The sequence below is a fragment of the Roseibium sp. genome (assembly GCF_965233565.1).
Taxonomy (GTDB): Bacteria; Pseudomonadota; Alphaproteobacteria; order Rhizobiales; family Stappiaceae; genus Roseibium.
The window spans coordinates 2,279,651-2,337,321 of record NZ_OZ247494.1; the positions used below are offsets into that span (position 1 = coordinate 2,279,651).

Annotated in this window: 43 protein-coding genes (2 of these 43 running past the window's edge); 24 read left to right on the forward strand and 19 right to left on the reverse strand. The window is 60.2% G+C overall.

The genetic code is table 11. The annotated features are described in order from the left end of the window. From ACO6TG_RS10465 to ACO6TG_RS10485, 5 genes are all read left to right on the forward strand, one after another. Nucleotides 1-270, forward strand: partial view of an SDR family NAD(P)-dependent oxidoreductase gene (locus ACO6TG_RS10465; RefSeq protein ID WP_422378122.1) — the 3' end only. The gene continues 495 nt to the left of window position 1, outside the view; only the last 270 of its 765 coding nucleotides appear in the window; the start codon falls outside the window, past its left edge; it ends in the stop codon at nt 268-270. Further along, nucleotides 267-1,187 carry a 2-dehydro-3-deoxygalactonokinase gene (locus ACO6TG_RS10470; RefSeq protein ID WP_422378123.1) on the forward strand — a complete coding sequence of 307 codons (921 nt, stop codon included), beginning with the start codon at nt 267-269 and terminating at the stop codon, nt 1,185-1,187. The genes ACO6TG_RS10465 and ACO6TG_RS10470 overlap by 4 nt, the downstream gene beginning before the upstream one ends. Beyond that, entirely contained in the window at nt 1,184-1,798 is a 615-nt protein-coding gene (locus tag ACO6TG_RS10475) for a 2-dehydro-3-deoxy-6-phosphogalactonate aldolase (RefSeq protein ID WP_422378124.1), read from the forward strand. Before ACO6TG_RS10470 ends, ACO6TG_RS10475 begins: the two co-directional genes overlap by 4 nt. A gap of 5 nt (nt 1,799-1,803) precedes the next feature. Next, nucleotides 1,804-2,643 carry an SMP-30/gluconolactonase/LRE family protein gene (locus ACO6TG_RS10480; RefSeq protein WP_422378125.1) on the forward strand — a complete coding sequence of 280 codons (840 nt, stop codon included), beginning with the start codon at nt 1,804-1,806 and terminating at the stop codon, nt 2,641-2,643. 209 nt (nt 2,644-2,852) lie between these two features. Beyond that, the gene (locus ACO6TG_RS10485; RefSeq protein WP_422378126.1) at nt 2,853-4,754 is read left to right on the forward strand and encodes a beta-galactosidase; all 1,902 of its coding nucleotides are present in this window, start codon (nt 2,853-2,855) and stop codon (nt 4,752-4,754) included. 56 nt (nt 4,755-4,810) lie between these two features. On the opposite strand, the gene ACO6TG_RS10490 is transcribed toward ACO6TG_RS10485, so the two are convergent. From ACO6TG_RS10490 to ACO6TG_RS10510, 5 genes are all read right to left on the reverse strand, one after another. Continuing rightward, complete coding sequence (locus ACO6TG_RS10490; protein ID WP_422378127.1) at nt 4,811-5,008, reverse strand: hypothetical protein; 198 nt, start codon at nt 5,006-5,008, stop codon at nt 4,811-4,813. A 701-nt stretch (nt 5,009-5,709) separates the two neighbouring features. After that, nucleotides 5,710-6,381: a DsbA family oxidoreductase gene (locus tag ACO6TG_RS10495; RefSeq protein ID WP_422378128.1), complete on the reverse strand. Its 672-nt coding sequence runs from the start codon at nt 6,379-6,381 to the stop codon at nt 5,710-5,712. A 23-nt stretch (nt 6,382-6,404) separates the two neighbouring features. Continuing rightward, the gene (locus ACO6TG_RS10500; protein ID WP_422378129.1) at nt 6,405-8,291 is read right to left on the reverse strand and encodes a monovalent cation:proton antiporter-2 (CPA2) family protein; all 1,887 of its coding nucleotides are present in this window, start codon (nt 8,289-8,291) and stop codon (nt 6,405-6,407) included. Next, nucleotides 8,291-8,908: an NAD(P)H-dependent oxidoreductase gene (locus ACO6TG_RS10505; RefSeq protein ID WP_094072346.1), complete on the reverse strand. Its 618-nt coding sequence runs from the start codon at nt 8,906-8,908 to the stop codon at nt 8,291-8,293. Before ACO6TG_RS10505 ends, ACO6TG_RS10500 begins: the two co-directional genes overlap by 1 nt. Nucleotides 8,909-9,017: 109 nt before the next feature. Further along, the gene (locus ACO6TG_RS10510) at nt 9,018-9,737 is read right to left on the reverse strand and encodes a glutathione S-transferase family protein (protein WP_422378130.1); all 720 of its coding nucleotides are present in this window, start codon (nt 9,735-9,737) and stop codon (nt 9,018-9,020) included. A gap of 214 nt (nt 9,738-9,951) precedes the next feature. Between ACO6TG_RS10510 and ACO6TG_RS10515 the strand changes: the two genes are divergently transcribed. After that, nucleotides 9,952-10,323, forward strand: coding sequence for a winged helix-turn-helix transcriptional regulator (locus ACO6TG_RS10515; RefSeq protein ID WP_422378131.1), 372 nt, complete (start codon nt 9,952-9,954; stop codon nt 10,321-10,323). On the opposite strand, the gene ACO6TG_RS10520 is transcribed toward ACO6TG_RS10515, so the two are convergent. Both ACO6TG_RS10520 and iolG read right to left on the reverse strand, forming a co-directional pair. Further along, on the reverse strand, nt 10,320-11,444 hold the full coding sequence (locus ACO6TG_RS10520; RefSeq protein ID WP_422378132.1) for a Gfo/Idh/MocA family protein: 1,125 nt from the start codon (nt 11,442-11,444) through the stop codon (nt 10,320-10,322). The genes ACO6TG_RS10515 and ACO6TG_RS10520 overlap by 4 nt on opposite strands. A 292-nt stretch (nt 11,445-11,736) precedes the next feature. Further along, entirely contained in the window at nt 11,737-12,735 is a 999-nt protein-coding gene (iolG, locus tag ACO6TG_RS10525) for an inositol 2-dehydrogenase (protein WP_422378133.1), read from the reverse strand. A 115-nt stretch (nt 12,736-12,850) separates the two neighbouring features. Here iolG and ACO6TG_RS10530 point away from each other — a divergent pair, with 115 nt between their 5' ends. The 9 genes from ACO6TG_RS10530 (at nt 12,851) to ACO6TG_RS10570 (ending at nt 23,886) form a co-directional block, all read left to right on the forward strand. After that, complete coding sequence (locus tag ACO6TG_RS10530) at nt 12,851-13,693, forward strand: MurR/RpiR family transcriptional regulator (protein WP_094072349.1); 843 nt, start codon at nt 12,851-12,853, stop codon at nt 13,691-13,693. Nucleotides 13,694-13,838: 145 nt separating this feature from the next. Continuing rightward, entirely contained in the window at nt 13,839-14,780 is a 942-nt protein-coding gene (locus ACO6TG_RS10535) for a sugar ABC transporter substrate-binding protein (protein ID WP_422378134.1), read from the forward strand. Nucleotides 14,781-14,971: 191 nt separating this feature from the next. Further along, nucleotides 14,972-16,114, forward strand: coding sequence for an ABC transporter permease (locus tag ACO6TG_RS10540; RefSeq protein ID WP_422378135.1), 1,143 nt, complete (start codon nt 14,972-14,974; stop codon nt 16,112-16,114). Between the two features lies 1 nt (nt 16,115). Continuing rightward, nucleotides 16,116-16,895: an ATP-binding cassette domain-containing protein gene (locus ACO6TG_RS10545; RefSeq protein ID WP_422378136.1), complete on the forward strand. Its 780-nt coding sequence runs from the start codon at nt 16,116-16,118 to the stop codon at nt 16,893-16,895. A gap of 31 nt (nt 16,896-16,926) precedes the next feature. Next, on the forward strand, nt 16,927-18,873 hold the full coding sequence (locus tag ACO6TG_RS10550) for a bifunctional 5-dehydro-2-deoxygluconokinase/5-dehydro-2-deoxyphosphogluconate aldolase (protein ID WP_422378137.1): 1,947 nt from the start codon (nt 16,927-16,929) through the stop codon (nt 18,871-18,873). Next, entirely contained in the window at nt 18,870-20,711 is a 1,842-nt protein-coding gene (gene iolD / locus ACO6TG_RS10555) for a 3D-(3,5/4)-trihydroxycyclohexane-1,2-dione acylhydrolase (decyclizing) (RefSeq protein WP_422378138.1), read from the forward strand. The genes ACO6TG_RS10550 and iolD overlap by 4 nt, the downstream gene beginning before the upstream one ends. Before the next feature lie 378 nt (nt 20,712-21,089). Further along, nucleotides 21,090-21,986 (forward strand): myo-inosose-2 dehydratase, encoded by an 897-nt coding sequence (gene iolE / locus ACO6TG_RS10560; RefSeq protein WP_422378866.1) that lies wholly within the window; start codon nt 21,090-21,092, stop codon nt 21,984-21,986. Next, nucleotides 21,983-22,804, forward strand: a complete 822-nt coding sequence (iolB, locus tag ACO6TG_RS10565; RefSeq protein ID WP_422378139.1) for a 5-deoxy-glucuronate isomerase — start codon at nt 21,983-21,985, stop codon at nt 22,802-22,804. The genes iolE and iolB overlap by 4 nt, the downstream gene beginning before the upstream one ends. 314 nt (nt 22,805-23,118) lie before the next feature. Further along, nucleotides 23,119-23,886, forward strand: coding sequence for a substrate-binding periplasmic protein (locus ACO6TG_RS10570; protein WP_422378140.1), 768 nt, complete (start codon nt 23,119-23,121; stop codon nt 23,884-23,886). Between the two features lie 77 nt (nt 23,887-23,963). On the opposite strand, the gene ACO6TG_RS10575 is transcribed toward ACO6TG_RS10570, so the two are convergent. The 10 genes from ACO6TG_RS10575 to ACO6TG_RS10620 form a co-directional block, all read right to left on the reverse strand. Further along, entirely contained in the window at nt 23,964-24,872 is a 909-nt protein-coding gene (locus ACO6TG_RS10575; RefSeq protein WP_422378141.1) for a sugar kinase, read from the reverse strand. A gap of 206 nt (nt 24,873-25,078) precedes the next feature. Beyond that, nucleotides 25,079-25,900, reverse strand: coding sequence for a carbohydrate ABC transporter permease (locus ACO6TG_RS10580; RefSeq protein WP_422378142.1), 822 nt, complete (start codon nt 25,898-25,900; stop codon nt 25,079-25,081). Then, nucleotides 25,897-26,784 carry a carbohydrate ABC transporter permease gene (locus tag ACO6TG_RS10585; protein WP_422378143.1) on the reverse strand — a complete coding sequence of 296 codons (888 nt, stop codon included), beginning with the start codon at nt 26,782-26,784 and terminating at the stop codon, nt 25,897-25,899. Before ACO6TG_RS10585 ends, ACO6TG_RS10580 begins: the two co-directional genes overlap by 4 nt. Nucleotides 26,785-26,885: 101 nt before the next feature. Beyond that, complete coding sequence (locus ACO6TG_RS10590) at nt 26,886-28,169, reverse strand: ABC transporter substrate-binding protein (RefSeq protein ID WP_422378144.1); 1,284 nt, start codon at nt 28,167-28,169, stop codon at nt 26,886-26,888. A 66-nt stretch (nt 28,170-28,235) separates the two neighbouring features. Further along, nucleotides 28,236-29,309, reverse strand: a complete 1,074-nt coding sequence (locus tag ACO6TG_RS10595; protein WP_422378145.1) for an ABC transporter ATP-binding protein — start codon at nt 29,307-29,309, stop codon at nt 28,236-28,238. Next, nucleotides 29,306-30,112: a DeoR/GlpR family DNA-binding transcription regulator gene (locus ACO6TG_RS10600; RefSeq protein ID WP_422378146.1), complete on the reverse strand. Its 807-nt coding sequence runs from the start codon at nt 30,110-30,112 to the stop codon at nt 29,306-29,308. Before ACO6TG_RS10600 ends, ACO6TG_RS10595 begins: the two co-directional genes overlap by 4 nt. Before the next feature lie 507 nt (nt 30,113-30,619). Beyond that, nucleotides 30,620-31,711, reverse strand: coding sequence for an ABC transporter ATP-binding protein (locus ACO6TG_RS10605; protein WP_094072363.1), 1,092 nt, complete (start codon nt 31,709-31,711; stop codon nt 30,620-30,622). Nucleotides 31,712-31,744: 33 nt separating this feature from the next. After that, nucleotides 31,745-33,001 carry a carbohydrate ABC transporter permease gene (locus tag ACO6TG_RS10610; RefSeq protein ID WP_422378147.1) on the reverse strand — a complete coding sequence of 419 codons (1,257 nt, stop codon included), beginning with the start codon at nt 32,999-33,001 and terminating at the stop codon, nt 31,745-31,747. Continuing rightward, nucleotides 33,001-34,242 carry a carbohydrate ABC transporter permease gene (locus ACO6TG_RS10615; protein WP_422378148.1) on the reverse strand — a complete coding sequence of 414 codons (1,242 nt, stop codon included), beginning with the start codon at nt 34,240-34,242 and terminating at the stop codon, nt 33,001-33,003. The genes ACO6TG_RS10610 and ACO6TG_RS10615 overlap by 1 nt, the downstream gene beginning before the upstream one ends. A gap of 163 nt (nt 34,243-34,405) precedes the next feature. Further along, nucleotides 34,406-35,773, reverse strand: coding sequence for an ABC transporter substrate-binding protein (locus ACO6TG_RS10620; RefSeq protein WP_094072366.1), 1,368 nt, complete (start codon nt 35,771-35,773; stop codon nt 34,406-34,408). 249 nt (nt 35,774-36,022) lie between these two features. Between ACO6TG_RS10620 and ACO6TG_RS10625 the strand changes: the two genes are divergently transcribed. Continuing rightward, the gene (locus tag ACO6TG_RS10625) at nt 36,023-37,057 is read left to right on the forward strand and encodes a LacI family DNA-binding transcriptional regulator (protein WP_422378149.1); all 1,035 of its coding nucleotides are present in this window, start codon (nt 36,023-36,025) and stop codon (nt 37,055-37,057) included. 46 nt (nt 37,058-37,103) lie between these two features. Here the strand turns inward: ACO6TG_RS10625 and ACO6TG_RS10630 are convergent, their stop codons facing one another. Next, nucleotides 37,104-37,775 (reverse strand): GntR family transcriptional regulator, encoded by a 672-nt coding sequence (locus ACO6TG_RS10630; RefSeq protein WP_422378150.1) that lies wholly within the window; start codon nt 37,773-37,775, stop codon nt 37,104-37,106. Between the two features lie 429 nt (nt 37,776-38,204). On the opposite strand from ACO6TG_RS10630, the gene ACO6TG_RS10635 reads away from it, so the two are divergent. From ACO6TG_RS10635 to ACO6TG_RS10660, 6 genes are all read left to right on the forward strand, one after another. Beyond that, on the forward strand, nt 38,205-39,200 hold the full coding sequence (locus ACO6TG_RS10635) for a metal ABC transporter solute-binding protein, Zn/Mn family (RefSeq protein WP_422378151.1): 996 nt from the start codon (nt 38,205-38,207) through the stop codon (nt 39,198-39,200). Beyond that, the gene (locus ACO6TG_RS10640; RefSeq protein WP_422378152.1) at nt 39,200-40,021 is read left to right on the forward strand and encodes a metal ABC transporter ATP-binding protein; all 822 of its coding nucleotides are present in this window, start codon (nt 39,200-39,202) and stop codon (nt 40,019-40,021) included. Before ACO6TG_RS10635 ends, ACO6TG_RS10640 begins: the two co-directional genes overlap by 1 nt. A 3-nt stretch (nt 40,022-40,024) precedes the next feature. Then, nucleotides 40,025-41,251: a metal ABC transporter permease gene (locus ACO6TG_RS10645; protein WP_422378153.1), complete on the forward strand. Its 1,227-nt coding sequence runs from the start codon at nt 40,025-40,027 to the stop codon at nt 41,249-41,251. A gap of 9 nt (nt 41,252-41,260) precedes the next feature. Then, nucleotides 41,261-42,184 carry a metal ABC transporter permease gene (locus ACO6TG_RS10650; protein WP_422378154.1) on the forward strand — a complete coding sequence of 308 codons (924 nt, stop codon included), beginning with the start codon at nt 41,261-41,263 and terminating at the stop codon, nt 42,182-42,184. Nucleotides 42,185-42,317: 133 nt separating this feature from the next. Further along, nucleotides 42,318-44,357 carry a putative bifunctional diguanylate cyclase/phosphodiesterase gene (locus ACO6TG_RS10655; protein ID WP_422378155.1) on the forward strand — a complete coding sequence of 680 codons (2,040 nt, stop codon included), beginning with the start codon at nt 42,318-42,320 and terminating at the stop codon, nt 44,355-44,357. A 193-nt stretch (nt 44,358-44,550) separates the two neighbouring features. Next, nucleotides 44,551-46,053 carry a TolC family outer membrane protein gene (locus ACO6TG_RS10660; RefSeq protein WP_422378156.1) on the forward strand — a complete coding sequence of 501 codons (1,503 nt, stop codon included), beginning with the start codon at nt 44,551-44,553 and terminating at the stop codon, nt 46,051-46,053. Between the two features lie 68 nt (nt 46,054-46,121). Here ACO6TG_RS10660 and ACO6TG_RS10665 read toward each other — a convergent pair whose 3' ends face one another. After that, complete coding sequence (locus ACO6TG_RS10665; protein ID WP_422378157.1) at nt 46,122-54,488, reverse strand: cadherin domain-containing protein; 8,367 nt, start codon at nt 54,486-54,488, stop codon at nt 46,122-46,124. A gap of 178 nt (nt 54,489-54,666) precedes the next feature. Here ACO6TG_RS10665 and ACO6TG_RS10670 point away from each other — a divergent pair, with 178 nt between their 5' ends. Both ACO6TG_RS10670 and ACO6TG_RS10675 read left to right on the forward strand, forming a co-directional pair. Beyond that, nucleotides 54,667-56,430 (forward strand): peptidase domain-containing ABC transporter, encoded by a 1,764-nt coding sequence (locus ACO6TG_RS10670; RefSeq protein ID WP_422378158.1) that lies wholly within the window; start codon nt 54,667-54,669, stop codon nt 56,428-56,430. Between the two features lie 9 nt (nt 56,431-56,439). After that, nucleotides 56,440-57,671 carry the 5' portion of a peptidase domain-containing ABC transporter gene (locus ACO6TG_RS10675; RefSeq protein WP_422378159.1) on the forward strand. It continues 955 nt past the right edge of the window, so 1,232 of the gene's 2,187 nt are visible here — the first part of the coding sequence; its start codon is at nt 56,440-56,442; the stop codon falls past the right edge of the window.

Sequence of the window (57,671 nt, forward strand, 5' to 3'; positions counted from 1 at the left end):
AATGGCCTGACCCGCAGCCTGGCCCGCGAATTCGGCCCGGACAACATCCGTGTCAATGCCATCGCGCCGGGTTGGGTCCTGACCCAGAAACAGAAGGACATGTGGGTGACGCCGGAAGGCCTTGCTGCTCACATCGACCGCCAATGCCTCAAAGAAGAACTAGCGCCGGAAGACATGATCGATCCGGTGCTGTTCCTGGCATCCAGGGCCAGCAAGGCCATGACCGGCCAATCCATGGTGGTTGACGGTGGCGTCGTGGTGACGGGATGACAACGGGAACGGAAATTGCCTGGATCGCAGCGGATTGGGGCACGACCAATCTGCGTATCTGGGCGCTTGACGCTGCTGGTGACATACGCGCGCACCGCCAGTCGGACAGGGGCATGGGCAAGCTCAACAGGGATGGGTTCGAGCCGGCCCTGCTGGATCTGATTTCCGATCTCCTTCCCTCCAACGGCAGTCTGCCCGTCATTATCTGCGGCATGGCCGGCTCCCGTCAGGGCTGGGCAGAGGCCCCTTACAAGTCCGCGCCCTGTGCACCGCCAACCATTGACGATGCTACGATCGTATCATCCGAAGACGCGCGGCTTGACGTGCGCATACTGCCGGGCATCAAGCAGATGGCTCCGCCCGACGTCATGCGCGGCGAGGAAACCCAGATCGCGGGATTTCTGGCCGACCACACCGCCTTTTCCGGAACTCTCTGCCTTCCAGGCACACATTCAAAATGGGTCGCCCTGGAAGATGGCAGGGTGGAGCGCTTCCAGACCTTCATGACCGGCGAAAGCTTCGCCCTTTATTCCGAACACTCGGTCCTGCGTCACGGATTGGCCAGCGGTACTCTCAACATGGATGCGTTCCGCGATGCCGTGGTCAAAACGGTCGAAACACCCTCCGGGTTTGCGTCCGACCTTTTCGCCGTACGTGCTGCCGGTCTGATCGCCGGCCAGACACCGGAAGAGGCCAGCGGCCGCCTGTCCGGGCTTTTGATCGGCGCCGAACTGGCAGCCGTGCGTGACAATTTCAATCTGGACGATGTCGTTCTGCTCGGAAGCGACAGGATCGCCACGAGCTATCGCAGCGCGCTTGGCTGTCTCGGCTATCAGGTGCAAATGCTGGATGCCGGCAGTATCACCTTGCGCGGCCTTGCCCTTGCCTATTCTTCTTTTTCCAAAGGATCATCATGAGCCGCAATCTGATCGCCATTTTGCGAGGTATTACGCCGGACGAAGCACTTCCCGTCACCGAAGCGCTGATCGACACCGGCATCACCCGCATCGAGGTTCCGCTCAATTCGCCCTACCCTCTGAAAAGCATTGGCTCCATGGCTGCGAGCTTCTCCGACCGCGCTGAAATCGGTGCTGGAACGGTCCTGGAACCTGACCAGGTGAACGACGTCAAGTCCGTAGGCGGCACGTTGATCGTCTCGCCGGACTGCAATCCCGATGTCATTCGCGCCACCAAGATTTGTGGCATGTCTTCGTTTCCAGGTGTCATGACGCCAACAGAATGCTTCACTGCCCTGCGCAACGGCGCCGACGGACTGAAGTTCTTCCCCGCGGCCCAGATCGGCCCCGACGGCCTCAAGGCCATGCTGGCGGTCTTGCCGAAGGGGACGCCGACCTACGCGGTCGGCGGTGCCGGCCCAGACAATTTTGCCGACTGGATCCGTGCCGGCGCCGCCGGCTTCGGCATCGGCACCGCGCTCTACAAGCCCGGTTTCTCGGTCGCGGAGATCAGGAGCCGTGCGGAAACGATTGTTGCAGCCTATGATGCGGCGGTTTCTGACAACGGGTGACTTTCATGACCAGGGTATTTGATGATCGCCGGTGCACTCTTGGCGAGGGACCGCTTTGGCATCCCGAGCGCCAACAGATGTTCTGGTTCGACATTTTGAACCGGCAATTGCTGTCCCGTGAGGGTGACACGCCGCTCGTCTGGCAGTTCGACGAATATGTGTCCGCCGCAGGCTGGGTGAACCGGTCCGAATTGATGATTGCCAGCCAGAGCAAGCTGTTCCTGTTCAATCTCGACACGGGCGCCTCCGAAAAGCTCTGCGACCTGGAAGCCGACAACCCGGTCACCCGATCAAATGACGGCCGGGCGGATCCGAAAGGGGGCTTCTGGATCGGCACCATGGGCATCAACGCCGAAAAGGGCGCCGGCGCGATCTACCGCTTCCAACACGGCCAGCTCCACAAGCTGTTTGGAGACATCACCATTTCCAACGCCATCTGCTTTGCCCCGGACGGCAAGACCGCCTATTTCGCCGATACGGAAACGCAGGTCATCCAGAAGGTCGCGCTAGACGATGCCGGCTGGCCGACAGGCAGCCCCGAATCTTTCGTGGATCTGAGCGCAGAGGATCTCAATCCGGATGGTGCCGTTGTCGACGCAGACGGATGTCTCTGGAACGCCCAGTGGGGCGCAAGCCGGGTCGCCCGCTACGCCCTCGACGGCCGCTTTGTCGACGCCGTTTCCTTGCCGGGCAAACAGGCCACCTGTCCAGCCTTTGGCGGAAGCGACCTAACGTCACTCTTTTCCACGACGGCCGCCGACGGCCTTTCCGGGGACGAGGAAGGCAGGACCTATGTCGCAGAAGTCGGCGTCAAGGGCCAGAACGAGCACCGGGTGGTGCTTTAGGACAAACACCTTATCCCATACCATTGTCGTCCCGGACGGCGCGCAGCGAGTTTCGGAACCCAAATCTCCTGGGCAACGGCAAAGGCAACAAATCAATGACCCTGCGAAGGGGTCTCTCTCCCCGCCTTCGCGGGGAAGACACAGAATGTCTGGCGACGCATCCCCACTTGGATGAGCGTTGCAGCACGAAGCATCAGTGAGCAATCGTCATGAAACGCACCCTTGGCACCTGTTATTATCCGGAACACTGGCCGGAAGAGATGTGGGAGGCGGACGCCCGCCGCATGGCAGAAACCGGACTGACCTGGGTCAGGATCGGCGAGTTTGCCTGGTCACGGCTTGAACCGGTACGGGACGATCTGCAATTCGACTGGCTGGATCGTGCCATCGACACGCTCGGCCGGGCGGGTCTGAAAGTTGTGCTCGGCACGCCGACGGCAACACCACCGCGCTGGATGATTGACAAACATCCCGACATGGTCGCCGTCGACGCCAATGGTCATCCGCGCAAATTCGGCTCCCGCAGACATTACTGCTTTTCCCATGAGGGCTTTCGGGAAGAGAGCGACCGTATCGTGCGATTGATCGCCGAGCGCTATGGCAGGAACCCGCATCTGGCGGCCTGGCAGACAGACAATGAATATGGTTGCCACGACACGGTCATCTCCTATTCAGGCGCAGCCCGCCGGGGCTTCCGGATCTGGCTCCAGAACCGATACGGTTCGATAGAGGCCCTCAACCGCGCCTGGGGCAATGTGTTCTGGTCGATGGACTACGCGTCCTTTGACGAGATCGATCTGCCCAACCTGACGGTGACCGAACCGAACCCGTCGCACACGCTTGCGTTTCGGCGGTTTTCCTCCGATCAGGTCGCCGTCTTCAACAGGCGCCAGGTCGACATCATCCGGGCGCATTCAGATGCCCCGATCAGCCACAACTACATGGGCCGGATCACCGAATTCGATCATTTCAAGGTCGGTGATGATCTCGACATCGCCACCTGGGACAGCTATCCGCTCGGCTTTCTGGAAGACCGGGTCGGCGCCGACGCCGATCATCAACGGACCTATATGCGCCAGGGCGATCCGGATTTTCAGGCCTTCCACCACGATCTTTACCGCGCCGTCGGCAAAGGCCGCTGGTGGGTGATGGAACAGCAGCCAGGCCCGGTCAACTGGGCCCCATACAATCCGGCCCCCCTGCCCGGCATGATGCGGCTCTGGGCCTGGGAGGCCTATGCCCACGGCGCCGAGGCAGTCTGCTATTTCCGTTGGCGCCAGGCTCCCTTTGCCCAGGAACAGATGCATGCCGGCATGCTGCGGCCGGACAATGCCGATGCGCCCGCGCTGATCGAGGCCCGGCAGGTGGCAGATGAACTGCGCAAGGCCCCGGACGTTTCCGCCCCGCAGGCGCCGGTCGCCCTCCTGTTCGACTATGACGCCGATTTTGCCTGGGCGACCCAGCCGCATGGATCGGGTCTTTCCTATTTCCAATGTGTCTTCGACACCTACAAGGCGCTGCGCAAACTCGGCCTCTCCGTCGATATCCTGCGCGGAGAGACCCGGGACTTCACCGGCTACAGGATCGTGGCCGCCCCCGGCCTGATCTACATGCCCCAGGACCTGAAACAGGCTCTGGCGGAAGCCGATGCGGACGTCGTGCTGGGACCACGTTCCGCCGCCCGCAATGCCGATATGGTCATTCCCGTTCCATTGCCACCCGACATGCCCGGCCTGGAGCTCGCCGTATCGCGCGTGGAAAGCCTGCGCCCGGACATGCCGATGCCGCTGAAAGGCGGAGGGGCTTTTGTCGGCTATCGCGAGGAACTGGAAACCGCCGCAGAAACAGTTCTGGAACTGGAAACCGGCGCGCCGGCCGTTATCCGCCAGGAGAACCTGACCTATGTCGGCGGCTGGGGTGATGAACACGCCCTCAAGCGGATCTATACGCAGCTCTGCGCGGAAGCAGGCATCGGAACCACTGAACTTTCGGGCGGTGTTCGTTGCCGCGATACAGACGATCTCAGGATCTGGGTCAATTATGGTGCTGAAGCCGCCGAAACACCGGCAGGCAAAATTGAGGCGGCAGGTGTCTTGTTTGAGCCGAAATAAGCGAAAGGGCCGGGAAATCCGGCCCTCTTGCTGTCGTCGCATTGTCCGCGCTCCTGTCAGCTGACAGTTCGCCTCTCGGTCGTTCGGGCCTTCTTCATGCACAATGCTGCTGCAGACAAGGCTGCAATCCCGACAGGTTTGTAGTGGCGCGCCAGACCGAGTTTTGTGGTCGGGAATTGTCTCAGGCCGGTATGCTGGCAAGGTTTGTTCTGGCGCTTGTTGTTTTTCACCGTGTCAGAAAGATAGAGCGTCATGTCATTGCCTCCAGTTAGAGTGTCCTGGAATGCAAGTGGCAAACCGGAGGCCAGTCCTTCGTGAAAAATTTTCACAATTGATTTCAACGTGTTAATAAGGTTGCAAGATTAACCATATTGCCCGCAATTCGCGAAACAGAAACTAAGATTCCTGTTTTCGGAAAATCCCGCCGGACCTTCCCGAGCATCGTGCGAGCGAAATGAATCTCGAAAGGCGGCGGGTCGGAACACTTGCTGCGTCCCGACGGGTGTTCAACTCGAACGACGAACAGGCCCGAAGCGGATCTATGGGCAGCTCTGTGAGGAAGCCGGTATCGTATCCGATGAACTGTCGGGCAGCGTTCGCTGCCACGATATGGAAGCTCTCAGGATCTAGGTCAATTGCGGTGCCGAGCCACCGGGGCCCCGGCCGGACTGATTGAACCAGAAGGCTTCCTGTTCGAGAGGCTGTGAAGGCCTGAGCTCAAACAACTTTTCTCTGACACTCGAGACCCTCTCAATTGTCATCCCGGTTTGACGCGCAAGCGTCAAAACCGGTATCCAGTACGCCCTGACAGAAGCTGTTGGAAATCCAACTCAACCCTGTGGTTACTGGGTCCCCGCCTTCGCGGGGATGACAAACCGTATTGGCATCGTGCTTCCTCAATTGCAGCGCGATCCTGAAAAGGCTTGTGGGTGGGGCAATTTTCAGAGACGGTGACTTATGCCGCCTCGCCGTCCACCAGCTGTCGGATGATCGATGCGTAGTTGTCAGCGCCCTGCGCCCCGGTAATCAGGTGGCGCCGCTCGAAAATGACAGCCGGCACACCCTGGATACCGTTTCCGGTCCAGAAGGCTTCCTCCTGGCGGACGGTGTCGGCAAAGCGTCCATCCTCCAGCACCTTGAGCGCTTCCTCCCGGTCAAGCCCGACCGTCGTGGCAACTTCGGCCAGAACAGCGTCATCGTTCAGATCCTTGCGGTCTTTGAAATAGGCCTCGAACAGCGCCATCTTCAGCGGGTGCTCCTTGCCTTCCGGGCCGGCCCAGTGAATCAGCTGATGCGCCTTGAACGTGTTGACCATGCGCATGTCATCGGAAAAGCGGAATTCGAACCCGAGATCCGCACCCACCGCGGTCAGACGGTCACGGGCGGCCGCGGATTGCTCTGCGGTAGACCCGTATTTGCGCATGATGTGCTCTCGAAGGTTCTCGCCCTCGTCTGCCATGTCCGGATTGAGCTCGAACGGGTGCCACTTGATCGCCGCCGAAATGCCGGTATCTGCGATGGCCTGTTCAAGCTGCTTGAAGCCGACAATGCACCAGGGGCAGACCACATCGGATACGATGTCGATCTGCAGGACATCATCGAGAGATTGGTCGGTCGTCTCAGTCATGAGTTTCTCCTTGTATTCCGCCCTCACAGCGTCGCATCGCCTTTGGGTGGCGGGTTCCAGCCCCGCTCCGTCCGTTCATGCCGTTCCTCGCCGCGATCGGCCCGCATGATTTCGAACATCGTCTCGGAATGGGCGCGCATCGCGTCGATATAGGACTTGTCGACACCGCCGTCATTGTAGTTCGTGCGCAGATCGTCGAGCATCGCGAGATCGTGATGCCGGAACTCCTGCGCTTTGCTGCGCGCCCTGTAAGGGTGGCGGCCGAGTTCAACGAGCGCTTGCCGTCCGAGAGACAGCGCCCCTTCGAACACCTCGCGCTCGGCATAGTGCGCGCCGGCATTTTCCAGCTCATAGACATGGTGCCGGTCACGGGCGCGCGCCAGGATCTTGACCTTCGGATAAGTCTTGGCGACATGCTCGACCATCAGCGTCTGCTTTTCCCGGTCGTCGACGGCAGCGATGAAAACATCTGCATCGTCGAGACCGGTTCCATGCAGCAGGTCCGGCCGCGTGGCATCGCCATAGAAGGTGCGGATGCCGATGCGATGCAGGTTTTCAATGGTTTGCGGGTCGTGATCCAGAATGACCACGTCATAGCCGCTGGTCATGAGCATGCGCGAGACGATCTGCCCATAGCGGCCCATGCCCGCAACCACCACGCGCCCGCGGCTGTCGATGGCGTCAGGCTCACGGTCGGACGAGGCCACAGCCCTCGGCGCGACGACCTTTTCATAGAAGATGAAAAGTGCCGGGGTCAGCAGCATCGAAATCGCCACCACCAGCGTCATGGTCTGAAGGAGGTCGCGTTCAAAAACGCCACTGCCGGAGGCAATGCCGAAGAGGACAAAGGCAAATTCACCGGCCTGAGCAAGACCAAGCGCAAATAGCCAGCGGTCCGCACCCTGCAGCTTGAACAACATGCCGAGCCCGAAAAGAACCGCGAATTTCACAGCCATCAGGCCAAGGGCCAGACCGACGATGACAAGCGGCGCGCCGAAGAGCAGGTTGAAATCAATACCGGCCCCGACGGTCAGGAAGAACAGGCCGAGCAGCAATCCCTTGAAAGGCTCGATATCGGCTTCCAGCTCGTGCCGGTAATCGCTGTCGGAGAGGACAACGCCGGCCAGAAAGGTGCCGAGCGCGGGTGACAGGCCGACAAAATCCATCAGGAGGGCAATGCCGATCACCAGCAACAGAGCCGTCGCGGTGAAGATTTCCCGCAGACGCGCTTCAGCGATGAACCGGAAGATCGGGCGCAACAGGTGGCGGCCGGCAATGATGATCGCGGCAATCACCGCCAGGATAACCAGCATCTGGACCCAGCCTGGCAGAGCGGCCAGCGCTTCACCACCATGGCCACCTCCATGGCCATCGCCGTGGCTGTCCGCCCCGTGACTGCCACCGAGCGCCAACAGCGGCAGCACCGCCAGCATCGGAATAACGGCAATGTCCTGCGTCAGCAGGACGGAGAAGGAGCTCTGCCCGCCTTGCGTCTTCAGCCAGCCCTTCTCGTTCAGCGTCTGCAGCACGATGGCAGTGGAGGAAAGCGCCAGGATCATGCCAAGCGCCAGCGCGCTCTGCCAGGCCAGACCGAAGGCGATGCCGAACCCGGCCAGCACTACCGTCGTGCCGACCACCTGCAGGCCGCCGAGCCCGATCAGTTGCTGACGCATTTTCCAGAGCATGGCCGGTTTCAGTTCCAGCCCGACCAGGAACAGCATCATCACCACACCGAATTCGGCGAAATGCTGCACATCCGTTGTTTCGGAGCCAACCAGGCCAATAACAGGCCCGATCACCACACCGGCGATCAGGTAGCCCAGAACCGAACCCAGGCCGAGGCGATTGGCAATCGGCACCGCGATCACTGCGGCACAGAGATAGACGAAGGCTGCGCTCAAAAGCTCCATCAGACAGCCTCCCCTTTCAAAATGAAGTCATCGAGCACGTCCGTCAGGACGGCTGCGCTGGACGCTTTTTCCAGATCGAACCGGTCCGCCACCAGGGCTTTCAGGAGATCGTCATAGGCATTGCGGTGAATATTCAGCCGGTTCTCCTCGTCCGCCCGGCCAGCACCAAACATCACGAAGGGCGCCAGGTAGCGCATGCCGCACAGGTCCGCCGTCTTTTCAAACGGGGCCAGCAGGCTGCGCAGATCCGCATGGTTCATGCCATCAGCGGAATAGGCCTCCGGCTTGGCACCGGTCGTCAACGCGTTGAACAGGGTCTTGCCGCGCAGCGCCTTGCCGTGCAGCCCATAGGCAAATCCGTGTTCCAGTACCAGGTCCTGCCACTCCTTGAGAATGGACGGGGTCGAATACCAGTAGAGCGGATGCTGAAAGACAATCACGTCATGCGCGACCAGCAGGGCCTGTTCCCTGTCGACGTCGATGCCGAAATCCGGATATTCGGCATAAAGATCCTTCGCGGTGACGCCCTGCACGGATTGTGCGGTCTGAAAGAGCGGCAGATTCACCTCGGACCGGTCAGGTCGCGGGTGGGCAAATAGAACAAGAACTTTGGCCAATGGATCCCCCGATATACGGACAGAAAGGACCAGCCGGTCGGGCTGGCCCTCAACGTTTCCTTGAAGGTAGAGCGTCGGCGCCTCGCCGACAAATTCCGGTGTCGTCGCTTCAGTCTGTTTTCACGTCGCTGGCGAAACGGGCAGCGTTTTCCTTCAGGAATTCACTTTCATCCGCGTCTCCCCAGAAGGCCGGTTGCGGCTTCGGAATGGTCAACGCCTTTTGAACCGCCGGTCGGGCATCAATCCGGTCGAACCAGGCTTTCAGATGGTCCAGCCCCTCGACCGACACTTTGGCCCAGACGTAGGCCCGCGCCCAGGGATAGGTTGCCATATCGGCAATCGTGTATTGATCTCCGGCGAGCCAGTCGCGCCCGTCAAGGCGTGTATTGAGCACTTCAAGGAGCCGGCGGGTTTCATCGACATAGCGCTTGATGGAAAATGGCTCTTCATGACCGTTGGGGGCCGCGATGCGCTGGAAATACATGGCCTGGCCCATCATCGGCCCGATGCCGCCCATCTGGAACATCAGCCATTGCAGTGTTTCCGATCTGGCTTTCGGGTCCTCGGGAAGAAACCGGCCGTATTTCTCCGCCAGATACCAGAGGATGGCCCCACTCTCGAATACCGGAAAATCACCATTGCTCCGGTCGACTATCGTCGGGATGCGCCCGTTCGGATTGAGCTTCATGTAGTCCGGCGCCTTCTGTTCCTTCTTCGAAAAGTCGATGAAGGTCAGGTCGTAGGGCACCCCGGCCTCCTCCAGAAAGATCACCGGTTTGTAACCGTTCATCGTGGCGGCTGTATAAAGATGAATGTCAGGCTGCGACATGACCGGCCTCCTTGCAGAAATTGGCTTTCGCCCCGCTGTCGGCAATCAATTCAGCCGGCTGCCGGTTGATGATCAGACCATGCGCCATGTGCAACTCCCTCTGCTGGGTTCGGCGCTTCAGACCGTGCGCCGTCTTGATCTCGCTGCACAGATGAGGGATAAGGTAACAAATATCAACCAGTATACTTTTAGTAACCTAGTTGAGGACACCACCTTGGATGCACATTTGAAGACGGATGGCCGCCGCAGGGTGGTCAGCGACGCCTGTGCAGGCCCCTGCCCGATCGAACGCGGCATGCGTATTCTAGGCGGCAAATGGACCGGCTCGATCCTGTGGCATCTGAAGGACCGCCCGGTCCGGTTCAACGACCTGGCGCGCATGCTGGGCGGTGCCAGCAAGAAGATGGTTGCCGAACGTCTGCGTCAGCTGGAAGAGCGCGGCCTTGTTTCGCGCACGGTTCTTCAGACCGCTCCGGTCTCGGTCGAATACGAGATCACGGAATTCGGGCGAACCGCTCTGTCCTTCCTGGATGCGCTCAGGATCTGGTCCGAGTCCTTGCCCCGGGACCGGATGGACCTGGCTTAACGGACGCTGACCCGGGTGCCGCTCTCCCCGCTTTCGGCAATCGCGTGGATGACAGCCTCGAAATGCAGAGCTTCCTTGAAGGACGGTACCGCCTGACGATCCTCGGCAATGGCGCGCAGGAATTCATACACCTCGATCACCTTCAGATCGTTGAAACCGAGCTGGTGGCCGGCCGCCGGAACAAACTGGCCATAGGGCGGATGGGCCGGTCCTGTCAGCAATGTCTTGAAGCCCTGCTCGGCCAGCGGCCCGCGGTTCTGGTAAAGGCGCAGCTCGTTCATGCGTTCCTGGTCGAAGGTGAGCATGCCTTCCGTGCCATGGACCTCGAAACCGATGTAACTCTTGCGGCCCCAGGCACTGCGCGACGTGGAGATCACGCCGTGGACGCCGTTCTGAAACGTCAGGAGCGCTGAGGCGATGTCCTCGTTTTCGACAGAGCGCCGTTCGCTGGAACCATCGCCCATCGGCCGTGTCTCGTGCACGGTTTTGGTTTCGGCGATCAGGCTCTCGACCGGCCCGACCATGGCCGTTGCCAGCGAGACCAGATGGCAGCCGAGGTCACCCAGCGTTCCGAGCCCGGCATCGGCCTTGGTGGCGCGCCAGGTCCAGGCCAGCTCCGGGTCGGCCTGGTAGTCCTCGTCGACCATACCGCGGAAATGCACGATCCGGCCAATGGCGCCCTCGGCAATCAGCTTGCGCGCATGTGCGATGGCGGGATTGTGCAGGTAGTTGTAGCCAACGATAGTCTTGGCGCCTGTCTTCTCCGCCAGCGCCAGCATGTCACGCGCATCCTCCAGTGTCAGCGCCATAGGCTTTTCCAGATGGACGTGTTTGCCTGCCTCCAGGGCAGCCATAGCCATGTCCCGGTGGACCTTGTTCGGCGTGGTGATGCAGACGATGTTCACTTTCGGGTCGGCAATCAGATCCGTCCAGTCACTTGTGCCGCGCGCAAAACCGAATTGATCCGCAAAAGCATCGGCCTTCTCGGTCGGCACATCACACAACACTTCCAGCCTGGTCGGCGGAACGTCGCCAAAAACGGCTTTCACCGAGCCATAGGCCAATGCGTGGCACTTGCCCATGAAGCCGGTGCCGATCAATCCAATGCCGAGGCTGTCCATGTCCCGGATCTCCTGTAGCTTCTTTGCCGCCCAGGTAAAGACGTCATCCTGAGGAGGACCGACAGGTCCGTCTCGAAGGGGCGGCAGCAATTTCAGGTGTCGGCGGCCTGTCCTTTAAGACAGCGCCACACTGTTGTCTTCGATACATTTTTTATTCGTCACTACCGGGCTTGACCCGGTAATCCATTCCGTAACCGCCCCACAAACAATCGTTGACAACTGGGACCGCACCGGCATGGTTCCCATGGTCAAGCCATGGGATGACGAACAAACGGGGTTAAGTTTACTTCGATCAGATCTCGTCGACAGCGACGGCCCGACGCTCGGCGACCGACTTCAGCGCCGCTTCGGCCAGCGCCAGCGCCTTCAACCCGTCCTCGCCACTTGGCGAGGGTTTGACGCCTTTTTCCATCGCTTCGACAAAGGCGGTGATCTCGGCCGCATAGGCTTCTGTGTAACGGGTCATGAAGAAGTCGTGCAGTGGTGGACGCAGATAGCCCTCCGCGGTCGCCACCTCGATGGAGACAGGCCGCTGGTTTTCAGCAGATACGCTGCCCTTGGAACCGTGCACCTCGATGCGCTGATCATAGCCATAGGTTGCCCGGCGCGAATTCGAGATCGAGCACTGCTTGCCGGACGCCGTGGTCAGAACGACGCTGGCACTGTCATAGTCACCGAGCTTGCCGATTTCCGGATCGACCAGAACAGACGCCGTTGCATAGACGGTGGTAACCTCTTCGCCCAGCAGGAAACGGGCAATGTCGAAATCATGGATGGTCATGTCCCGGAAGATGCCGCCGGAGACCTGGATATAGGAGGGCGGCGGCGCGCCCGGATCGCGCGAGGTGATCTGAACCATCTCCACGTCACCGATGCGGCCTTCATCGATCGCGGCGCGGACCGCACTGAAATGCGGGTCGAAACGGCGATTGAACCCCATCATCAAGGTGGCATCAAGATCTTCGACGGTCTTGAGGCAGGCCTTGACCCGGTCCAGCGACAGATCGATCGGTTTCTCGCAGAAGACGGCCTTGCCGGCATGTGCAAACTGTTCGATCAGGTCGGCATGGGTATCGGTCGGCGTGCAGATGACCACCGCATCGACATCACCGGCCGCCGCGATCTCGTCGATGCTGCCGACACGTGCGTCATAGGCGGCAGCCAGCGTTTCGGCGGCTTCCGGGAAGGCGTCTGCAACGGCAACGAGTTTTGCCCCTGCGGTCGCATCAATGGCCTTGGCGTGGACCTTGCCGATACGCCCGGCGCCGAGCAGCGCAACATTGACGGCCATGTGTATTCCTCCCGGGTGTTGGCGCGGCGTCATGACCGGACCATCTTGCAAATATAGAATAAAAATTCCAAAATCACTTTCCACGGAATGTGTCAAGTCGGAAAAGAAGAAACGGATGCCCGAAACCGAACCGGAAGCCCCTCTCCCCTCCTCACCGCCCGAGACCATCGACGCGTTTTTCAAGCGCCTCGGCGCGACGGCCGAAAGGTTGCCAAAACGGCTCAAGCAGTTTGCCGACTTCATTGCCGCCAACCCAGACCGTGTCGCAGTCTCCACCGTCGCCGAACTCGCCGAAGGCGCGGATGTGCAACCCTCTGCCGTCATGCGCTTCTGCCAGGAAATGGGGTTTTCCGGCTTTTCGCAAATGCAGAAACTGTTCCGCTCCAATTATTCCCAGAAGTGGCCGGACTATGCAACGCGCCTGGCGAAACTCAGGGAGCATGGCACCGAATCGCCGTCCGCGCTTCTGGCCGAATTTGTGGAGGTGGGACGCTCTTCCCTGGAGAACCTGCTGACCACGGTCGACCCGACGTCGCTTCAGCAGGCGGTCGACGTGCTGGCGCGTGCCGAAACCATTCACATGATCGGCTTTCGCCGCGCTTTTCCGGTGACCTCCTACCTCGCCTATGCCTTTGAAAAAATGGATGTACCGGCCGTTCTCCATTCCGGTATCGCCAGCATCAACATGGAGCATCTCATCCGGCCGAACGATGCCGTCATTGCCGTCACCTTTGCGCCCTACACCGAGATGACCATCGACATGGCCACCAGGGCCCGCGCTGTCGGGGCCGATATTGTCGCGATCACGGACGTGGTCACCAGCCCGCTCGCGCGGCTCAAGGCGATCCAGTTGCTGGTCTCGGAACTGGATGTCGGCGCGTTCCGTGCGCTGTCCGCAAGTCTTTCTCTCGCCATCGCTTTGGCCGTTTCGGTGGGAGCGCAGCGCAACCGTTCGTGACGATTTTGGAAAAAATCTGTTGCAATAAACAAAAAATAGAATTTAAATTCCAAAAGTGGTTTCGGCAAACCGGGACCACCCACGACTTCTGAACCGCGGGCGGGACACATTGAGGCTCGCGAAGTAACGTTCTGGGAGGAACATGATGAAGAAGACACTGATCGCAATGGCAGCTGCCGCCGTTGCCTTTACCGGCCTGACGGCTCCGGCATCCGCAGAGGGCGAGCGTTTCGTGCTTGTCAGCCATGCGCCGGACAGTGACAGCTGGTGGAACACGATCAAGAACGCGATTGCGGTTGCCGGCGACCAGATGGGCGTCGAGGTGGAATACCGCAACCCGCCGACCGGTGACCTTGCCGACATGGCCCGCATCATCGAACAGGCTTCCGCGTCTAACCCGGACGGCATCATCGCCACCATTGCCGACTACGACGTCCTCTCCGGCCCGCTGTCCAACGCGGTTGCCAAGGGCATTCCGGTAATCACCATCAACTCAGGCACCCAGGACCAGTCCCGGGAACTCGGCGCGCTGATGCATGTCGGCCAGCCGGAATACGACGCCGGCAAGGGTGCAGGCGAAAAGGCCAAGGCGGCCGGTGTCACCAGCTTCCTCTGTGTCAACCACTACATCACCAACCCGGCCTCCGTTGAGCGCTGCCAGGGCTATGCCGATGCACTCGGTGTGGACCTCGGCGGTCAGATGATCGACAGCGGCCAGGATCCGGCCGAAATCAAGTCCAAGGTCATGGCCTACCTGCAGGGCAACCCGGACACCAACGGCGTCCTGACGCTTGGCCCGACCTCCGCGCACCCGACGCTGGCCGCGCTTGAGGAAATGGGCAAGTCTGGTTCGATCCACTTCGGCACCTTCGACCTGTCCGGTGAAATTGCCGAAGGCATCAAGTCCGACGTGATTGCCTTTGCCATCGACCAGCAGCCTTACCTGCAGGGTTACCTGCCGGTGGTCATCCTGACGAACCTCTCCCGTTACGGCGTGGTTCCGGGCAACTCCATCAACTCCGGCCCGGGCTTCGTCACCAAAGGCAACATTGCCCTTGTGGAGAAATACGCAGGCGAATACCGCTAAGGGCTGTTTCTGCCCACATCCGACAGCCTTTGCGGCCAACTGGAGAGGCGGCTTGCTGCCTCTCCACTTTGAAACGACCCGCGCTCCTTTGGGCAGATGCCCGCGGTCGAGCGCCCCTATCCGGAAACACGATCAGCGGCCGGGCCGCAGCAATCAAGGCGGCCGGCTGACCGGACCGCAGGAGGAACCTCATGTCTGAGACACAGACGCCATCAGCGCCAGATCCGGCCGCGCCCAAGAAGGACGAACGCGTCCGCGAGATGTCGGCGCTCCGCAAGGCGTTGATCCGACCCGAACTCGGTGCCATCTGCGGCACCATCCTGGTCTTCATGTTCTTCGTCGCCATTGCCCGCGACAGCGGCATGTTCGCCCCCGAAGGCATCATCAACTGGGGCACCGTCGCCGCCCAGTTCGCCATCATCGCCGTCGGCGCCTGTCTCCTCATGATAGCCGGCGAGTTCGACCTCTCCGTCGGTTCCATGATCGGCTTTTCCGGCATCGTCATTGCCCTCATCTCCGTGCAATGGGGATACCCCGTCTGGTTCGCCATCGTCGTCGCCTTCCTCCTGGCGCTCACCATCGGCGCCCTCAACGGCTATCTCGTCATCAAGACCGGCCTGCCCTCCTTCATCGTCACCCTCGCCTTTCTCTACATCCTGCGCGGCCTGACCATCTTCACCGCCATCGCCACCACCCGCAAAACCATCATCGGCGGCGTCAAGGATGCTGCCGAGGGCGATCCCATCGCCTGGCTCTTCGGCGGCAAGGTCTTCAACGGCCTCTTTGTCTGGCTCGCCGATCTGGGCGTCGTCGGCAAGTTCGTGGCCGGGCCGAAGGCCGGTCAGCCCGTGGTCGAGGGCATTCCCATGCTCATGATCTGGGCCATCATCCTGATCGTCTTCGGCCACTTCCTCCTGACCCGCACCCGCTTCGGCAACTGGATCTTCGCCTCCGGCGGTGACGCCCAGGCCGCCCGCTATGTCGGCGTTCCGGTCAACCGGGTGAAGGTTCTGATGTTCATGTTCTCCGCCTTCTGCGCCACCGTCTTTGCCACCTGCCAGGTGATGGAATTCGGTTCGGCGGCGGCCGACCGCGGTCTTCTGAAGGAGTTCGAGGCGATCATCTCCGTGGTCATTGGCGGGGCGCTTCTGACCGGAGGCTACGGCTCGGTCATCGGGGCCGCCCTCGGCGCTCTCGTCTTCGGCGTCGTCCAGCAGGGCCTGTTCTTTGCAGGCGTTGAAAGCTCGCTCTTCCGCGTCTTCCTCGGTGTGATCCTGCTGCTCGCCGTGATCCTCAACACCTACATTCGCCGCATGATCACGGGAGAACGCTGAGATGTCCGATGCATTGATCGAACTCGTCGATATCGAGAAGCACTTCGGCCCGGTGATCGCGCTCAACGGCGTCACCGTGTCCGTGAAGCCCGGTGAATGCCACTGCCTTCTGGGCGACAACGGCGCCGGCAAGTCCACCTTCATCAAGACCATGTCCGGCGTTCACAAGCCAACGAAAGGCAAGATCCTGATCGAGGGCAAGGAGGTCAACTTCTCCAGCCCGCGCGATGCCATGAATGCCGGCATTGCCACCGTCTATCAGGATCTGGCCATGATCCCGCTGATGTCGGTGACGCGGAACTTCTGGATGGGGCGCGAGCCGCAGAAGAGCTTCGGCCCGTTCAAGTTCTTCGACTTTGCCAGGGCCAACGAGGTCACCATGAGCGAGATGGCCAAGATGGGCATTCATCTGCGCTCGCCCGACCAGGCGGTCGGCACGCTGTCGGGCGGTGAGCGCCAGACGGTGGCCATCTCCAGGGCGGTCTATTTCGGGGCCAAGGTGCTGATCCTCGACGAGCCGACCTCGGCCCTTGGTGTCCGCCAGACCTCAAACGTCCTGGCGACCGTCGACAAGGTGCGCAAGAAGGGCATCGGTGTTGTCTTCATCACCCACAATGTCCGCCATGCCATGGCTGTCGGCGACCGCTTCACCGTGCTAAACCGCGGCAAGACCCTCGGCACCGCCACCCGCGGCGAGATCAAGGCCGAGGAACTTCAGGACCTCATGGCCGGCGGACAGGAACTCGCGGAACTCGAAGGATCCCTCGGCGGGACAATCTGAGCGGACAGATCCAAACGGACGGAATGTGCACGTGACCAAACTCGATGTCATCACCATCGGCCGCTCGTCGGTCGACCTCTATGGCGCGCAGGTGGGCGGCCGCCTGGAGGATATGGCCAGCTTCAACAAGTATATTGGCGGCTCCCCCACCAACATGGCCACCGGCACGGCGCGTCTCGGCCTGAAGTCCGGCCTGATCACCCGTGTCGGCGACGAACATATGGGCCGCTTCATCCGCGAGGAACTGGAGCGGCACGGGGTCGATACCACCGGTGTCGTCACGGACAAGGAGCGGCTGACGGCTCTGGTGCTTCTCGGCATTCGCGACCAGGAGCAATTCCCGCTGATTTTCTATCGCGAGAACTGCGCCGACATGGCGCTTTGTGAAGACGACATCGACCCGGCCTTCATCGCCTCGGCCAAGGCGGTGGTAGCCACGGGCACTCATCTCAGCCATCCACAAACGGAAGCCGCCGTTCTGAAGGCGCTCCGGCTCGCCCGCGACAATGGCAGCCAGACAGCGCTCGACATCGATTACCGGCCCAATCTCTGGGGCCTGTCGGGCCACGGCGACGGTGAGAACCGCTTCATCGCCTCCGACAAGGTCACGGCAAAATTACAATCGACGCTGCATCTCTTCGACCTGATCGTCGGGACGGAGGAAGAGTTCCATATCGCCGGCGGAACCACCGACACGATCGAGGCACTCCGGAACGTGCGCAAGGTGTCCGCCGCTACCCTCGTCTGCAAACGCGGGCCGATGGGGGCAACCGCCTTTGAAGGGGCCATTCCGGACAGTCTCGACGACGGCGTCTCCGGTCCGGGCTTTGCGATTGACGTGTTCAACGTGCTTGGCGCCGGTGACGGCTTCATGTCCGGCCTTCTGAAGGGCTGGATCACAGGCGAGGACTGGGTTACGTCCCTCACCCATGCCAATGCCTGTGGCGCCTTTGCGGTCTCCCGCCACGGCTGCACCCCAGCCTATCCGAGCTGGGAGGAACTGCAATTCTTCCTGAAACGCGGCGTCAGGGACAAGGCCCTCCGCAAGGATCCGGACCTGGAGCAGATCCACTGGTCGACCAACCGCCAGTTCACCCATGGCGGCGACTGGTCGACCATGCGGGTTTTTGCCTTCGATCATCGCATCCAGCTGGAGCAGATGGCGGACGAGGCCGGCGCGGCTCACGACCGGATCGGGTCGTTCAAGTCGCTGTGTCTCGACGCGGCCAGGAGCGTCGCCGGCGGCCAGCCCGGCTACGGCATCCTCTGCGACAGCCGCCTCGGCCGCGATGCTCTTTATCAGGCGGCCGGAACGGGTCTTTGGATCGGTCATCCGGTGGAGTGGCCAGCCTCCCGGCCACTGACCCTTGAACCGGAAATCGGACCCGATTTCGGCGGCCTGGCCGAATGGCCCGCGGAGCACGTGGTCAAGGTCCTCTGCTTTTATCATCCTGATGACACAGACACGGTCAAGGCTCAGCAGGAAGAGGTGCTCCAGCGTCTCTTCGCGGCCTGCCGGCGCAACCACCTTGAAATGCTTCTGGAAGTCATTCCCTCCAAGGTCGGCCCTGTCGACGACGACACCACGGCCGACGTCATCCGGCGGATCTACGAGATCGGCATCTATCCTGACTGGTGGAAGCTGGAACCCATGACGTCGAAAGCCGCCTGGGCCAAGGCCTGTGCCGCCATCACCGACAATGATCCCTATACGCGCGGCATTGTCGTTCTGGGCCTGGACGCCCCGGAAGACCAGCTGGCTGCAAGTTTTGCCGAAGCTGCCCAGTTCAGCCTGGTCAAGGGCTTCGCGGTCGGGCGCACGATCTTCGCCGACGCCGCCCGAAAGTGGCTGGCCGGAAACCTCTCCGATGAAGACGCTGTTGCCGACATGAGCACCCGATTTGAACGCCTCTGCAGCCTCTGGGACGAGGCCCGCACACAGGCCCGTTTCAACGACACCCAAGGAACTCCTGCATGAGCACCCTTCGACTGACCGCGGCCCAGGCGATGGTCCGCTACCTGTCGGCGCAGATGACCGAAGACGGCGAGCGCTTCATTGACGGGATCTGGGCGATCTTCGGCCACGGCAATGTCGCCGGGCTGGGTGAAGCGCTGGAACAGGCCGGCAATGCCCTGCCGACCTGGCGCGGCCAGAACGAACAGACCATGGCCCATACGGCCATTGCCTACGCCAAGGCAAAGAAGCGCACCCGTGCCATGGCGGTGACCTCCTCCATCGGGCCGGGTGCAACCAACATGGTCACGGCTGCGGCCCTTGCCCATGTGAACCGTCTGCCGCTGCTGCTGATCCCGGGCGATGTCTTTGCAAACCGCGCGCCCGACCCGGTCCTGCAGCAAGTCGAGGATTTCGATGACGGAACGGTATCGGCCAATGACTGCTTCCGGCCAGTCTCGCGTTACTTCGACCGGATCAGCCGCCCGGAACACCTGCTCACCGCGCTGCCCCGCGCCTTCCGCGTGATGACCGATCCGGCCCAGTGCGGCCCGGTGACCCTATCCTTCTGCCAGGATACCCAGGCAGAGGCCTTCGACTATCCGGCAAGCTTCTTCGAACCGAAGGTGTGGCGTATCCGCCGGCCCGAGCCGGACAGACGCGACATTGCCGATGTTGCCGCCCTGATCAAAGGGGCAAAGCGGCCCGTCCTCGTCTGCGGTGGGGGTGTTGTCTATTCCCGGGCCGAAGAGACCCTGGGCGCTTTCGCCACCACCCACGGCATTCCGGTGATCGAGACCCAGGCGGGCAAGTCGGCCCTTGCCCAGGCGCATCCGATGAACTTTGGTGCTGCCGGTGTCGATGGTGCTGCAAGCGCCAACGCGCTTGCCGAAACCGCCGATCTCGTGATTGGCGTCGGCACCCGTTTCCAGGACTTCACCACCGGGTCCTGGGCGCTGTTCAAGGAGCCGGGCCGCAAGCTCGTCTCCATCAACGTGCAAGGCTATGACGCCGACAAGCACGGTGCCGTCGGTGTAGTCGGCGACGCGAAAGTGTCGCTGGAAAACCTGTCGGCCGCCCTCGGCGATCACAAGTCTGGGGCATTCGACCCAGCGGCCCGCCTCGACTGGCTGGCAAGGGTCGACGCCCATTGCAGCGCCCGCACGGATGTTCCGGAGGGGTATCTTCCCCTCGATGCGGAAGTGATCGGAGCTGTCCAGCGGACCTCGACCGCCAAGACCATCGCCATGTGTGCGGCCGGCACCATGCCCGGCGCGCTGAAGCTTCTGTGGCAGGCCCCGCAGGGCGGCTATCACATGGAGTACGGCTTTTCCTGCATGGGCTACGAGATTGCCGGCGCCATGGGGGTGAAGCTCGCCCAGCCGGAGCGGGATGTGGTCTGCTTTGTCGGCGACGGCTCCTACATGATGGCCAATTCGGAACTTGCCACCGCCGTCATGCGGCAGGTGCCGTTCACGGTGGTCCTGACCGACAACCGCGGCTTTGGCTGCATCAACCGGCTTCAGATGGGCACCGGCGGGGAGCAGTTCAACAATCTCTACAAGGACTGCAATGTCGAGGCGCAGCCGGAAATCGACTTTGTTGCCCATGCCGCCGCCATGGGCGCTCATGCGGTCAAGGCAAAAGACATTGCCGACCTGGAAGCGCAGATCCTGGCCTCAAGGGAGCGTGCGATCCCAACGGTAATCGTGATCGACACGGACCCGATGCACGGGCCTGGCGAAGCCGGTGGCGGCCACTGGTGGGATGTGGCGGTTCCGGAAGTCTCCGAAAGACCACAGGTCCGGTCGGCGCGCGAAGGCTATGTCGCAGCGCTGAAGGATCAGAGCCTGGTGGAGTGAGGGAAAGCGCAACGAGAAGCCCTCAACCCACACCTCGTCATCCCATGGCTTGACCATGGGCCTGCCCTCGACTGGATCGGGGGATCCATGCCGTTCACGAAGCCAACGCACAATCGTGCTCGTAGCGCGGCAACGGAATGGATTGCCGGGTCAAGCCCGGCAATGACGAACTCGAAGTGAAGAACCGGCGCATTTCATGCGCTTCAACAAACCCTAACCTCTTCCTGAGGAGGACCGTCAGGTCCGTCTCGAAGGATGGGCGGCGAATTCCGAGCAAGCGGCCCATCCTTCGAGACAGCGCTGAAGCGCTTCCTCAGGATGAGGTCGGAGAAAAATGGCATCAACAACAGTCCCGCATTCGCGGACCAGGACACCAACATGATCCTTTACGGCACCAACCCGATTGCCTGGGCCAATGACGACGACCAGAGCCTTGGCGCACATATTCCGACGCAGCAGATCCTGACGGAAGCCGCAGAGATCGGCTTCGACGGCATCGAGAACGGTCACCGCTGGCCGGATGAACCGGAAGCCCTGAAACAGCTGCTTGGCAGCCACGGTCTCAAGTTCATCTCCGGCTGGTACTCGCTCAACCTGCTGGCCCAGTCCGTCGAGGCCGAGAAAAAGGCGATCCAGCCGCATCTCGACAAGCTGAAACACAATGGCTGCAAGGTCTGCATTGCCTGCGAGACCTCCAACACCATTCAGGGGTCTGATGTCGACATCAACACCAGCCCGGTTCTGACGGCGGAAGAAATGACCGCCTTTGGGGCAAAGGTGGAAGAGCTGGCGGTCTTCTGCGCGGAGCAGGGCATCGACCTTGTCTACCATCACCACATGGGCACGGTTGTTGAGACGCTGGAAGAGATCGACGCCTTCATGGCCGCAACGGGACCGGCCACAAAGCTGCTCTTCGACGCCGGTCATTGCTACTTCGGCGCCAGGGGCGCCGACCCGGCCCCGCTCCTGAAGAAATACGCCGACCGGATGAAACACTTCCACGCCAAGAACGTGCGTCCTGCGGTCATGAAAGACATCCGCGACAACGGAAAGTCCTTCATGGACGGTGTGCGCGCCGGGGTCTTCACGGTGCCGGGGGATGAGGAAGGCGGCATTGACTTCAGGCCGCTCATCCAGATCCTGAAGGACAATGGCTATCAGGGCTGGATCGTGATCGAGGCGGAGCAGGACCCGGAGGTCCGCGAGCCATTCCAGTACCAGAGCCTGGGCCTCAGAACCCTAAAAGAGATTGCACAAGAGGTGGACCTTAAATGAGCGAGCTGCTCCGCAAACCCGATGGCACCAGCGGCAAGGTGCATGACATCACCATCGACAACGCCAGGGGACCGAAGGCGCCGGACTGGGGCTATGTCGGCTTCGGCCTCTACCGCCTGAAAGCGGGCGAGACGGTCGCCGAGCAGACCGGCGACCGCGAGGTGATCCTGGTCATGGTCGAGGGCAAGGCCGGCATCTCCGCTGGCGGCGAGGACTTCGGCACCCAGGGCGAACGCATGAGTGTCTTCGAACAGCTGCCGCCCCACAGTGTCTACGTGCCGAACGGCACGGACTGGTCGGCAACGGCCGTGACCGACTGCACGATCGGCGTCTGCACGGCGCCGGGCAAGGGCGGCCACAAGGCACGGGTCCTGCCGACACCGGAAAAGGTCACGCGCGGCAAGGGCGCCAACACGCGCTACATCTTCCCGATCGCCATGGAAGAATCTGACGTTGCCGACAGTCTTCTGGTGACCGAAGTGTTCACACCGCAGGGCAACTGGTCGTCCTATCCGCCGCACCGGCATGACGAGGACAATTTCCCCGACATGACCTATCTGGAAGAGACCTATTACCACCGCCTGAACCCGGAACAGGGCTACGGCCATCAGCGGGTCTTCACCGAAGACGGCAGCCTGGACGAGACCATCTCCATGAACAGCCATGACGTGGTGCTGGTCCCCAAGGGCCACCATCCCTGTGGTGCGCCCTATGGCTACGAGATGTATTATCTCAACGTCATGGCAGGCCCCTTGCGCAAGTGGCGCTTCCAGAACCATCCTGACCATGACTGGATCGCTCAAAGGGATGCAGGGTAACGAAGGATTTTTGGCTGGCCCGCCGCATTTCAGGGCACGCCTCTGCCATCAACCTCATCCTGAGGAAGCGCGTCGCTCTGTCTCTAGGGCCCGGACCCGACGGCACCTCAGGTTGAGGTCACCAGGCTGACAAAACACTGCCAGTTTTTAGACGGTCGACCGCTACTTTACGCAACAACAACTATAATTTTTGAAATAGCTTCAAAACAGGCAAGACAATAAAGCGGAATTTGCGAATTTCTATTAATATTTCCTCAGAGGAAGAAACCCCACACTCCCAAGTCAGTCGATCACAACTCCCTTACGAGGTGAACATGGCTTACAATATACTTACCTTCGCAAAGAAGTGCTCCAGACACACCGCTCTCGCCGCCAGCCTGCTGCTGGTTCCGGGCTCTGCGCTCGCGGATGACATCCTCATCGGCGTCGAGGATCTGACCTATTATCCGCACTACACGATGGAAGGTGGCGAATATGCCGGCTTCGGCCGCGCTGTCCTGGATGCCTGGGCCGCTGACAACGGTCACACCGTGACCTACAAGGCCTTTCCGATCAAACGGCTGATGTCGATGCTGGTCGAAGGCCAGATCGACCTGAAATACCCGGACAATGCCTATTGGTCTTCCGACCTCAAGGACGGCAAGAACGTGACCTATTCGGAGGCCGTCGTTGAATATATCGACGGTGTTTCGGTCGCGCCGGACAATGTCGGCAAGGGCATGGGATCCATTAAAAAACTCGGCACCGTGCGCGGCTTCACGCCCTGGGCCTGGCTGGACGAAATCAACGGCGGCTCCGTCGAACTGTCCGAGCTCGGAGCTCTCGACGGCCTGATCAAACAGGCCGCGGCTGGCCGCATCGACGCAGCTTATGCCAACGTCTCCGTGATCCAGCACCAGCTTGGCGAAATGGGTCAGAGCGGCAGCCTGAAATTCGACCCGGACCTGAAACACACCCGCGACTTCTACTATCTCAGCACGACAACCAAACCGGCGCTGATCGAGGATTTCAACGCCTGGATGGCCGAAAACGCGGACAAGGTGGCTGCGCTCAAGGCAGAGTACAACGTGACGCTGGACTGAGACCCGAAGACAGATCCGCCAACGAATAAGGGCGCCGAAAGGCGCCCTTTCATTTGCCGAGTTGCACCGCCATGGCGTCAGGCTGCTTCGAGGCAGTCTACGAGGGCGCCGCGCTGCTGAATCACCCGTCCTGCGAGATTGGCCCCGGCATCGACACTGGCCGCGACATTACCGGTGACGAGGTACTCCGCAAGAAAAGCGGCATTGAAGCTGTCCCCGGCCGCCGTAGTATCGACAATCTGCGTGACCGGTTGCGGCTGAAATTTCTGACGCTCCCCACGCGTGGCACAGATGACGTCTTCCGGTCCGTTCTTCACCACAACCATGGCGGCGCCTGCATCAAGGTAACGGTCGGCACTGACATCCGGCGTTGCATCTGAAAAATGCGCCAGCTCGTCTTCAAAGGACGGCATGACGAAGTCGCACACCCCGGCGGCTTCCGTCACAGAGGCCCGCATCGTGTCGGCGTCTTCCCAGAGACGCGGCCGCAGATTGGGATCGAAGGCAACTTTGGCTCCATTCGCACGTGCCGCTCGCAGAGCCTCCAGAAAGGCAACGCGGTCGTCTGCGGGCAGAATGGCCAATGTGATGCCGCTGAAATAGATCAGGCCGGCATCCGCAAGCGAAGCCTCAAGTTCTGCGCGATCTGTGGCCAGGCATCGGGCCGCCGCCTGTGAGCGCCAATAGGCAAAACTTCTTTCGCCCTCTTTCAACTGGATCAGATATAGCCCGACGGTGCGGTCATCCATCTGCTGGATGCGGTCTGTTTCAAGACCCGAACCTTCCAGGAACCGCAGCATCTGCGCCGAGACCTGATCCTTGCCGACAGCGGTGACATAGCTCACATCCCAGCTTCGCGGCAGACATTTGCGTGCATACCAGGCGGTGTTCAGCGTATCGCCGGCAAACCCCATCTTGAACGTGCCGTCGGCGGTCGGAGCCATCTCCACCATGCATTCACCAACAGCCAGAAATCTTGTCGACACGAGGGGCTCCTGAAGCGCTTGAAACCGGAAAAACTTAAGGCGAAAATCCCGCAGAAATCCGGGATTTAAATCCATTAGCATAGAATGTCTGAAACGCGAAACACGACCAAAGGCGCAAGGCAATTGCCAAAGCGGTTTGGCCACCTGCCCCACAGGTTCAAACCCGCAGAAAGCCGCTCTTCCCGGCTCGGAGAAAAATTTTCGGATTACTTGATGCCGGCGCGCATGAAGCTCTGCACAAACTGGCGCTGGAAAAGCAGAAACGCGATCAGGAGCGGACCGGATGTCATCAGTGTGGCCGCGTTGATCACCGACCATTCGATACCACTGTCAATCGCCGAGAAGATGCTGAGCCCGACCGTAACGGGCCGCGTATCCACCGAATTGGTGACGATCAGCGGCCAGAGGAAATTGTTCCAGTGGTGGCTGACCGAGACAAGGCCATAGGCAAGATAGGTGGGCTTGGCAAGTGGAATATAGACCTTCCAGAGCACCCCCAGAAAGGAAGCCCCTTCGATCCGGGCCGCTTCATCCAGCTCCCTGGGGATCGTCATGAAGGTCTGGCGCAACAGAAAGATCCCGAAGCCGGATGCGATATAGGGCAGTGCGATGGCCGGGATCGTGTCGACGAGATTCAGGAGCCGCATGGTCTGATAGTTTTCCACCATCAGGATGTCCGGCATGACCAGCAGCTGCAGCAGCACCAGGGTGAAGAGGATAGTGCGACCCGGAAACTGGAACCTGGCAAAGGCAAAGGCAGCAAGCGTGCAGAGGAAGAATTGCCCGGCCAGGATCATGCTCACCAGAAGGAAGGTGTTGAGAAAGTACCGGGCAAACGGCGCCGCCTCCCAGGCCTTGGAAAAATTCTCCAGTGTCAGCGGGGCAAACAGCTCGAACCGCGCCTCATAGGCGGCCGGATGAAACGCGGTCCAGACCGCATAGGCAAGCGGCAGCACCCACAGGAGCGCCAGCACCCAGGCGGCCAGCGTGTTCAGCAGCTTGTCAAGATCAAGGCCGGCGCCGGTCATTTGTAATGCACCTTGCGGTCGAAGAAGAAGAACTGGCCGATCGCGAGCAGCGACAGCAGCACCAGCAGGGCAACGGTCAGCGTCGCCCCATAGGCCGTTTCCCAGAAGCGGAACGCAACTTCATAGATGTAGAAGAGCAGCAGTGCGGAGGCGTTGTCCGGCCCGCCATCGGTCAGGATGAAGATATGGTCGACCAGGCGGAAAGAATTGATCACCGCATTGACGCAGACGAACAGGGTGGTCGGCATTAGCAGCGGAAAGGTGATCCGCCAGAAGATGGTCCAGCGCCCGGCACCCTCGATCTGCGCCGCTTCCTTCAGTGTCACGGGGATTGCCTGTAGGGCCGCCAGGTAGAAGATCATGAAGAAGCCGGCCTCCTTCCAGATGGTCACCACGATGATCGCATTCAGTGCCGTGTCCGGATTGCCGAGATAGTTGGAGGCCGGCCAGCCGAACAGCGCGCCGGTGATCTGGTCGAACAAGCCGAAGCCGGGCGTATAGAAGAACATCCAGATATTGGCGACCGCAATCAGCGGCAGCACCGTCGGCGTGAAATAGGCCATGCGCACGAAGCTGCGTCCGGCCAGCTTCTCGTTGACCCAGAGTGCCATGACGATCGCAAGGCCGACCGACAGCGGGATCGTGCCAAGGGCGTACCAGAGATTGTTCCAGAGCACCTTCCAGAACACCGGGTCGCCGATCATGCGCTCGTAATTGTCGATACCGATGAACTTGGCCGGGCGGCGTCCGCGCGGCGTTGAAAAGAAGCTGTTCAGAAAGGTCGTGACCGCGGGAATATGGGTGAAGGCAAACAGGAACACCAGTGCCGGCAACAGCAGCAGCCAGCCATAGATCCAGTCGCGTTTGAGTGTGAGGTCCCGCATCGGCGCCACGTGTTCAGCAATTGAAGAAAGGGAAAAGGACGGGAGAACAAAAAGACGGTGCGCCGGGGTGGGAAACCGGCGCACCGCCCTTTTCGGAGATCCTAGCGGTATTCTGCCAGGATCTCGTCAGCCTGTGCCTGGGCTTCCTTCAGCGCCGTCGCCGGGTCTTTCTTGCCGGTGATGGCAGCAGCCAGGGCATCGTTGAAGAGGCCGGTGACACGCTGGTTCTGGTAGGTCGACAGCTCGGCCTTGGCGAATTCCAGCTGGTCACGGGCAACCAGGGCCGGAGCGAAGTCGGCGGTATAGGCCTTCATCGTTTCGGTTTCCCAGGTCTCGGCGCGTGGAGCGACATAACCGGTGGCAATGGTCCACTTGGCGGACTGTTCCGGAGCGGTGATCCACTTGACGAATTCGACAGCAGCCTTGTTCTGTTCATCGGATGCACCCTTGAACAGATAGAAGTTGCCGCCTCCCGTCGGAGCGCCGCGCTGTTCTTTCATCGGCAACATGGCGACGCCGAAGTCGAACGGAGCATTGGTGCGCACGTTGGTCAGGTTGCCGGTGGAGGTCCACATCATTGCGGTCTGGCCCTCGAAGAAGGCCTTCGGGGTTGCGCCCCATTCGATGATGCCCGGTGCCATGACGTCGTATTTGGTGGACAGGTCAACCAGATACTGCAGGGCCTCGACCACTTTCGGATCGTCAAAGTTGGTCTTGTTCCCTTCGGCATTGGCCAGGATCGCACCGTTTTCGATGGCCAGGCCCTGGAACAGCCAGTACGGGAAACCGGAAGACGGAATACGCACGCCCCACTGGGTGACGTTGCCGCTGTCGTCTTTCTTCACCAGCTTCTTGCCGAATTCGACCATTTCTTCCCAGGTTGCCGGAGCAACATCCGGATCGAGGCCGGCTGCCTTGAAGGCTTCCTTGTTCCAGTAAAGAACCGGCGTAGAACGCTGGAACGGGATGCCGTAGGTCTTGCCGCCGGTCTGGCTGTTTTCCATGAATGCCGGGTAGAAACCTTCGATCCATTTCTTGTCTTCCTCGGTGGAGAGGTAGTCGTCGAAAGGAACGATCAGGTCTTCATCGATCAGGGTGAACATGTCGACCGAGAGGATCACGGAGAGCTGCGGCGGGTTGCCGCCACGGGACGCGGTGATCGCCTTGGCAACGGTGTCCTGGTAGGAGCCGGCATAGACGGCATCAATGTTCACATCCGGGTTCTGGGCGACATATTCTGCCGTCAGCTCCTGGATGGTATCAGCGGCCTTGCCGCCAACGGCGACCGGGAAATAAAATTGCAGATCAACAGCTTGAGCAGAGGCCCAGGTGCTGAGGGAAAGCGCCGTTGCAGCAACGGCTTTCAGGAAAGTGGACTTCAACATCAGTTTGGTTCCTAAGATTTGAACATCCGCCCGGGGCGGTCGGTCTGCGCTGGCACGCACAGCTGGTCAGGAGTGCAACAGCGCTCCAAATTCGGAAACAAGGTCGTCCCGGCGGCCACCGGTATCGGCATCAAAAACGTGAAGGGCGTCCGGCGCGAAACCGAGCTCGATCCGGTCGCCCGGCGTCACGGATTTGCCGGTCGGCAGGCGCACCTGAAATGAAGTTTCGGCGACTGCGCAGTCCGCCAGAATGTCGGCGCCAAGATATTCAACGGTCCGGATCTCGGCACGCAGCGGCCCACCCTCTTGCGCATGCATGGCTTCCGGTCGCACGCCTAGTTGAAAGTCGGGCGCAGTACTCAGTTTCTTGAAGGCATTGGCCGGGAACAGATTCATGGGCGGCGTACCGATAAAGCGGGCCGCAAACGGATTGGCGGGCTTCTCGTAAAGATCCCGAGGGCTTGCGACCTGCTCCAGCCGCCCCTTGTTCAGAAGAACGACCTGGTCCGCCATGGTGATCGCTTCCACCTGGTCATGGGTGACATAGACCATGGTAAACCCGAGCTGCTGCTGCAGTGCCCGGATCTCCACCCGCATTTCATGGCGCAACTTGGCATCAAGGTTGGACAGCGGCTCGTCCATCAGGCAGATCGGCTTTTCGCCGATAATCGCCCGTCCCAGCGCAACGCGCTGCTGCTGGCCGCCGGACAGCTGTCCGGGCTTGCGGTCAAGCAGCTGGCTGAGGCCAAGCAGATCGGCGACTTTCTTCAGGCGTTCATCGCGATCCGCGCTGCCGACCCTGCGCACCTTGAGACCAAAGATGATGTTTTCGGCGACGCTCAGATGCGGAAACAGCGCGTAGGACTGGAACACCATGGAAAGGTCCCGTTTCGACGACGGCCGTGCCGTCACGTCTTCGCCCCCAATCAGGATCTTGCCGCTGCTGACGTTTTCCAGGCCGGCAATCATGCGCAAGGTCGTCGACTTGCCACAGCCGGATGGGCCAAGCAACGCCGTGAAGGACCCGGCCGGGATGTCGATCGACACGGCGTCCACTGCAACGGTCTCACCCCAGACACGCGATACGGCGTCGAGTGTGATCGGCTTGCCCGAGCTTTCCTGGAAGACGTTGGCCTTCACCCCCTGCCCTCCTGTTCGGCCACGAAGACTTCCGTCTTCGATCCTTTCAGGCTTTCCAGAAAGCTGGCCGGAACCGGCCTGTCCGTGAAGATCGCGTCGACCTCTTCCAGACGTCCGCCGCGGACATGGGCGCTGCGGCCGAACTTGCTGTGGTCGAGCACCAGATAGGATTTTCGGCAATTGGCAAGGATCGACTGGCGCGCGGCCACCTCGTCTTCATGAAAGTCGAGCAGCGTGCCGTCTTCATCGACACCCGCCACGCCGAAAATACCGACATCAACCTTGTAATTGGCAAAGAATGCCTGGGCCGCCGAGCCCAGGACATCCCTGTCGCCGTGGCGCAGACGACCACCGGCGATCGTGACCTGAAAGGAGGGATTGGTGGACGCGGAAAAGGCAACATTCAGATTGTTGGTAAAGACGGCAAGCTTGTCATGCCCGGTCAGCGCCTGCATGACGATTTCCGGCGTGGTGCCGATCGAAAATGCGATGGACTGATTGTTCTCGACATGCCCGGCAACCAGATTTGCGATCTGCTGCTTCTCGGCGAGATTGAGGATCTGCCGGGTGGAATAATGGATGTTCGAGGCCGGCGCCGGCGGCTCCACACCGCCATGGGTACGGCGCAATATGCCGAGTTCGCACAGGCCGTTCACATCGCGGCGGATGGTCTGGGTGGTCACATCGAACCGTTCGGCAAGCTCCTCGACGGAAGCAAACCCGGCCTTTTGCACCAGATCGGCAATCTCGGCCTGGCGTTTGGAAATATCTATCTGCCCAAGCATATTCTTTGGATCCGACATCGTCTCACCTGCTTCGGAAGACCCGAAGGCTGGTTGTTTTCAAGGGCCCGGTGTTGACTCGAAAGAGCCTGACTTCGAAGCCCGGTTAAATCATGTTCATATGAACGTTATTCGACGCTCATATGAACATGATGTGACAATAGTGAATTTGGTGGAAGAGGTTTTTCGGAAAACGTGTGCAATCAGGACAAAAACACGTTTGACGCGCATGCCGGATCAAGCACCCGGCCCTGCTGACAGGATCGGCAGCTGGTCTTTGCAATGCCCTTCAAGACAATGCACCCAGCATCAATCGACAGGCTCCGCTGGCCCAAACGAATGGTCCCTGCTGCCCCTTCAGCTATGCAGGGTGCAGGCCGGATGTCAAAGGATCATCAGATAATGAACTGGCTGTTGGACGGGCCGACATCAAGGGTCAGGCCGCCTCCCCCCTCTTTCGAGAAGGGGAGGATGCAAGATCTGAATCTGGAGACAGGCCAGATTCACGCAAGTCGGAGAACCGCCTTGTTACCGGTACAGGAATGACTTCCCGTTGCCGTCGAAGAGATGCAGTTTTTCCGGGGCCGCGGTCAGGCGGATCGTGGTGCCACGGGAGATCTTGTGAATGCCCGGCAACTTGGCGATCAGCGGCGCGCCACCGTTTTGCGCCTTGAAGTAAAGCACGGTGGTTTCGCCAAGCGCCTCGATGATCTCCACTTCCGCGGATACCAGATAGTCGTCGCTCTCCGTCACAGTCAGGTCTTCCGGGCGCACGCCCAGCTTGACCGTCTGGTCCTTGTCGCTGTCCTGTGAGGCGATCGGCACATCTGCATGGCCGCCGTCGGACATGACGACCGATGTCTGGCTGCCTGTCGCCGTGACCTTGGCCTCGACCAGGTTCATCGCCGGTGAACCGATGAACTGGGCAACGAACGTGTTGGCCGGGCGCTCGTAAAGATCCAACGGAGCGCCGAACTGCTCGACATCGCCGCCATGCAAGACAACGATCCGGCTGGCCAGCGTCATGGCCTCCACCTGGTCGTGGGTGACGTAGATCATCGTGCTGTCGGGCATGCTTTCCTTCAGCTGCGCGATCTCGATCCGGGTAGCGACACGCAGGGCCGCATCCAGGTTCGACAACGGCTCGTCGAAGAGGAACACCTTCGGGTCCCGCACAATCGACCGGCCGATTGCAACACGCTGGCGCTGGCCGCCGGACAATGCCTTCGGCAGACGGTCCAGATATTGCGTCAGCTGCAGCCGGTCCGCCGCCGCCCGCACGGCCGTGTCGATCTCGTCGCGGGACTTGCCGGCCAGCTTCAGCGCGAACGCCATGTTGTCGTAGACCGTCATATGCGGATAGAGCGCGTAGGACTGAAACACCATGGCAATGCCGCGTTGCGCCGGAGGCACGTCATTGACGACCATGTCGTCGATTTCCAGCGTTCCGCCGGTGATCTTTTCCAGCCCTGCAATCATGCGCAGGAGCGTCGACTTTCCGCAGCCCGAGGGACCGACAAAGACGATCAGCTCGCCCGGTTCGATTTCCAGATTGATGTTCCGCAGAACCTCGACGGTGCCGTAGGACTTGCAGACGCCTTTCAGAGACAAGGAGGTCATGCCGGCTGCTCCCAATTCTTGATCTTGTTCATGTTATTTGACCGATCCTGCGAGGAGACCCCGCACCAGATAGCGCTGCATCAGGAAGAAGACGGCCAGCGGCACCGCGATCGAAACGAAGGCGGCCGTCGCCAAGATTTCCCAGTTACCGCCGCGCGTTCCGAGCAGCTCGACGATCTGGTTGGTCATGACGGTGGTGGATCCGGTCGCGTCGATCAGGAACACCTTGGCCACCAGCAGGTCGTTCCAGGTCCACAGGAACTGGAAGATCGCAAAGGAGGCGAGTGCCGGAAAACTGAGCGGCAGGATGATCCGGGTGAAGATCTGAAAATCCGTCGCCCCGTCGACCTTGGCATTCTCGATGATGTCCCGAGGCAGACCGACCATGTAGTTGCGCAAGAGATAGACCGCCAGCGGCATGCCGAAGGCCGTATGTGCCATCCAAACACCAAGATAGCCTTTGGCGCTGACCGAATCTCCAGGTTCAAACCCCAGTAGCCTGCCAAGCGCATTTGGCTCTGCAAGCGTTCTGAGGTTCCCCGGATCAGGCGTCCCGAGGGCAGCAACCGCCAGCTCGGCAACATCGCCGTGCAAGTTCAGAAGCGGAATGAGCGCCAACTGCAATGGAACCACCAGAAGGGCCACGACAGCCGCGATCAACAGCGCGCGGCCGGGGAAGTCCATCCAGGCGAGCGCATAGGCGGCAAAGGCCGCGATCACGATCGGTATGATCGTCGCCGGAATGGTCACGGTCAGCGTGTTGAAGAACGCCTTGGCCATGTTGTCCTGGCCCGATCCGGAAAAGAGAATTGTTTCATAGTTCTGAAGTGAGAATTCCGGCGGCACGGTCGCGGTGATGAAGATGCGCTGCCCCCGGCCGGAGATCTGCTTGTCGTTGCCGCTCCAGACATAACTGCCGTCCGGCTGCAGCGTCACGGTTTCACCGTCCTTCATCTCGGCCGTATCGCCGGGCTGAAAGGCATCGATATTCCGCGAGGACACACCCCAGGCGAGAATGTCGCGCGGAGCGCCTTCGAAGATGTTGCCCGTCACCACGAACCGGTCGCCTTCGGCAACCCGCGTGTCGTCCGGATCACTCGTGCGATAAACCTCGTTCTGCTGCGACGGGAACAGGGCCGCCCACCAGCCCGAGCTGGAAATCTGGTCCGCGGAGCGGAAGGACGACACGAACAGGCCCACGGTCGGAAACAGCCACAGCAGTACCAGGGCAGCGACGGAGATCTGAACGGCCCAGGTTAGCCCGGATTTTTTGCCGACGATGTTCGACATTATTTCATCTCCTTCCGGGCGTTGTAGACGTTCCAGACGAGAATCGGTGTGACCAGAAGCATGATGATGATCGCGCTTGCCGAGCCCACTCCCCAATCCAGGCCCCGGAAGAGCTTGTCATACATGTAGTTGGCCAGAACCTGGGTTTCCCACTGGCCGTTGGTCATGGCAAAGACGATGTCGAAGACCTTCAGAACGGTCAGCGTGATCGTGGTCCAGACCACAACGATGGTACCCATGATCTGCGGCACCTTGATCTTGAAGAAGATCTGGAACGGATTGGCGCCGTCAACGATGGCGGCCTCCACGGTTTCTTCCGGAATGCCGCGCAGGGCCGCGGAAAGAATGACCATGGCAAAGCCGGTCTGGATCCAGATCAGGACCACCATCAGGAAGAAGTTGTTCCAGAAGGGCAGCGTCAGCCAGGTCTGAGGCTCGCCGTAAGGCAGTTCGACGATCCAGACGCCAACCGCGGAACTGACGGAAAGCCAGACCAGCCAAACACCGGCCACGGCCACCAGCAGGCGGAGCGGCAACAGCCAGGGCGAGCGGTCCTGACCCTTGGCAATGATGTCCTTGGCAAACAGCCAGGCGACATAGGCAACGATGCCGGCAAAGGCGAGATAGAGCAGCGTCGGCAGGACCTGCAGCATCAGGATTGACCCGATGCCGCCGTCAAACTTGAGCCAGACGTGATTGAGCACGCCGATCTGGTTCTGATCAGCCGGACGAGTGTCGTAGATCAGCTTGAAGATCACCGAGGCGCCGACAAAGGAAATCGCCATCGGCATGAAGATGAGAGACTTCGCCAGGTTGCCCCAGCGGATGCGGTCGGTGAGCTGCGCGACCAGCAGGCCGAATGCGGTGGACGCCGCCGGCACTACGATCAGCCAGAGCATGTTGTTGCGCACCGCTTCCCAGAACTTCGACTCGTTCATCATCTTGCGATAGTTCTCGAACCCGACGAATGCCCCGTCCAGCGACCGGTCGGTCAGCGACAGGCGCAGGGTCTCGAACACCGGGTAGGCGAGATAGAGCGTCAGTGCGAAGATGGCCGGAAACAGGAACAACCAGGGACGCACCATGTTGGCGCGGTTGATGTTCTTCCCCGCGTTCGGCCCCCTGGCAGGAAAGATCACCTTGTCGAGGATGACATTCGAAAAGAAAAAATACCCTAAGCATGCCCCAACGCCAAAGACGATGGTGAACAGACCCAACAAGGCCGGGTTGTCCGTGAACATGGCCGTTCCCTCCCGTTTGATTATCGGACGCGCCCGGCGGACCGGACACACCCCTGTCTTGAGGAACTTCAGATTTTGGACGTGATTTTGTTGTTTTTCGGCGCCTGCGCCGGTCCTTCAGAAAAACGGCCGGCTCCCCGAAGAGAACCGGCCATCTGGAGGATTATTTCAGAGCGTCCCAGCTCTTCTGGATTTCCTCGGCCACGGCCTTGGCATCCTTGCCGCCGGTATAGTCGACCATGCCGGTCCAGAACGTGCCGGCACCGACACCGCCTGGCATCAGGTCGGATCCGTCGAAGCGGAAGGTGCTGGCATTGACCAGGATTTCACCCTGACCGCGCAGCGTGTCGTCCTTGTAGGCCTGCGGGTTGACACCCTTGTGCGGCGTCAGGAAGCCAGTCTGCGCCATCATCACTTCATGCGAGATCGGCAGCTCGAAGAACTTCATCAGTTCGCTGGTCGCGTCCGACGGGTTGGTGATCGCCATCAGCGTACCACCGCCGAGAACCGGGCTTCCGAGGTCTTTTTCGGCATAGGCCGGGAAGTAGAAGAAGTCGACATCCGTGCCGAATTCAACACCATCCGGGAAGAATGCCGGAACGAAGGACGCCTGGCGGTGCAGGTAGCACTGCGGCGGCGAGGAGAACATGCCCTTCGGGCTGTCGCGGAAGTCGGTGGATGCGACAGCGCCGGCACCACCGGCAACCTTGGCATCGTCCCGTGCGAACCAGCCGAATTCCTCGATGGCGGCAACAACGCGCTCGTCGTCGAACGGAATTTCGTTCTTGGTCCACTGGTCGTAGACATCGGCCGGCTGGGTGCGCAGCATCAGGTCTTCCACCCAGTCGGTCGCCGGCCAGCCGGTGGCAGCGCCGGAACCAAGACCGATGCACCACGGCGTTTCACCATCTGCGACGATCTGCTCGGTCAGCGCCTTCAGCTCTTCCATGGTGGTCGGCACTTCGTAGCCGGCATCCTCGAAGTTTTCCGGAACGTACCAGACAAGGCTCTTCACGTTGACATTGTAGAAGAAGCCGTAGAGCTGGTCCGCGCCGTCCTTGTCCTTGTAGGTTCCCAGGTTGACCCAGCTTTCGCCGGCGCCGTAATTGTCGGCCACCCAGTCGGCCATGCCGTCCGGAAGCGGCGTCAGCAGACCGCGGGCGGCCATGTCGGCGGCCAGACCCGGTTGCGGGAAGACGGCGATGTTCGGAGCTGCGCCGGCTTCGGCGTCAATCACGATCTGCTGCTCGAAGGAATCGGAGCCGGTATAGATCACTTCCGCGCCGGTGGCTTCGGAGAAATAGGCCAGCACATTGCGGAAGTAGCCGTCTTCCGGCTGCAGCCACGGACCGGCGATGGTCACGGTCTGCCCCTTCAGGTCAGGCGCCTTTTCCGCCCAGGCGTTGTAGCTGTCCCAGTTGAACGGGCCTTCGCCCGGCGTGAATTTCAGGTCGGCGGCCATGGCAGTGCTCATGCCAAAGCCCACAGACAGTGCCAGGCCTGCGGCACAGGCCATCAAACGTGTTTTCATGTCAGTCCTCCCAGATTGTCCCTATGCTGGGACACTCCATTTAAAGTGGCATACCTCACCACCTGGCAGCAATACCCATCCTCTAGGTATGATCAGCAATTCTGCCAGAACCGGTCATCCAAACCGCTTTGGATTTCGCCCTAACCATGTCGATCCAAAACGGACTTGTCAAGCATACAACTCGCCAATTATTGTTGCATTTCAATAACAGCCTATCGGGAGGAACGCTTTCAAAGCGTTTTGGGCAATATGAGCAATGGCATAAACCTGAAAGAACTGTCGCAGCGCCTCAAGCTGTCGCAGACAACCGTCAGCCGCGCGCTCAACGGCTACCCCGAGGTGAGCGAAGACACACGCAAGCGTGTCACCGAAATGGCCGAGCGCCTTGGCTATGCTCCCAACAGCCAGGCACGGCGCCTTGCCACCGGCCGCGCCATGGCCATCGGCCATGTGATACCGCGCTCAATTCACGAGATGATGAACCCGATCTTCCTGGAGTTCATCGCAGGCGCCGGTGAGACCTATTCCGGGCACGGCTACGACATGATCATCTCCGTGGTCGAGGACGACAAGGAAGAAGACGCCTATCGCCAGATCGCCTCGCGCAAGAAGGCCGACGGCGTCATCATTCATGGCCCGGGCCATGACGAGCAGCGCCACAAGCTGTTGCAGCAGCTCAATCTGCCCTTTGTTGTTCACGGACGCATTCCGGGCGCCGAGGAGGAAACCTCCTGGATCGACATGAACAACCGGCGCGCCTTCGAGCGCGCAGCCAACCTGCTGCTCGATCTCGGCCACAAGCGGATCGCGCTCCTGAACGGGCTGGAACATATGGATTTTGCCCGGCGGCGGCGCAAGGGGTTCGAGGAAGCCTTGATCGCCCGGGGCCTGACACCCGATCCGCAACTGATGCGAAGCGCTGACATGACCGAGCCCTTCGGCTGCGACAACGCGATGGACATGCTGAAAAGCGACAATCCACCGACCGCATTCCTCGTCTCATCGATGATTTCCGCGATCGGTGTGGCCCGCGCGGTTGGCCAATGCGGCCTCAGGGCCGGCAAGGACATTTCAATCATCACCCATGACGACGCCCTGTCCTTCCTGCCCAACAGCGGCGAAGTGCCGATATTCACCTGCACCCGGTCCTCGGTGCGCTATGCGGGCCAAAAGGCAGCCGAGCTGCTGCTCAACATGATTGCCGATCCGCTCGCCAAACCGGCCTCGCTTCATCTCGACGCGGAGCTGATTATCGGCCAGTCAACCGGCCCGGCCCCGGCCTGACCGAAACGCAAAGCGCCTTTCTTCATCAACCATTCTTGCAAGCGGATCAGACCTGAGACAGACCACAGGTCTCAAGAAGGCTCTTCATCCGGCTGAGACCGTTCAGACGATGCACGCTTGCGGTTTCTGCCGCCAGCTCCGCATCTCCTGCCAGGATCGCCTCATAAATCTTGCGGTGGTCGGCCGCGTTGGCGGCCGGCGCCTTGTTGAGCCGCAGCAGAACATTGTTCGCCCGATAGATCTGGTCCAGGAACCCGCCGATCTCGGCCTCCAGGCGCCTGTTGCCGCTAACGCTCGCCATCCACCGGTGAAACCGGTCGTCCAGCACGGCCCAGCCTTCGATATCGCCCTGTTTCAGAACCTCATCCGACTGGTCGAGCAGGTCCCGGATTGCGCCGGTCGCCGAGCTTTCGATCTTCTTGCCAGCGGCAGAGCGCACTGCCAGGGCCTCGAGCGCAGACAGGATCTGATAGATCTCACAAATGTCCCGGCTGCAGATTGGCAGCACCTTGGCGCCGCGGCGCGGCACCAGACCGACCAGCCCATCGGCTTCCAGACGGATCAGCGCCTCCCGAACGGGCGTTCGGCTCATGCCGAGCCGATTGGCAATATCCGGTTCCGGGGCCTGAAACCCGGGAGGCAGCTCCCCTTTCAGGATTTCCGATTTCAGACGGTCATAAGCGTTGTCGACGCGTGTGGATTTGGCTTTCGATGACATCGCGGGATGCACCCAGTCTCCTGATGTGAATATATGCAGATTGCATTGTCCCGCACGCTCCTAAGCGTAGCCGGCACCTTGTTCTGAACGCAGGAAGTCATGCTCCCGACGCGGCCGGCCTGTTTTGAAAGCAAAATAAATGCCGTATCGCTAACAATATCTTTAGAATTTTATCAAAACCCCTTCCGTGACGGCAAGATTGACCGGCAATTTGCTCTGACAAACTCCTGAGGCCTTGATTTTTCAGTCAAATTTCAATTTCGCCTCATAGAAAAAAATATTGTCAAAAATTACGGTATCGTTGCTGGACCCGACGTCAGATCTGCACCGGGAAATCAATCGAATGACTTCTTGCAAATCATTCTTAAAAGCATTATTGTTGCAACTCATTCGCAAAAGCAATCTCAAACAGGGTCGATTGTCAGTTCCATGTTTCACAGGATTTTCTCTGCTTCCCGCCGCCAGCTCTTGTCCGCCGCGGCAGGCGCCTTCGCCGCTGCAACCCTTGCCGTCAGCTTGCCGCAGGTCGCCGCCGCGGAAGACAAGTTACAGGTTGTCGCAACAACCGGCATGATTGCAGATGCCGCCAGGCAGATCGGCGGCGACGCCATTGAGGTGCGTGCACTGATGGGGCCGGGCGTTGATCCGCATGCCTATCGCCAGACGCGTTCCGACATTGTTGCGATGACCAAGGCGGATTTGATCCTGTGGCACGGCCTCTTCCTGGAAGCTCAGATGGAGGGCTTTTTCGAAAAGCTCGGCAAGACCCGCAATGTGGTCGCCGTTGCCGAAGCCATGCCGAAAGATCTGCTGATCAGCCATGACGACTACGCCGACAAGTTCGATCCGCATGTCTGGATGGATCCTGCCCGCTGGCAGCATGTTGTGACCGCCATCCGCGATGCCCTGATCGAGGTGCGTCCGGACCAGCGCGCCGCGTTCGAAGCGAGCACGGCGTCGTATCTGGAAGAAATCGAGGCGCTGAATGCTTTCGCTGTCGAGGCCCTGGCAACGGTCCCCAAGGAAAGCCGCGTTCTTGTGTCCGCACATGATGCCTTCAACTATTTCGGCAAGGCCAATGATTTCGAAGTTATCGGCATCCAGGGCATCTCGACCCAGAGCGAGGCCGGCCTGCACCGCGTTGCCGAACTGGTTGACCTGCTCGTGGATCGCAAGATCAATGCGGTCTTCGTGGAGTCTTCCGTTTCCGACCGCAGCATTCGCGCCCTGATCGAAGGGGCTGCGGCAAAGGGCCACGAGGTTGTGATCGGTGGATCGCTTTACTCTGATGCAATGGGTGAACCGGGAACCTATGAAGGCACGTATCTGGGAATGATCGACCACAATGCCACGACGATTACCCGCGCTCTTGGCGGCGAGGCACCCGAAAAAGGCCGTCTGGGCCAGCTGGCGGAGACGATGTAATGACCATGGCGGCCCAATCCGGCCCTGAACTTGCAACCCTGGACGGCAGCCCGGCTGAGCCGGCTGCCGGGCTGGACAAGAGCGCCCTTCTGGTAAAGGGGCTGACGGTGTCCTACGGCACCAAGCCCGCGGTCTTTTCCGTCGATGCGACTGTTCCGAAGGCCAGCATGTCGGCCATTATCGGCCCCAACGGCGCCGGCAAGTCGACCTTCCTGAAGGCCGTGCTCGGAATTGTACCGCGTCTGTCCGGCTCGGCCTTTGTCAGCGGCAAACCGCTGGAGACCATGCGCAGTGCCATTGCCTATGTGCCGCAGCGAGCCTCCGTCGACTGGGATTTTCCGACCCGCGTCCACGACGTGGTCACAATGGGACAATTCCGCCAGCTCGGCCTGCTCGGCTGGCTGCGCCCCTCCCACAAAAAGAAGACCCTGGACTGCCTGGAACGGGTCGGAATGGCCGATTTTGCGGACAGGCAGATCGGCCAGCTGTCAGGCGGACAGCAGCAACGCGTCTTTCTCGCCCGGGCGCTGGCCCAGGAGGCCGATCTCTACCTCCTGGATGAACCCTTCGCCGGTGTGGACGCCGCCACCGAAAAGGCGATCATCGACGTCCTGAAGTCGCTCAAGGCGGCGGGCAAGACCGTGGTCTGCGTGCATCACGACCTGGCGACCGTCACCGACTATTTCGATCATGTGCTCATGCTGAACATCCGCAAGATCGCGGAAGGACCTGTTGCAACGACCTTTACCGGTCCGGTTTTGCACGACACTTATGGCGGCCGGCTCGCAACAGCCCATATCGATCAGCTCAAACTGGACTGAGCCATGCTTCCCGATTTCTTGGCCGCGTTCCTGGGGGCCCTCACCTTTCAGGCCGGCTACAACGCCGCGCTTGTGGCCATCGGCGCCACGCTGCTTGGCATGGCCGGCGGCTGCGCCGGCTGTTTCATGTTCCTGCGCAAGCGCACGCTGGTCAGCGATGCGGTCGCCCACGCCACTCTGCCCGGCGTTTGCATTGCCTTCATGCTGATGGTGTTCCTGGGCAGTGACGGCCGCAATCTGCCGGGCCTTCTGCTTGGGTCCGCCGTTACCGCCGGACTGGGTCTTCTGACCGTCGACTGGATCACCCGTCGCACCCGCCTCAGTGAAGATGCCGCAATCGGCGCCGTTTTGTCGGTGTTTTTCGGATTTGGCGTTGTCCTGCTGACCGTCATTCAGACCCTGTCGAGCGGCAAGCAGGCCGGCCTGGAGGGATTTCTGCTGGGCTCGACTGCCGGCATGCTGTTTCAGGATGCGGTCATCATTGCGCTCGGCGGCGCGCTGTCCACGGCAATCGTGGTGCTGCTCAGACGCCCCATGACACTGGTGGCCTTCGACCCGGAATATGCCGGCGCCTCCGGCGTACCGGTCCGGCTGATCGACCTTGCCATGATGACCGTGGTGATGATGGTGACCGTGGTCGGCCTCAAGCTTGTCGGTCTGATCCTGATCGTCTCCTCGCTGATCATCCCGTCGGTGTCCGCCAGGTTCTGGACGGATCGCTCGGACCGGTTGCTGGTCATCGCAGCTGTCGTGGGCGGTTTGGCCGGTTATGTCGGCACGGCGCTCTCCGCTGCCGCACCAAACGTGCCGACCGGTCCGATCATTGTGCTGGTCAACTTCGCTTTTTTCGTCGTGTCGCTACTGCTGTCCCCCAAGCGTGGTGTTCTGGCCGCCTACCTGCGCCACCGGAAATTCCAGGTCGATGTGCATCTGCACCAGGGACTGAGCGCGCTCGCCCGGGGCGAGACCATACACGAACGCCTGACCCAGAAGATCATGCGCCGCGCCGGGTATCTGCGTGACGACCTCGTCGCCACCGACAAGGGGCGGGCTGCAGCAGCCAAAACCGTGCTCGACGAAGCCCGCTGGGCCAAGGCACGGCAGATCATTCAGGATGAGGCGATCTTTGCCAGCTATGATGGTTTGACCCCGATTGAAGCCGTCCTGACGGCGGACCAGATCCGCGACATTGACACCGCCCTGGGCACCCCCGCCCCGGTCAAGGCCTGAGGAAACGCCATGGGCGCCGAATTTGTACAATTGAGCCTCACCCCCATCCTGATCGGCCTGCTCGCGGCCATCGCCTGCGCGGTCCCGGGCAACTTTCTGCTGTTGCGCAAACAGGCTTTGATCGGCGATGCCATTTCCCATGTGGTGCTGCCGGGTATCGTCGCCGCGTTCCTGCTCACCGGCACGATCTCGACCTGGCCGATGATGCTCGGCGCAGCCGGGGCCGCCGTCGTCGCTGTTGTCATGATTGAAGCGATCCGCCGCCTCGGCCGCATTGAGACCGGCGCCGCCATGGGCGTCACCTTCACCACGCTCTTCGCAGCCGGCGTGCTGCTTCTGGAGCAGACGGATACCAGTTCGGTCCATCTTGACGTCGAGCATGCGCTTTACGGCAATCTCGAAAGCCTGATCTGGCTGTCGGCCACAGGCTGGGAGTCGCTGGTTGATCCGGTCGCGCTCGCCGATCTTCCCCCGGAACTGACACGCATGGCGTTGACCACGTTGATTATTTTGATCCTGACCGCGCTTTTCTGGCGTGTCCTGAAGATCTCCACGTTCGATGAAGGTTATGCACGCACGCTTGGTGTCCCGGTAAAAACGCTCGGATTCGGCCTGGTCATCGTGTCGGCCGTTGCAGCCGTGGCCGCGTTCGACGCCGTTGGCTCCATCATCGTGATCGCCATGTTCATCTGCCCGCCTGCCGCCGCGCGCCTGATGACCAACAGGCTTGAGAGCCAGCTGGCCTGGAGCATCTTCTTTGGCGCAGGCTCCGCCATTGCGGGTTATGTGCTGGCAGGTTACGGGCCCCTTTGGCTCGGCAGCGAACATGCCGTCAGTGCCGCCGGAATGATCGCCACCATTTCCGGGCTGATCCTGGGCCTTGCCTGCCTTTACGCACCGGCCCGGTCAAAATTGACAGTAACCGAGGCCTAGATCTCGTAACAGGCCATGTCATTTCCCACAATATCAATTAAAACTCAAAGACATAGGCAAAAAATTCCCGTCTAAAATACTGTTTGTTATGTTTTTTACGCTTTGATGGAAGCATCCGTTGGCGGGGGCTTCTATGGAACGTGTTGCAGCAGGACTGAGTACTGAGCATAATTTTGCTCTTCTCCTGCTTTCCGTTGTGGTTTGCCTCGGCGGAAGCGCGTTTTCACTTTATCTGCTTTCCAAAGCTCATCGGGACGCCAGCAGGACACGATTGATCTGGCTGGTCTGGTCTGCGCTGATCGGCGCATCTGCGATCTGGGCCGCTCACATCATTGCCCTCGCCGCAATGGTTCTGCCCGCAGATGAAGGCTTCAGATTGCCCACGGCCCTGTTGGCACTGGCAGTCACATTTGCCGGGGTGTTCGCCGGATTTGCACTCTCCACCAAACGGGACATTCGACTGGCGCCCGAATTTGGCGGTATCGTCCTCGGGCTGACCGTTGCGGTCATGGGCATGACCACCTCCGCTGCCCATGTGATCGCGGGCGCTGACAGCAATGGCGCCGGCTTCAGCTTGTGGTCCCTGCTGCTGAGCGCCTGTCTGGGGGCCATCGCCCTCAGTTTCGTCCCGCAACTGCGATCAAGACGCGCCCTGTTGAGTGCGACACTGTTTCTGTTTCTGGCAGTCGTGACCCTGCATCTGTCCATGCCGGTGCCTGACGCCTTCGCCAGCAAGCTCGGTCAACTGCCCGAGACAGGCCTGCTTACCGAAGGCCAGATGATCAGCGTGGCGATCCTGATCTGCGCGCTCTGCGCCGCCCTTGCGGCAACAGGCTGTGAACTGGAGAAGGAACGAAAGGAAGCCGCGCGCCGGGCCTATCAGCATCTCTCGCTGCAGGACTCGCTGACCCATCTGCCGAACCGTCATTATGTGCAGAAGGTTGCCGCCGATCTTCTGAAAAAGGCCGACCAGAACGGCAAGATCTGCTCTGTGGTGCTGATCAGCCTGGACCAGTTCAAGGCGATCAATGACCTTCACGGCTACGAAGTCGGCGACATGGTACTGTGCAGCATGGCGGAGACGCTCAAGAACAACCTCAGCGAAAAAGTTTTCATCAGCCGCTTCTACGGCGACGAGTTCCTGATCATAAATCCCTCTCTCAATTCAGAGGACGAGGCTGTCGAATTTGCCCGGCTGGTCCGCTCGCTCGCCCGACGGCCGATCCAGTGGCGGTCCTACCGCCTGTCCATCCGCTCCAGTATCGGCCTGGCGGTGTTTCCAAGAGACGGCAATGATCTGACGAAACTGGTGCAACGGGCGAACCTGGCAGCCAAACAGGCCAAATCCATCGGCGGCAATCTCATTCAGCCCTATGTCACCGGCATGGAGGAATCCAATCGCTGGGAGACCAGCCTGGCCTCCGACCTGCGCAACGCCACCCTGGAGAACCAGCTGAGCCTGGTGTTCCAGAAACAGAATCTCACCAAAACGGGCTCCCTGATCGGCTACGAGGCACTGGTGCGCTGGCGCCACGCGGAAAAAGGACCAATCGCCCCGGAGGATTTCATTCCGATCGCGGAGCGCTCGGGCATCATTCTGGACATCGGCAACTGGGTCCTGGAAGCGGCCTGCGCCGAAGCGGCCAATTGGGCCGAACCGGTTTCCCTGGCGGTCAACGCATCCCCGTTGCAGTTTTCGCGCAGCGACTTTGCCGGACTTGTCTCCACCGTGCTGATCAAGACCGGCCTGCCGGCGGAGCGTCTTGAGATCGAGCTGACCGAATCCACGCCCATTGAGGACCATGAAAGGGTTCACGAAACCATCCTGTCCCTGCGCAAGATGGGCGTCAGGGTTGCCATGGACGATTTCGGCAAGGGATATTCGTCGCTGAACACTCTCCAGGCGTTCCCTTTCGACAAGATCAAGGTCGACCGCGCCTTTACCCAGTCTTTGGAGACCAATCCGCACGCAAGGGCAATCTTACGGTCCGCGATTCTGCTCGGACACAGTTTTGGAATTCCAGTGATCGCGGAAGGTGTTGAAACAGAACGGCAGCTGGAATTCCTGAAAGAAGCAGGCTGCCGGCAAGTACAAGGCTTCCTTTTTGGAAAACATGTGCTTGCGTCACAGATAAAAAAGAAACAGGACAGTCTACAAAGAACGGGAAGCTGATCGCATCAGCGCCAAGGTGACAATCATTGTTTCTTTACACCCTGTTATAAATACCAATATTTAATTGAGGTAGTAATATTAAATATTCCCCTGGGTAATTACTAATAGATATTAACCATAATTCTCACCAACGACTTACCTTTGATTAACTATAAAAATTTACCGTAAGTGCAGACAACAAACAGGTGCTGCAATGACGACCTTCTTTGCCACAAAAAAGCTGATGCACATCGCCCGATCTCATCTTGCCGGACTTCTGGCGGGCGCATCTTTTGTCAGCCTGTCCATTGCCAGTGTTCCTGCCGCAGCCCAGTCTCTGGAAGAGGCCATGGCGGCCGCCTATGCCATCAACCCCGCCCTGAAAGCCGAACGGTCGAAATACCAGGCAACCAACCAAGGCATCTGGACCGCCCGGTCGGAATTCCTGCCGACCGTGACCGGAACCTATCTCGGTGAACACAACGCCTTTGAAACGCGCAGCGGCACCAGTGACCGCGCCTTCTTCCACGAGCTCGGCGTCTCCATGTCGCAGACGCTGTTCCAGGGCTTTGCCGGCGTCAACCGGTTGAACCAGGCGCACGAAGAAGCCAATTCCGGCCGCAACCAGCTGATCGGAGTGGAGCAAACCCTCCTGTTCAACACGGCCGATGCGTTTCTGCGCGTCTGCCGGGACCGGGCCATTCTCGCCCGGCTGCGGGCCTATACCAACGTGGTTCAGAAGGAAGTCAACGCGGCACGAGCCCGATACAAGTCCGGCGATGCCACGCGCACCGATATCGAGCAGGCCCTTGCCCGCCTTGCCGAAGCCCAGGGCAATTCGGACCAGGCCGTTGGTGACCTGGAAGCCTCCGAGGCTCTTTACGAACGCCTGACCGGTCAGAAACCCGGCAAGCTCGGTTGGCCAGGCATTCCGAAATCCATCGAACCAACCGGGCTCGACGACGCCATCACGGTCGCCTATCAGAACAACCCGTCCATCCGGGCTGCGACCAACGACGCACGGGCTGCCCGCTACGCCGCCCGGGCCGCCGTCGGCGACATGCTGCCGCGCGTCACGCTCGAAAGCGAATGGGAAAACGGCTATCGCGGCAATCTGGGCAACCGGGACGAGGAAGACTGGCGCTTCGGCGTTCGGGTCACCGCGCCATTCTTCACTGGCGGGCGCAACATTGCTTCCGTCAGAGAAGCCAAGTTCACGGCGGCGCAGGAAGAGTATGAACTGGACGACACGCAGCAGATCATTCGCGAGAACGTCATCCGGGCGATGAAGCAGCGGGCGGCCTCCCGTCTGCGCGCCAAAGCAGGCAAGCGGGCAATCGAAGCCAACCGCCGCGCCGTCAAGGGCCTGCAGGTGGAATTCGACAGCGGCCAGCGCTCGCTTCTGGACGTTCTGGATGGCGAACGCGAACTGCTGCTCAGCCAGGTCGATTATGTGCGTGCCCGGTATGATGCACGCATTGCCGACTTCTTCCTGCTCGCCAATATCGGCCGGCTGGCCCCGCAGCATTTTTCGATCGTAGAAGAGCGCCCGGACCCGATCCCGCGCATCATGCCGGAGTTCAACACCTGGGACCTGCGTCTCGGTCCGACTGAAAACGATCCCTTCCAGAATTACGTGATCGAAGTGGCGACATCCGACCCGGTCCCGGCCCCGGTGCCCGTGGTCGAGACCCAGCCCCTGCCGTCAATCAAGTAGACAAACGCCAACATGCAAAAAGGCGGGCCCGGACGGGCCCGCCTTTTCTCTGTCTATCGGACTTGTCGTCAGTACTGGATGCCTTCCAGATCCGAGAAGTCGACCCGGCCGCCATCGGCCAGTTCGATGTAACCACCGGCATCCTGGGACAGGGTGATCTCGCCGCCAAGCGCATCGACCTGTTCGATCGAACCTTCGGTCATCGTGATCGACCAGTCGGTGCCATACGCGCCGAGCGCAGTACCATCTGCGGCATTGGCCAGGTCGACGATGTCGATCCAGTTGCCGCCGGCACCGCCTGCGATCGTGTCGTTACCGTCACCAAGCATATAGGCGAACAGGTCCGAACCGTCCCCGCCAACCATATGGTCGTTGCCGGTTCCGCCGCGGATCACGTCGTCACCGGAACCACCATAGAGATGGTCGGCACCGCCCTGTCCGATCAGGATGTCGTTACCGCTGCGACCGGCAAGCACATCTCCCTTGTCGCCACCAACCATGGTGTCATCACCGCGTGTGCCATATTCACAGACAGCCTTGTCCTTGCCATCAAGGACATCCAGCGTGATGGTCTCGGTGTCCGACAGACCGCCGCTATCGGTCGCTGTCACATCCAGCGTGATGCTTTGCTCGGTCTCGTAATCGACCGCTGCATCATCCTTCAGCTTCAGCAGATAGTTCTGACCGTCGGAGACAACCTCGAAACGCTCGTCCGAAACGGTGAAGGTATGGGTATCACCTACATCCGGATCGACGACCGACAATTCGACCAGCTCCACACCGGCTTCGTTCTCCGGCACATAGAAACCACCCTCATCATCGGTATGACCATGCGGCTTGTCATCGTCATCATCATCATGATCATGGCGCCCCTTGTCACCGTCATGGTGGTGACCATGATGGTCATCATGATGGTCGTCCAGGTGACCTGCAGACTTGGGCGGCTCATAGATCGCCGCGCCGACAATCAGATCCGGCGGAGAATTGTCATCGCCTCCGGGGGTGACGTCGATCGGGAACACGGCGCTTGACTGCGTTCCGTCGCTCGATGTCGCCGTCACCGTGACATTGATAGTCTGGCCCGCAATCAGCGTTGCACCGTCGGCCACCGTGACAACACCCGTATCTGCATCGATGTCGAACCGGTCGTCATCGATCTCGTAGGTTACCGTGTCGCCGGCATCCGCATCCTGGGCAAAGGCCGTCAGCCCAACCACCATGCCAGCTGCCGCGGTTGCGGCCACCAGGTTCTGAGCCGTGTCCGCGTCGCGCACCGGGCCCACCGGGGCATTGGTGTCTACCGGACCCTCGGGTTCGACATCAATGACGTCAATCACGATGGTTTCCGTGTCAGACAGACCACCACTATCCGTTGCCGTGACTTCAACGGTGACCTGTGTCTCCGTCTCATAGTCGAGTTTCTGATCGTCCTTCAGCTTCAGGACATACTCGCCGTTCTGGGCAACCACTTCGAAGCGGTCGTCGGACACGGTAAAGGTATGCGTGTCGCCGACATCCGGATCGAACACCGACAGTGTACCAACTTCCGCACCGAGTTCTTCTTCATAGACGGCAGCCGTTGCATCGGTCTCCTGCGTGGTCTGATCAAAGACCAGATCATCGAAGTCCTCGTCACCGCCGCCGGCAATGTCTTCAAAGCCGATGGTGATGCCGCTTTCGACCGTGTAGTCGTATCCGTCCGGGTTGAGCGAGCCGTCGCCGGAGAAGAACACGTTGGCGTCCTTGCCGACAAGCGGCGTGCCGTTCAGCACGGCCTGCCAGTTGCCGTCGCCATCCTTCTGGAAGGTGACTTCGTCGCCGCTGGCCAGCGTGTTGTAGTCGGCCCCGTCCGGGATCAGGAAGTAGCCGACCTCAGCCGCTTCCACGCCTTCCAGGTAGACCGTCGCCGTGTCGCCCGGGGCCAGCTCGTTCTGGTTGACCCAGACGATCTCGCCGCCGATCGGATTGCCGTTGCCATCCATGTAGAAGACGCCGAGCGAGTTGCTGTAACCGGCATATTCTTCCACGAAGGTCAGCGTCACGGCCGTGCCCGGTCCGAGTTCCGGATCAAAGTCCAGATCCGGCGCTTCGTTGACATCGGTGATGTTCACCGTGAACGTGCCCGTCGAGGACGAACCGTCAGAAGAGGTCGCCGTCACTTCGACATCCACGGTCGGTGTTGCCTCGTGATCGAAGCTGACGCCGTCCTTGACGGTCAGGACACCGGTATCCGGGTCGATCTCGAACCGGTCGTCCGTGATCGAGTAGGTCACGCTGTCGGTCGCATCCGGATCTTCGGCAAAGGCCGTGATGCCGACATACTCACCGCCCGCGCCGTTTTCGGCGACGCTGTTCAGCGTGGTGTCACTGTCGCTCACCGGACCGATGTCGTATTCGTCCTCATCGCCGATATTGACGCGGAACGTACCGGTCGAGGTCGAGCCGTCCGTCGAGGTCGCAGTGACCTCGATATCGATGAACGCCGTTGCCTCGCGATCGATCACCGCACCATCGGCAACCGTGATCACACCGGTGTCCGGATCGATCTCGAACCGATCATCCGTGATCGAGTAGGTCACGCTGTCGGAGGCATCCGGATCGCTGGCAAAGGCCGTCACGCCGACAACCGTACCACCGGCAGAATTCTCCTGAACGAAGTTCGTGTCGTTGTCGACGTCGCTGACCGGGCCGACCGGCGCGGTGTTCTCGTCGATATCGATGACATCGATGACGATGGTTTCCGTATCGGACAATCCACCCGAATCCGTCACCGTGACGTCGACCGTCACCTGGGTTTCGGTTTCGTAGTCGAGTTTCTGATCGTCCTTCAGCTTCAGGACATACTCGCCGTTCTGGGCAACCACTTCGAAGCGGTCGTCCGACACGGTGAAGGTATGCGTGTCGCCGACATCCGGATCGAACACCGACAGGCCGCCGACTTCCGCGCCGAGTTCTTCTTCATAGACGGCAGCCGTTGCATCGGTCTCCTGCGTGGTCTGATCAAAGACCAGATCATCGAAGTCCTCGTCGCCGCCGCCGGCAATGTCTTCAAAGCCGATGGTGATGCCGCTTTCGACCGTGTAGTCATAGCCGTCCGGGTTGAGCGAGCCGTCGCCGGAGAAGAACACGTTGGCGTCCTTGCCGACAAGCGGCGTGCCGTTCAGCACGGCCTGCCAGTTGCCGTCGCCATCCTTCTGGAAGGTGACTTCGTCGCCGCTGGCCAGCGTGTTGTAGTCGGCCCCGTCCGGGATCAGGAAGTAGCCGACCTCAGCCGCTTCCACGCCTTCCAGGTAGACCGTCGCCGTGTCGCCCGGGGCCAGCTCGTTCTGGTTGACCCAGACGATCTCGCCGCCGATCGGATTGCCGTTGCCATCCATGTAGAAGACGCCGAGCGAGTTGCTGTAACCGGCATATTCTTCCACGAAGGTCAGCGTCACGGCCGTGCCCGGTCCGAGTTCCGGATCAAAGTCCAGATCCGGCGCTTCGTTGACATCGGTGATGTTCACCGTGAACGTGCCCGTCGAGGACGAACCGTCAGAAGAGGTCGCCGTCACTTCGACATCCACGGTCGGTGTTGCCTCGTGATCGAAGCTGACGCCGTCCTTGACGGTCAGGACACCGGTATCCGGGTCGATCTCGAACCGGTCATCCGTGATCGAGTAGGTCACGCTGTCGGTCGCATCCGGATCTTCGGCAAAGGCCGTGATGCCGACATATTCACCGCCCGCGCCGTTTTCGGCGACGCTGTTCAGCGTGGTGTCACTGTCGCTCACCGGACCGATGTCGTATTCGTCCTCATCGCCGATATTGACGCGGAACGTACCGGTCGAGGTCGAGCCGTCCGTCGAGGTCGCAGTGACCTCGATATCGATGAACGCCGTTGCCTCGCGATCGATCACCGCACCATCGGCAACCGTGATCACACCGGTGTCCGGATCGATCTCGAACCGATCATCCGTGATCGAGTAGGTCACGCTGTCGGAGGCATCCGGATCGCTGGCAAAGGCCGTCACGCCGACAACCGTACCACCGGCAGAATTCTCCTGAACGAAGTTCGTATCGTTGTCGACGTCGCTGACCGGGCCGACCGGCGCGGTGTTCTCGTCGATATCGATGACATCGATGACGATGGTTTCCGTATCAGTGAGACCACCCGAATCCGTCACCGTGACGTCGACCGTCACCTGGGTTTCGGTTTCGTAGTCGAGTTTCTGATCGTCCTTCAGCTTCAGGACATACTCGCCGTTCTGGGCAACCACTTCGAAGCGGTCGTCCGACACGGTGAAGGTATGCGTGTCGCCGACATCCGGATCGAACACCGACAGGCCGCCGACTTCCGCGCCGAACTCTTCTTCATAGACGGCAGCCGTTGCATCGGTCTCCTGCGTGGTCTGATCAAAGACCAGATCATCGAAGTCCTCGTCGCCGCCGCCGGCAATGTCTTCAAAGCCGATGGTGATGCCGCTTTCGACCGTGTAGTCATAGCCGTCCGGGTTGAGCGAGCCGTCGCCGGAGAAGAACACGTTGGCGTCCTTGCCGACAAGCGGCGTGCCGTTCAGCACGGCCTGCCAGTTGCCGTCGCCATCCTTCTGGAAGGTGACTTCGTCGCCGCTGGCCAGCGTGTTGTAGTCGGCCCCGTCCGGGATCAGGAAGTAGCCGACTTCAGCCGCTTCCACACCTTCCAGGTAGACCGTCGCCGTGTCGCCCGGAGCCAGCTCGTTCTGGTTGACCCAGACGATCTCGCCGCCGATCGGATTGCCGTTGCCATCCATGTAGAAGACGCCGAGCGAGTTGCTGTAACCGGCATATTCTTCCACGAAGGTCAGCGTCACGGCCGTGCCCGGTCCGAGTTCCGGATCAAAGTCCAGATCCGGCGCTTCGTTGACATCGGTGATGTTCACCGTGAACGTGCCCGTCGAGGACGAACCGTCAGAAGAGGTCGCCGTCACTTCAAGATCAACGGTCGGCATCGTTTCATGGTCGAAGCTGACGCCGTCCTTGACGGTGATGACACCGGTATCCGGGTCGATCTCGAACCGGTCGTCCGTAATCGAGTAGGTGACCGTGTCCGTGACATCCGGGTCTTCTGCAAAGGCTGTCACGCCCACATATTCACCGCCCGCACCGTTCTCGGCGACGGCATTCAGAGCATTGTCACTGTCAGTAACAGGGCCAATCGGACCGAGGTTTTCGTCAATGTCCAACACATCGATCACAACGGTTTCCGTATCGGACAAGCCACCGGAATCCGTCACCGTCACGTCAACAGTTACCTGGGTTTCGGTTTCGTAGTCGAAGGCCTGATCGTCCTTGAGTTTCAGGACATATTTGCCGTCTGAAACAACCACTTCGAACCGGTCGTCGGACACGCTGAAAGTGTGTGTGTCGCCCACATCCGGATCGAAGACCTGCAAGGGCGCAATCTCGGCACCGTAAAATTCTTCGACAACGGCAATTCGATTGTCCGAGACGATCGAGACATTGTCGATGAACGTGCCGAAGCTCGCATTCTTGCCGCCGACCTCAACAAAGGTCAGCGTGTCCGTGCCGTCACCCGAACCACCCACGATGTTGTAGGTGTAGGTGTTCCAGCCCGCACCGGCTTCGGCCGGATCGATTGTGTCGATCAGCTCACCGTTCCAGTAGACTTCAGCCACGGTTTCGCCGACCGGACCGCGTGGCGCTGAATCAAAGCTGAACGTATAGACCTGCCCTTCGAGCATGCCCTCGATTTCCTGCGAGGCCATGCCGTTCTGATTGGCAGACAGGTCCAGACGGTGGTCGCCATCGCTGGCGCCGGTGCCCCAGCGTGCCGACTGTTGTACGTCGACATCCTGATAGGACCATCCCTCGATCGAATCCGGGTTTTCGTAAAAACCTTTCGGATCCGTGCCTTTCAACGTTCCTTCGAATTGCTCGAAGCTGCCATTGACGACAAACTGGACGGAACCGTTCTCCAGGCAAACCACAAGATCAGGCGGTTCGTTTTCGTCTGTAATGTCAATGCTGAAGGTGCCCGTAGACGTCGAGCCGTCCGTCGAGGTTGCCGTCACTTCCACATCGACACTCGGTTCGGTCTCGTGATCGAACGAAGACCCGGCCTTCACGGTGATGACACCGGTATCCGGATCGATTTCGAAGCGGTCATCGCCACCCGTGATCTCGTAGGACACGACATCCGTCACATCCGGATCGTCCGCAAACGCGGTCACGCCCGAATATTCACCACCGGTCGCAAACTCGGAGACTTCGTTGCCGGTCGTGTCGCTGTCCGAGACGGGGCCGATCGGGAACTCGTTTTCATCGCCGATGGAAATCGTGAACGTGCCGACAGACGTCGAGCCATCGGTGGATGTGGCCGTCACCTCTACATCGACGGACTGCTCCGTTTCCGCGTCGAAACTCGAGCCAGGCTTCACGGTGATTTCACCTGTATCCGGGTCGATCTCGAAACGATCATCGCCGCCCGTGATCTCGTAGGACACGACATCCGTGACATCCGGGTCGTCCGCAAACGCGGTCACGCCGGAATATTCGCCACCGGTGGCAAATTCGGAGACCTCGTTGCCGGTCGTGTCGCTGTCTGTCACAGGACCGATCGGGAACTCGTTTTCATCGCCGATGGAAATCGTGAACGTGCCGACAGAGGTCGAGCCATCGGTAGACGTTGCCGTCACCTCCACGTCAACGGACTGCTCTGTCTCCGCGTCGAAGCTCGAGCCAGGCTTCACGGTGATTTCGCCCGTATCCGGGTCAATCTCGAAACGGTCATCACCGCCTGTGATCTCATAAGACACGACATCCGTGACATCCGGGTCGTCCGCAAACGCGGTCACACCGGAGTATTCGCCGCCGGTTGCAAACTCGGAGACTTCGTTGCCGGTCGTGTCGCTGTCCGAGACGGGGCCGATCGGGAACTCGTTTTCATCGCCGATGGAAATCGTGAACGTGCCGACAGACGTCGAGCCATCGGTGGATGTGGCCGTCACCTCCACGTCGACGGACTGCTCCGTCTCCGCGTCGAAGCTCGAGCCAGGCTTCACAGTGATTTCACCTGTATCCGGGTCGATCTCGAAACGGTCATCGCCGCCCGTGATCTCGTAGGAGACCACATCCGTGACATCCGGGTCGTCCGCAAACGCGGTCACGCCGGAATATTCGCCGCCGGTTGCAAACTCGGAGACCTCGTTGCCGGTCGTGTCGCTGTCCGTCACAGGTCCGATCGGATCTTCGTTCTCATCGCCTATCGTGATCGTGAACGTTCCAACTGAGGTTGAGCCATCGGTAGACGTTGCCGTCACTTCCACGTCGACGGATTGCTCCGTCTCGGCATCGAAGGAAGACCCTGCCTTTACGGTAATCTCACCCGTGTCCGGGTCGATCTCGAAACGGTCATCGCCGCCGGTGATCTCATAAGACACGACATCCGTGACATCCGGGTCGTCCGCAAAAGCGGTCACTCCGGAATATTCGCCGCCCGTCGCGAACTCGGAGACTTCGTTGCCGGTCGTGTCGCTGTCTGTCACAGGACCGATCGGATCTTCGTTCTCATCACCGATGGTGATCGTGAACGTGCCGGTGGAAGTAGACCCATCTGTCGAGGTTGCCGTCACTTCCACGTCGACAGACCGTTCTGTCTCAGCGTCGAAGCTTGAGCCCGACTTGACGGTGATTTCGCCCGTGTCCGGATCGATCTCGAAGCGGTCGTCGCCACCGGTGATCTCATAGGACACGATATCGGTCACATCCGGATCGTCCGCAAACGCGGTCACACCGGAATATTCGCCTCCAGTGGCGAATTCGGAAACTTCGTTGACGGTCGTGTCGCTGTCTGCAACGGGGCCGATGTCGGAGTTCTCACCACCATCGTCGCCGCCATCGTCGTCGTCATCGGCAGCTACACCTCCCGATGTTCCGTCGCCAACCTGCGACCCTGCGGCGCGGATGCCGTCACCTCCCAGATCAAATTGCGGGAGCCCTGCATCCAACCCACGAGCATCAGGCACTTCGCCGTCGCCAAGCCCGCCGTCATCATTCGGCCCGCCGTCTGCGGTTTCCACCACTTCGGTCGCACCGTCCGGCATCAGCGTATCGCCCGCGCCATCGCCCCGCCCTTTGCCGAGGCCGCCTGCGTCTGCATCACCGCCACCGATACCGTTGCCGCCGTCACCGGCACCATCCGCCTGGGCCGCACCAGAACCCTCGTGTTCTAGGGGCACCGCCTGGAACAGGTTGGCAATCGTTGCCTCGCCTGTGTCTTCCGGCTCGATCGAGAGTGAATAATCGTTCCCGCTATCCGGACGATAGGGATCACCGGCTTGCGCTTCGACGCGTGCCGTGGTTGGCGTATCTCCAGCACTGCCTTTAGCAGAATCTGCCCCAGAGGAAGCTCCAGTGGGTTTCACATCTTTTACTGAAGTATCGGTGTTGGCCATGACTCGCACGTGCTCCATTAAATCGTGGCCTTATCACGCGCAGGCTTATCTTAATAAAAGCCAACTTCATTCCTCGAAATACATATACATCTTGAGCAAAATTTAGAATTTCTGAATTTCTTGGTAAACGGTTTTGAAACAATTCTGCGTCTTAATTGTATTTGAGGAGGCGCTTACTATGGCATCTTTTATCACTGATACTTTTAACAGTGTTAAACTTCCGCAGCTGGAGTTCTTTTCATCAGAGACTGGCGACCGTATCAAAACACCCGGGCTGCCGCGCTCGGTGATCACCGCTTCCATTCTGATCAACATTCTCGGGTTGGCCATGCCGCTGACCATTCTGCAGGTCTATGACAGGATCCTGCCAAACAATGCCACCGACACGCTTGTCATCCTCATCGTCGGCCTCGGTTTCGTTCTGGTGATCGACGCCGTTCTGAAAACCATCCGGTCCTACCTGATCGGCTGGCAGGCAGCCTCGTTTACCCATCAGGCCAACCTCGAAGCGACACGGCGGCTCCTGAATTCCAGGGCCGACGTCAGCTCCGAAGCAACAGTCTCCAAGCATCTCGACTCATTCCGGTCCTTACAGGCGCTCGGCGACCAGTATGGCGGCCAGGCCCGCTTGCTTTCCATCGACCTGCCGGCAAGCCTGATCTTTCTGGTCGTGCTGTTCATGATCGGCGGCCCGATCGGCTTCATTCCGCTGGCGCTGCTTGCCTTGTTTGCGCTGCGCACCGCAAGTTTGAACGACCGGATCAACAAGCTGATTGAAAAGCGATCCGAGCAGGACCAGAGAAAATACGACTTCATCTTCGAAGTGCTCTCCGGTCTCAACACGATCAAGGCCATGGCCCTGGAACCCGTGATCTTGCGGCGGTTCGAACGGCTGCAAAACCAGATTTCCCGGTTGGGATATGACTATATCGACCTGAACAACAAGGCGCGGAATTCCTCCGGGTTCTTCACCGTTTTGACCACCGTTTGTGTTGTCTCCGCCGGCGCGCTTCTCGTCATGGGCGGCTTGATCAGCATTGGTGCGGTTGCGGCCTGTACGCTTCTGGCAGGCCAGGTGGTCCAGCCCCTGCTGCGCGGCATCAATCACTGGACCGACATGCAACGGGTCAAGCACGACTATCGCGAAGCAAGTGCCCTGTTCGACCTGCCGCGGGAAGAACGGAGTGAAAATCCGGACCTGACCATTATCGGCAATATCAAGCTGCAGGGCGCCAACCTGCGCTCACATGGGGACGCCATCGTTCCGGTCCAGAACCTGACACTCACCATCAATGCTGGCGAAACCGTCGCTTTTGAAGGCAATGACGGCAGCGGCCGTACGACGCTTGCGCGTCTTGTCTCAGGAGACGTGGAACCGACCTCCGGCCAGGTCCTGATCGACGGTCACAATCTCTACGGTCCGGATCACCGCGCAATGCGCAAGCACATAGCCTATGTCAGCAATGACGCCCAGATGTTTTCCGGCACGATCCTGCAGAACCTGACCCTGTTCGGCTCCCATGCATCCCCGCAAAAGGCACGCATGGCGGCCGACATGATTGGCCTGGAAAAGGATATCCATCTGCTTCCGCTTGGCTATGACACGCAGCTCGGCAACGCCATTGAAGAGAACCTCACCGACTCGATGGTCCAGCGGATCGCGATCGCGCGCGCACTGGCCGGCGAACCCAAGATCCTGATCCTGAACGACGCCAATGGCGCGCTGGACCACAAGAGCGAGGCCGAACTGGTGGAGGCCCTGAAGCGGCTGAAGGGTCAGCTGACCACCCTGATCGTCAGCCATCGCCCCTCCTTCCGGGCCATTGCCGACAAACAGTTCCACCTGGACCAGGGCCGCCTCACTGCAGCTCCCAAAGCCGCAGAACCTCCCCGCGCCAAGTTCCGCAGGCGGAAAACCGCCGGCGCCAAGAAGCAAGCTTAGGAGCCAAGTATGTCCCTGGCCGCATTTGAAAATGCAGACACCATGTTCCAGGACATGAAGCCGGCCCGGAGCCGAATGAATCTGGAAACGCGGGTTCAGCAACACTCCGGCAGCACGATCGAACGCGCCTCGCCGGCCGAGGCCTGTCTTCTGCCGCTGCTTGAGGCTCTGGACTGGGACGGCATGGAACGCCATCTTTTTGAGGCCTTGCCGCATCTGGAAGGCATCAAGGGAATCTTCGACCTCCGCGCAGTGCTGACGCGGCTGAACTTTCGGGTCACGCCCTGCGCGCGCGCGCCGAAACAGCTCACAGCGGAACAGTTTCCCTGTCTGATCAAGCAGGGCGGCAATGTCCTTGTGGGGCTTGGCCGGACCAGCGACGGCCGTTTCAAGGCCTATAGCGGCGAAGCGCGGCGCACGGTTGCCCTCGCCTTCAGTGAGCTAAAGGATGTTGAACTCTTTCTGATCGAACGGGAAGAAGACGCTGTCAGCGCCGGATTCCAGCACTGGTCGTCACGCCTGTTCCACCAGTTCCGCGGAACGCTTTTTTCCATCATGGCAGTCGGGTTTCTGTCAAACCTTCTGGCGCTTGGCCTGCCGCTCTTCGTGATGAATGTCTATGACAAGGCCATTGGCGCAAAATCCGTATCGGTGCTGATCACCCTGATGATCGGCATGGCCGTTATCCTGTGCATGGACTGGATGGTGAAGGGCACCAAGTCCAATCTACAGGCATATCTCGGCGCACGCCTTGACGCCGTCGTTGCCAATTCCACCTTCCGGCACTTCCTCCATCTGCCGCTGCCGCTGATCTCCTCCGCTCCGATCGGCGCCCAGATCACGCGGTTGAAGCAATTTGACGGTGTCCGCGAGATCTTCCACGGCAACCTTGCCAATGCCCTGATTGACCTGCCCTTCTCGGCCCTCTTCGTGCTTGTTCTGGCCTTGATTGGCGGGCCGCTTGCTCTTCTGCCGGCCGGCCTGCTGCTGCTTTATGTCCTGTCGGCCCTGATTATCGTGCCCCGCATGAAAACGGCGATCAATCTTGCCGGCGACGCAAAGTCGCGCATGCAGAACATCACCGTGGAGATCCTGTCCAAGCGCAAGTCCATTCGTGAATTGTCGGCCGACGACATCTGGGTCGAAAAATACCGGGCCATTTCCGCTGATTTCGCCATGAAGAACCTGAAGACCAAGCAATTGTCGCAAGTCATGCAGGTTCTGTCACAAATGTTCATGAC

Excerpts from the sequence above, each read along its gene's own strand:
- ACO6TG_RS10585 (WP_422378143.1), bottom strand. The coding sequence starts at position 26,784 with ATGCGGGACCTCACACTCAAACGCGACTGGATCTATGGCTGGCTGCTG.
- ACO6TG_RS10580 (WP_422378142.1), bottom strand. The coding sequence starts at position 25,900 with ATGACCGGCGCCGGCCTTGATCTTGACAAGCTGCTGAACACGCTGGCC.
- iolB (WP_422378139.1), top strand. The coding sequence starts at position 21,983 with ATGAGCGAGCTGCTCCGCAAACCCGATGGCACCAGCGGCAAGGTGCAT.
- ACO6TG_RS10490 (WP_422378127.1), bottom strand. The coding sequence starts at position 5,008 with ATGACGCTCTATCTTTCTGACACGGTGAAAAACAACAAGCGCCAGAAC.
- ACO6TG_RS10630 (WP_422378150.1), bottom strand. The coding sequence starts at position 37,775 with ATGTCATCGAAAGCCAAATCCACACGCGTCGACAACGCTTATGACCGT.
- ACO6TG_RS10520 (WP_422378132.1), bottom strand. The coding sequence starts at position 11,444 with ATGGACAGCCTCGGCATTGGATTGATCGGCACCGGCTTCATGGGCAAG.
- ACO6TG_RS10670 (WP_422378158.1), top strand. The coding sequence starts at position 54,667 with ATGGCATCTTTTATCACTGATACTTTTAACAGTGTTAAACTTCCGCAG.
- ACO6TG_RS10570 (WP_422378140.1), top strand. The coding sequence starts at position 23,119 with ATGGCTTACAATATACTTACCTTCGCAAAGAAGTGCTCCAGACACACC.
- ACO6TG_RS10545 (WP_422378136.1), top strand. The coding sequence starts at position 16,116 with ATGTCCGATGCATTGATCGAACTCGTCGATATCGAGAAGCACTTCGGC.
- ACO6TG_RS10610 (WP_422378147.1), bottom strand. The coding sequence starts at position 33,001 with ATGTCGAACATCGTCGGCAAAAAATCCGGGCTAACCTGGGCCGTTCAG.
- ACO6TG_RS10655 (WP_422378155.1), top strand. The coding sequence starts at position 42,318 with ATGGAACGTGTTGCAGCAGGACTGAGTACTGAGCATAATTTTGCTCTT.
- ACO6TG_RS10480 (WP_422378125.1), top strand. The coding sequence starts at position 1,804 with ATGACCAGGGTATTTGATGATCGCCGGTGCACTCTTGGCGAGGGACCG.
- ACO6TG_RS10620 (WP_094072366.1), bottom strand. The coding sequence starts at position 35,773 with ATGAAAACACGTTTGATGGCCTGTGCCGCAGGCCTGGCACTGTCTGTG.
- ACO6TG_RS10535 (WP_422378134.1), top strand. The coding sequence starts at position 13,839 with ATGAAGAAGACACTGATCGCAATGGCAGCTGCCGCCGTTGCCTTTACC.
- ACO6TG_RS10645 (WP_422378153.1), top strand. The coding sequence starts at position 40,025 with ATGCTTCCCGATTTCTTGGCCGCGTTCCTGGGGGCCCTCACCTTTCAG.
- ACO6TG_RS10640 (WP_422378152.1), top strand. The coding sequence starts at position 39,200 with ATGACCATGGCGGCCCAATCCGGCCCTGAACTTGCAACCCTGGACGGC.
- ACO6TG_RS10625 (WP_422378149.1), top strand. The coding sequence starts at position 36,023 with ATGAGCAATGGCATAAACCTGAAAGAACTGTCGCAGCGCCTCAAGCTG.
- ACO6TG_RS10635 (WP_422378151.1), top strand. The coding sequence starts at position 38,205 with ATGTTTCACAGGATTTTCTCTGCTTCCCGCCGCCAGCTCTTGTCCGCC.
- ACO6TG_RS10590 (WP_422378144.1), bottom strand. The coding sequence starts at position 28,169 with ATGTTGAAGTCCACTTTCCTGAAAGCCGTTGCTGCAACGGCGCTTTCC.
- ACO6TG_RS10475 (WP_422378124.1), top strand. The coding sequence starts at position 1,184 with ATGAGCCGCAATCTGATCGCCATTTTGCGAGGTATTACGCCGGACGAA.
- ACO6TG_RS10485 (WP_422378126.1), top strand. The coding sequence starts at position 2,853 with ATGAAACGCACCCTTGGCACCTGTTATTATCCGGAACACTGGCCGGAA.
- iolE (WP_422378866.1), top strand. The coding sequence starts at position 21,090 with ATGATCCTTTACGGCACCAACCCGATTGCCTGGGCCAATGACGACGAC.
- ACO6TG_RS10470 (WP_422378123.1), top strand. The coding sequence starts at position 267 with ATGACAACGGGAACGGAAATTGCCTGGATCGCAGCGGATTGGGGCACG.
- ACO6TG_RS10600 (WP_422378146.1), bottom strand. The coding sequence starts at position 30,112 with ATGTCGGATCCAAAGAATATGCTTGGGCAGATAGATATTTCCAAACGC.
- ACO6TG_RS10500 (WP_422378129.1), bottom strand. The coding sequence starts at position 8,291 with ATGGAGCTTTTGAGCGCAGCCTTCGTCTATCTCTGTGCCGCAGTGATC.
- ACO6TG_RS10665 (WP_422378157.1), bottom strand. The coding sequence starts at position 54,488 with ATGGCCAACACCGATACTTCAGTAAAAGATGTGAAACCCACTGGAGCT.
- ACO6TG_RS10605 (WP_094072363.1), bottom strand. The coding sequence starts at position 31,711 with ATGACCTCCTTGTCTCTGAAAGGCGTCTGCAAGTCCTACGGCACCGTC.
- ACO6TG_RS10530 (WP_094072349.1), top strand. The coding sequence starts at position 12,851 with ATGCCCGAAACCGAACCGGAAGCCCCTCTCCCCTCCTCACCGCCCGAG.
- ACO6TG_RS10495 (WP_422378128.1), bottom strand. The coding sequence starts at position 6,381 with ATGACTGAGACGACCGACCAATCTCTCGATGATGTCCTGCAGATCGAC.
- ACO6TG_RS10660 (WP_422378156.1), top strand. The coding sequence starts at position 44,551 with ATGACGACCTTCTTTGCCACAAAAAAGCTGATGCACATCGCCCGATCT.
- iolG (WP_422378133.1), bottom strand. The coding sequence starts at position 12,735 with ATGGCCGTCAATGTTGCGCTGCTCGGCGCCGGGCGTATCGGCAAGGTC.
- ACO6TG_RS10615 (WP_422378148.1), bottom strand. The coding sequence starts at position 34,242 with ATGTTCACGGACAACCCGGCCTTGTTGGGTCTGTTCACCATCGTCTTT.
- iolD (WP_422378138.1), top strand. The coding sequence starts at position 18,870 with ATGAGCACCCTTCGACTGACCGCGGCCCAGGCGATGGTCCGCTACCTG.
- ACO6TG_RS10650 (WP_422378154.1), top strand. The coding sequence starts at position 41,261 with ATGGGCGCCGAATTTGTACAATTGAGCCTCACCCCCATCCTGATCGGC.
- ACO6TG_RS10510 (WP_422378130.1), bottom strand. The coding sequence starts at position 9,737 with ATGTCGCAGCCTGACATTCATCTTTATACAGCCGCCACGATGAACGGT.
- ACO6TG_RS10540 (WP_422378135.1), top strand. The coding sequence starts at position 14,972 with ATGTCTGAGACACAGACGCCATCAGCGCCAGATCCGGCCGCGCCCAAG.